Origin of the sequence: Acinetobacter variabilis (genome assembly GCF_000369625.1) — a bacterium.
Lineage (GTDB): Bacteria > Pseudomonadota > Gammaproteobacteria > Pseudomonadales > Moraxellaceae > Acinetobacter > Acinetobacter variabilis.
Genome location: NZ_KB850116.1, coordinates 4370 through 57040, shown reverse-complemented (window position 1 = coordinate 57040; position 52671 = coordinate 4370). Strand labels below are relative to the sequence as shown.

Sequence of the window (52671 nt, the reverse complement as noted above, 5' to 3'; positions counted from 1 at the left end):
ATATCATGATCCATACCTTTCATAGAAGACATATCGTGATTCATGCCTTTCATAGAAGACATATCATGATCCATACCTTTCATAGAAGACATATCGTGATTCATATCTTTCATAGATGACATGTCATGGCTCATCCCCATATCTTCCATAGTTAATAAAGCACGAGGGCGAGATTTAGGCATCTCAATTTGTTTGACTGCTGGGCTGCTTTCTTCATGTAATGTTCCCACTGAAAAACCGGTACGATCAATAGATTCAGCTTCAATTTGGTAATGTGCTTGTTTTGGTTCCACAATGACATCATAGGTTTCAGCAGTACCAATACGGAACTCATCTACAGGAACGGGCTTTACAGGTTGACCATCAGCACTGACTACAGTCATTTTTAGGTTTGGAATGCGTACATCAAAGAATGACATAGCGGAAGCATTAATAAAACGAAGGCGAACTTTTTCACCAGCTTTGAAGTTACCGGTCCAGTTTTGCTGAGGTGTTTTGCCATTCATTAAAAATGTATAACCAGTCACATCGGACATATCTGTTTTCAACATCCGCATCTGATTCCACATAGAGCGGTCTTGCCAAGTTGCCTTTAATCCATCACGTTTAACTTGTTTTAATACATCGAATACTGTTTCGCGACGGTTCTGATAGTAATCTGCTTCTTTTTTAAGATTTTTCATAATTTGATCACTTGTTGAATTATGAAAATCAGAAAGCAAAACAACGTAATCTTTATCGGTTTTTTCAGCAGCTGTTAGTGGAGTTTTATCTTTAGGATAAATAACAAAAGCACCATATAAACCGTCTTGTTCTTGTCCTTTACTATGTGAATGATACCAATAAGTACCATTTTGGCGGACTTTAAACTTATATTCATAAGTTTTATTAGGGGCAATGCCATTAAATTTGTTAAATCCAGGTACACCATCCATAATTCCAGGTAATAATAAGCCATGCCAATGGATTGAAGAGTCCTGATTTTTTAACTTATTGTGAACACGGATAACGGCCTCATCACCTTCTTCAAATTCAAGAAGTGGTGCAACGAATTTACCATTAACGGTAATTCTCTTTAGCGGTTTTCCTGTGATATTTACAGTTTGTTCAGCGATTGTTAAATCATATTCTTTAACTGCCGCCATTACCCAAGTTGATGAAAATAAACCAACTCCAATTAAGAGTACATGACTTAACTTTTTTGACATTCTATCTCACCTTTAGAAAGGTCAAGATTGAAGTAATAAAGCAAATATTTAGTATAAACTTTAATACTTCTTTCTCGCTATTTATAAAATTATTTATTGCTACCAGGCATATTCATCTTTGAATGATCCATTTTAGAATGGTCCATATTCATCATAGAATGATCCATTTTTGACATGTCAGATGAGTTAGGAGACTGATGTTGACTATGATCTTGCTGAGTCTTGTCATCTTTTTCCATTTTACAAGGTTTTGTACAAGGTTTCTGTGCTTTTACCGTTTTAGTGGCACTTGAGGTTGATACATCTTTTGCCCAAGATTGAGTACCAGCAATTAAAGTTCCAGCACACATTAAAATTGTTAGACTACGACGCACTACAGTTTTCATAAGTTTCTCTAAAAGTTAATTTCTTGCTACTACAATAAAGTGAAGCACTGAACATCTAAGTGACTTGAAAATGACATTTTTGTAATCTATCTCGATCAGATGTTTTATAACGTTATTATAGTTTTAATGAATGACTTAGGATTCGGAAATGAGAATACTATTAGTTGAAGATGAACAAAAAACTGGTGATTATCTCAAGCAAGGTTTATCCGAAGCTGGCTATATTACGGACTGGGTTACAGATGGGTTAACGGGTAAACATCAAGCTCTTTCTGAAGAGTATGACTTAATTATTTTAGACGTGATGTTACCTGGACTAAATGGTTGGAATATTATCAATGATATTCGTAGCAGCGGTAAAACAATGCCCATTCTTTTTCTTACCGCCCGAGATCAAATCGAAGATCGAGTAAAAGGATTAGAGCTAGGCGCTGATGATTATTTAGTTAAGCCTTTTGCTTTTGCAGAGCTTCTAGCTCGAATAAAAACGCTCCTTAGACGAGGGCAACAAAGAGAAGATAGTAATATTATTAAGATTGCTGATTTAGAACTTGATTTGAGAAAACGTCGGGTAACGCGAGCGGGTCAACGCATTGATCTGACGGCAAAAGAATTCGCGCTTATGGAACTTTTTATGCGTAGACGAGGTGAAATTTTACCAAGAGCGCTGATTGCTTCTCAAATTTGGGATATGAATTTTGATAGTGATACGAATGTCGTTGAAGTCGCTATTAAACGATTAAGAAGTAAAGTTGACAGTAACTTTACTCCCAAATTAATTCAGAATATTCGAGGAATGGGGTATGTATTAGAGGTAGAAGATGAATAATAAATTATTCAAATCTATCAGTTTTCGTATTGGTATTATTTTCTCATTATCGACTATATGCATTCTCATTATGATGGGGTTTTTCATCCATAAATTAGTGATGCATCATTTTGAAACGCAAGATCGTACCCAATTAGAAGGTAAAATCCAGCTTATTCAGAATCTTCTCCAACAGCATCCTAAAAATTCTCCAGAACTTGATCTATATTTGAAAGATGCTTTAGTTGGACACCATGATCTTATGGTCCAAATAGAACGACCGGCAGGTCAGATTTTATTTAGTTCAGCATCTTCAATCATTAATACTCAACAGTTAATCAAGTCAGCAAATAACCCTTGGATTAAATGGAAAATTAAGAATAAGACCTATCGTGGCATGATCTACAACACGGATATAAACAAAAATACTGAAATACAATCTGTACGCATTATTGTGGGGATCGATACATCTGAACATCTACATTTTTTAAATGATTTTAAGCGTCAACTTTTTTACATTGGTTTAGCCGGTACGATTTGTTTAATGTTTTTAGGCTGGTTTGCAACCTGGAGAGGTTTAAGACCCGTGCAAAAAATGGCTAAGGTCGCAGAAGGCATTTCTGCCCAACATCTTTCAGAACGTTTAGAAGTTGAGCACACACCAACAGAACTAAAATCATTAGCAATTGCCTTCAATGATATGCTCGACAGACTAGAATCAGCTTTAGAAAGGCTTTCCGATTTTTCATCTGATTTAGCGCATGAAATTAGAACACCGATTAATAACTTAATGACTCAAACTCAAGTATGTCTTGCCCGTAAACGAGATACCAGTACCTATCAAGAAGTACTATTTTCTAATTTAGAAGAATTAGAACGTTTGGCTCGAATGGTATCCGATATGCTTTTCTTGGCAAAAGCAGAACATGGCCTAAAATTACAGAACTTACAGAATATTGACCTGGTTAAAGAAGTTACAGCCTTATTTGATTTCTATGATGCGCTAGCTGCCGAAAAAAATATGACGCTTCAACAAACAGGATCTGGAAATGTCAAAGGTGATCCTGCTATGTTACGTCGAGCACTCAGCAATCTATTATCTAATGCAGTTAAATATGGAAATAAGAATTCTACAATACGCATAAAACTTCAACAGAATTTAGATAACACAATATTTTCAATTGAAAATGAAGGCCCTGAAATCTCTCCTGAACAACTATCCAGGTTATTTGATCGATTTTATCGAACAGATGCATCTAGACAAAGAACAGAAGAAGGAACCGGCTTAGGGCTCGCGATAACAAAATCTATTCTTGATATGCTTGGGGCGACCATCCAGGCTGAATCCCTCAATGGTCGAATCATTTTTACCATTGTTTTTCAAAGTGAATCCATGCAAGGGGAATCATTTTAACTCATTTTTTGAACATCTTCCATTTACCCGAGTTGACCTTACATAAAGCTCAAACTGAGAGCCAGAGCTACGCCAGCACCTATCATGGCAATTGTGTAGCCAAATATGATAGCTCGGCCAAACTGTGCCCCCCCTGTCATCCATGCAATTGTCGCTTTGCTTAACATGTTGCTCAGTGTGGCCAGCCCTAGCGCGACAGCAGCCACATTTGTTGTTAAGCCTTCAGTACTATGCAGGCGGGCAAGTGAGACTAAAATAGCATCTACGTCTGCTAGCCCAGAAATAGTCGATAATACGAAGATACCGCTGGTGCCCAACCATTGTTTTGCTGCCGGGACCAAGACTGCCATGACAGCCAGGAAAGCAGCGAAGCTGAATGCTGTCCCAAGATCAAAAGGAGCCATTGCTTCTATTGTTCGATCGTTGTTTTCAGCGCTGGTAATTTGGCGTTGTCTCCACAATGCCATACCCAGCAGAAGGATTCCCGCAATCATCATTGCACCACCAAAAGTGCTTAGCAATGCTGGCTCAATGACGCCTATCAGCACAACCATACGAAAAAACATAATGCCACAGGCAGCCAATGTTCCAGAAATAGCAGCACTGACCATGACGGGGTGCTGGCGTGTATAGCGTGCCAGTGCGACAGTTGCAGCTGTAGAAGATGCCAAACCACCCAATAGACCTGTCCAGAGTATGCCTCTTTCTGAACCGGTGAGCCGCATGGCAAAATGACCTGCCAGAGAGAGTCCGGCAATCAGGATCACTGCCCACCATAACTGGTAAGGATTTAATGCAGCAAAAGGTCCCATACCCGTATTGGGTAAGTAAGGTAATATAACGACAGAAAGTACCAGTAACTGTAGAGATGCGGTTAATTCACGATGTTCGATCAAGCGTAACCAACCATGTAAGGTTGGCTTGAGATCCAAAAATACAGCCACGATGACAGCCGCTGTTAATGCTAAAGTAACATTACCATGGGATGCATATGCACCTAGAACTAATGTCAACAGCATCGCGATCGTCGTGGTAGCGCTTAAATTACCGGAAATTTTTGCGGTACGCGCGTAGGATACCGTAAGTAAAAGGGAAAGCCCTAATACGGCTGCGACTAGTGGCCAAGGCCCAAAGTTTGGCTGTAGATGACCCAGCACTCCTCCGAGTAATCCTGTCAATGTGAAGGTACGTAGGCCTGCTACTCGGCTGCCTTCTGGCAGTTCACGATCATTCCATCCTCGTTCTAAACCAATGAGCAGGCCGATGGCAAGTGCTGCAATCAGGCCTGATACATCTGGTGGAAGAAAAAGACTCTCTATCATAGCTTTTTATGTCGCAGGCGAAGGGCATTGGCGATCACTGAAGCGGAGCTAAAACTCATGGCCAAGGCCGCAATCATGGGTGACAACAACCAACCGGTAAATGGGTAGAGTACGCCAGCCGCGATAGGGATACCCAAGGCATTGTAAAGGAAAGCAAACATGAGGTTCTGTTTCATGTTGCCAACAGTAGCTTCCGAAAGTGAACGGGCAACCGCGATACCGCGTAAATCTCCCTTGACCAAGGTAACTTGAGCACTATTCATTGCGACATCAGTTCCGGTCCCCATAGCGATACCGACATCAGCCTTGGCTAGTGCTGGTGCATCATTGATTCCATCGCCGGCCATTGCCACGATGCGACCTTGCTTCTGCAATTTGCTGACAAGTTCGAGTTTATCTGCGGGTTTAACTTCACCATGTACCTCATCAATACCCAGACGTGATGCGACTGAACGGGCAGTGGTGAGACCATCTCCTGTTGCCATCACGATACGTAGTCCAGCTTCCTTCAGGGTGGCAAGTGCTTCAGGGGTACTTTTTTTGATGGGATCGGATACTGCAAGCAGGCCGGCCAATTCACCATTGATGGCTAGATGCATCACACTTGCACCTTCTGAACGCAGCTCTTCGGCTTGCGGAATCAGAGATTGTACCGAGATACCTAATTGCTCCATCAGTGCTGTGTTGCCCAAAGCTAACTGACGATCGCCCACTTGACCTCGAACACCAATCCCTGAGCCTGATTCAAAATTATCTGGTGTTTCAAGAGACAGGCCACGTTCGTGTGCTGCATTTACAATCGCTTCGGCTAGCGGGTGTTCACTGCCTTGATCAAGACTGGCGGCTAAACGTAATACTTCAGATTCATCGAAACCTGATGCGGCAACCACACGATCGAATATAGGGCGTCCTTCGGTCAACGTACCTGTTTTATCAATGATTAGTGTGTCAATCTTGCGCAGATTCTCAATGGCTGCTGCATCGCGGAACAACACACCATGAGTAGCACCTTGACCCGTTGCAACCATGATAGACATTGGAGTTGCCAAGCCTAGTGCACAAGGACAGGCAATAATGAGTACTGCCACAGCATTGATTAATGCATAAACCCAGCTCGACTCTTCTGGGCCGAACAGTCCCCATCCAAAGAAGGTAAGCAAGGCAATGGCTACTACAGCCATGACAAACCAACCTGCAACCTGATCAGCCATGCGTTGCATTGGGGCTCTTGAGCGTTGAGCTTGCGCCACCATCTGTACGATCTGAGACAACATGGTACTTGAACCAATTTTCTCTGAACGCATGATCAATGAACCATTGGTATTCAGGGTAGCACCAATGACTTTATCACCGATGCGTTTAGTGATCGGTAAAGGTTCACCTGTCAGCATAGATTCATCCAATGAACTGCTTCCATCGGTGACTACACCATCCACAGGAACTTTTTCACCTGGGCGGATGCGGAGTAAATCTCCTACATGGACATGAGTCAGAGGAACATCTTCCTCAGTTCCATCGGGCAGGATTCGGCGAGCTGTTTTAGGAGCAAGTCCGAGGAGTGACTTAATTGCAGCAGAAGTTTGCGAACGTGCTTTTAATTCCAGTATTTGCCCCAGTAGGGTCAAAGAAATGATGACCGCTGAAGCTTCAAAGTAAACAGCGACACGACCCATGGAGATAAATGAGTCTGGAAAGATTTGTGGTGCAATGGTCGCAACCACACTGTAAATAAAAGCAGCCCCTGTACCTAGACCGATCAGGGTCCACATGTTTGGGCTGCGATTCACAACCGATTGCCAACCACGGGAAAAAAATGGCCAACCTGCCCACAGTACAATCGGGAGTGACAACACTAATTCAATCCAGCTCTGAACTGCCATGTCGAACAGGTTCAGTTGATGGCCAAACATCGCCAAAAAAGTCACGACTATGGTGAGTGGCAGTGTCCACCAGAAGCGTCGACGGAAATCACGTAACTCAGGATTCTCATCTTCCTCTAACTCGGGAATGAGTGGTTCCAGTGTCATTCCGCATTTAGGACAGTTTCCAGGATGATCCTGTCTAATTTCTGGATGCATTGGGCAAGTATAGATGGTCGTGCCTGTTGTGCTTGCATCATTAACGGATTGAGTAGTCTGATGATGCTGTGTATGTGCATCGGCAGTCGTCGTTGCGGGTTTAGCGATATATTGCACCGGGCTGCTATGAAACTTTGATTGACATTTATCACTGCAAAAAAAGTAAGTTTTCCCCTTAAATTCCTCATGGTATTTCGATTCTTCAGTGACGGTCATACCACAGACTGGGTCTTTCAGTACGTCTGTTGTAGCCTGTGCCATATGGTCCTGGTTATGATTTTTTTGATCTGACATAAATAATTCTCTTATGGAAAAGTGGTTTTATGGCCGAATTTTGGAATAAATCTCGGAGTCTGTTGAGCATAGCTGTCATAGACAGCGCCAAACTGTTTACTCATTTCAGCCTCTTCCTTAATTGCCAAGCGGCTGTACATTAAGAGTAAGATTGGAAACATAATCAGTGTCAGTAAAGTTGGCCATTGCAATAAAAACCCCAGCAAGATCAAGATAAAAGCCACGTATTGGGGGTGACGTATGCGCGCATAAGGGCCTGTGATCGCTAAAGAATGCTGACGTTGCTCGTTGTACAGCACGTGCCATGACGTTGATAACAGGTAAAATCCATAGCCCAAGAAAACGTAACTGGCGATATGCAAAATGCCAAAATGTGGATCACCTTTTTCACCTAATAGCGTTGACCACAAGTGACCTGCATTATGAGAAAGTAAGTCAAGTTGAGGGAAGCGAGTTTGAAGCCAACCAGATAACAGGTAAATGGTTAAAGGAAAACCATACATTTCGACAAATAGAGCAATGATAAAAGCCGAAAAGGCCCCAAATGTACGCCAATCGCGCGCAGTGGAAGGTCTAAAAAAACTGAAAGCGAACATGATAAAAACTGCTGAGTTAATGATAACCAGCGTCCATAAACCATAAGCCGATTCCGCATGATTCATGATGGATCTCCTGATAAGAGCTATTTTTTGTTATCAGATATATCGGATTTTTTTTGCTGCGAGTGGTTATGCCCATGACCACCATGCATAAAAATATGCATCAGTGGACACGCTAAAAGGAATAAATAAGGCAAAGCACCGATAACGTGGGCTAAATGTTCCGTTAATAGAAAATAAGCTGCGATACCACCCAGCACGATTAGACCAATGGCATAACGTGTAGACCAGAAGTTAGGTACTGAATTATTTTCTTGGTGTTGGTGATTCATGGTGCTTTCCCCTAATTCATGGGTAACTATTTAGTTGCTGACGGAGGCATACAGTCCATCATCATCTGCATCATGGATTGCATCATGTCCATACGTTTTTCCATCATTTGCTGACGGTCAGCCATATTGGCATTCATGCTTTGGCTACCCATCTGTTTCATCATGCTTATACCTCCTTGCATGAGTTTCATGTGCTCAGCCATAAGTTTCTGACGTTCTTGCGGGTTTTTTGCAGCCATCATCTTTTCATGCATGGCTTGCATCGCTTTCATGTGCTGGTCCATTGCAGCCATTTTGTCTGGAGTCATCGTGCCAGTAGCTGTCTTTTTAACAGTGACTGTGGATGGAGGAGTATTTTCTGGGTGATGAGTTTTATGCTCTTCAGGATTTTGGGCTAATGCACCTAGAGCGGCAGTGGTTATACAAAGTGCAAGTAAAGTTTGGCGGATATAAGTCATGATATTTTCCTTCCATCAGTTGATCAGCCGATACAACCTTTAAATGAATGAAGCAAACAAATAGAGAGAGGTATTTTTCATTTATTTGCTCCACTCATTCTTTTGATGAAGTTGATCGCTGGTTATGCCACCGGTGTTTTACTTAGGTGGTAGCTGGTTATAGTCAATTTTTTTATTTCTATTGAATAATTTTATCACTTGAGTCTATTGATTTTTAAAAATGACAAAAATGTAATTTTGAAGTCATCGCCCTGTTTCTGTCTCTCACTAATAATTGAAATATAAGAGGAGATGATGTGGTCTCATTAAATATAGATTTTATAAAGTCATCTCTAATGAACTAACGAATCAAGAGGAAACGTAAATGAAATTATTTCAAAATAAAATGACTGCTCTACGTAATGTTGTAGTAGCTGCAACGATGATTGTGGCTACTACAACTACGTTCGCTCATGTGAATTTAGTGAGTGCGATTCCTGCGGAAAATGCATCTATCCTTAGTCAACCAAAGAACTTGACCCTTAACTTTGGTGCAGAGGTTATGTTGATGAATATTAAGTTACTGGATGCTCAGCGAAGAGATGTTCCTTTAAAATATAAAGTTACTCATGACTTAAAGAAATCCTTTGATGTCGCTCTTCCGAAACTGAAAAAAGGTAAATATACCGTTGTCTGGACAACAATGGGGAAAGATGGTCACAACATGAATGGTGAATATAGTTTCACTATCAAATCAACTAAATAAGAATTGATTACCTTTCAACATGTCAGTGAGGTGCTGGCATGTTGTTCTAGAATGGACAAAAATAATGATTTCTGAATATTGGATGTGGGCCACTTGGTTAACTAAGGTTATTTTATATTTAAGTGTAGCTTTTGTCGTTGGTGGAGCCTTTTGCTATTTTTTACTTAGACAATATCTTGAACTAAAAGAATCGATTCTTAAATATATTACAATTGGCGCTGGATTAGGCCTAATTTCCAGTACCTTGGGATTTTTTATTCTGATTGGTAGTTTTGCCAATACTGGTATTACAGGTATGGTGGACCCCACGTATATTAATATATTGGTTAATACTCCGACGGGGTATATATACGTTCTTCGTTCTATTAGTTTTGCTCTTTTACTTCTTCTCATGGTGGTTAAACTTAACAGGAACAAAGGTCGGTTTTCTATAATTGAAAGTTCAATATTTTGTATTTTACTTCTCCCGATTATTTTTAGTTTTTCCCAGCTCGGACATGTCGCTAATTTAACCTTACTTGCTCAAATTTTATTATCAATCCATATTCTAGTTATGTCGTTATGGATGGGGTCTTTATATCCGTTATGGAAAACCAGCCGGGAAATAAGTGGTTTACCTTTAAAAGATCGCATGCATGTATTTGGACGTATTGCTGCTTTCATTGTTGGGATATTAATCGCCTGTGGCGCTAGTGTAGCTCTTCTTTTAATTAAAGATTTTAATACCTTAATCAATACTGCATATGGCTATGGTTTCATGGTTAAAATGTTTTTTGTTATAGGTATTCTACTTTTAGCTGCCTTCAACAAATGGTATTTCACCCCGCGTCTTCAACATCCTAAATTCGCTAAACACCTTAGTCATGCCATTTTATTTGAGATGTTATTAGGTCTATCAATTCTATTAACAACAGGCTATATAACCACTGTCGTGGGTATTGAATAAGAGAATTTCAAAATAAGGGAATTGAGGAAATTTAACATTACTGCATTTATCTTTTGTAGCTGAGCAATAAAGTTTCTACTGGACTGCCAACTTACGACAATCAGAACAGTAAAATCGCATCATGAGGCATTATACATAAAGGTAGTCACCGGTTTTTAGCTTATCTTCAACCCATAACGGTCTCATCTATTCAGTTCACTACCATTGATTGAAATAACTAATCTTATAAATTTCAGAGTGATCGTAGATGACAAAAATGTCATTTTAAAGTCACATTAATGTTGGTTAAGTACTTTTACTGTAGTCATTAGAACACTCTTCTTTGGAATACTCTGAAGAAAACTGTAAGGTTGTAAACAGACCAAGTTACAGCGAGTAACTGATTCAGAAAAAGGCTGGTTGTATGGTGAAAGTTTAGAGTTACTGTTCTAATGTTTTAAACAAATGTTTTGTTAAAAAGGAGCAACATATGAAATTTCACATCGCTAATATGACTTGTGGTGGTTGTGCACGCGGCATTACTACCGCAATTAAAGAGCTCGACTCGAATGCCTCACTCGATATTGATTTACAAAACCGTATTGTTGAAATCAACACAACGGTGAATCAGGATCAAGTCATTGCCACTCTCAGTGAGCGTGGATTTACAGCTGATCCTGCTTAATCTCTGTTAGAGTAACAGTGGGAATTCCTTACCACTTTTACTCTCTCTTATTTTCCTCATCGTACAGATAAAACCTGTACTTGCTTGAAATAAAAGTAATCCCTGAATTCCCCCTAATCTTGGTTCGAGCTGATCTTCGCATATAGAACTCAGCATATCTAAATGATAGAGATCGTATATGAGTACCGAAATGACTGATACGCCACACTACAGTGAAACATTAGAGATTGAGGGGATGACATGTGCTTCTTGTGTAGGCCGTGTGGAAAAAGCTTTAAAATCTGTTGAGGGTGTTGAATCGGCTCATGTAAATCTGGCTACCGAAAAAGCAGTCATTTATGCGCATCAACCACTTGATCGCGCTACTTTAATTAAAGCCGTAGAAAAAGCAGGCTACGAAGTGGAAGCGCTGCAACCAATAGAGCTTACGATTGAGGGTATGTCATGTGCTTCTTGTGTAGGTCGAGTAGAAAAGGCCTTAAAATCTGTTGAGGGTGTGGAATCAGCTCATGTAAATCTGGCTACTGAAAAAGCGACTATTCAGGCAAGCTCATCTGTCACTCGTGACTCGTTAATTCAGGCTGTCACCAAAGCAGGGTTTGAAGCAAAGTCAGTTCATCAAACTACGGAAAGCTTTCAAGATAAAAAAAATATTGAATTAGAAAAACTTAAAAAAGATTTAATTTTGTCAGTCTTATTGACTCTACCCGTTTTTATTTTAGAAATGGGATCACACCTGATTCCCGCCTTTCATACGTTTATGATGGATAACATTGGCCAACAAAATAGCTGGTTAATGCAATTTTTCTTGACCACAGTAGCATTAATTTTTCCAGGCCGACGCTTCTTTAAAAAGGGCATCCCAAGTTTATTCCGCTTAGCACCAGACATGAATTCCTTGGTGGCTGTAGGAACATTGGCTGCTTATCTTTATTCAGTGGTTGCTACTTTCTTTCCAAGTGTCCTGCCACAAGGCACGGTCAATGTTTATTATGAAGCTGCAGCGGTTATTATCACTTTAATTCTATTAGGTAGATTTTTTGAAGCCAAGGCAAAAGGCCGAACGTCTTTAGCAATTCAACATCTAGTTGGAATGCAGCCTAAAGTTGCCAGAATACAGCTCAATAATCAGGTGATAGAAGTTCCGATTGCCGAAGTTCAAACAGGAACGATTGTAGAGATTAGACCAGGCGAGCGTATCCCTGTCGATGGTGAAGTTATTCACGGCCAAAGTTTTATTGATGAATCCATGATTACTGGCGAGCCTATGCCCGTTGAAAAAACGATAGGCTCTACTGTGGTAGGAGGAACAATTAACCAAAGTGGCAGCTTAAATATCAAAGCCACCTCTGTTGGTAGTTCATCAGTGCTTTCTCAAATCATCCGAATGGTTGAACAGGCCCAAGGCTCCAAGCTGCCGATTCAGGCATTGGTTGATAAAATTACCATGTGGTTTGTACCTGTAGTAATGGGTCTCTCTCTTTTAACTTTTATTACTTGGTTTATCTTCGGCCCTGAGCCAGCCCTAACGTTTAGCTTAGTTAATGCAGTTGCGGTACTCATTATTGCATGTCCTTGTGCAATGGGACTTGCAACACCTACATCAATCATGGTGGGAACTGGGCGTGGTGCTGAAATGGGTGTTTTATTCCGTAAAGGGGAAGCTTTGCAGCTGCTCAAAGAAACTAAAGTGGTTGCTGTTGATAAAACAGGGACCCTGACTGAAGGGAAACCAATTTTAACCGATCTGCATGTCTTAGAAGGGTTTGAATACAATGCCGTACTTTCACTTATGGCAGCCGTTGAATCAAAGTCTGAGCATCCTATTGCTCGAGCAATTGTACAAGCCGCTATAGATAAGGAATTAATTCTGTCTCCTGTTGCTGATTTCAAGTCAGTCACGGGCTATGGAATAGAAGCAACGGTGTCTGAACATTTGGTTCATATTGGTGCAGATCGATATATGGAAAAACTAGGTTTGAATCCTAATGTTTTTTCTCAATTTTCGGATCGTTTGGGAGAAGAAGGAAAAACCCCTCTCTATGTTGCGATTGACCAGAAACTTGCTGCCATTATTGCTGTAGCAGATCCAATTAAAGAATCAACATTTGCTGCAATTGAAGCGTTACATCAGTTAGGTTTAAAGGTTGCCATGATTACAGGTGATAACCGTCATACAGCTCAAGCGATTGCAAAAAAACTAGGTATTGATGAGGTTATTGCAGAAGTCTTACCAGAAGGTAAAATAGAGGCCGTTAAAAAATTAAAAAATCAATATGGTAAACTCGCATATGTTGGAGATGGCATTAATGATGCCCCTGCACTTGCAGAAGCAGATATTGGTTTAGCAATAGGTACAGGTACAGACGTAGCTATTGAAGCTGCTGATGTGGTTTTGATGTCTGGCAACCTGAAAGGAGTGCCAAATGCTATCGCTTTAAGCAAAGCGACTATAACCAATATTCGTGAAAATTTATTTTGGGCATTTGTTTACAATGCAGCTCTGATTCCTATTGCAGCAGGTGTACTTTATCCGCAATTTGGACTGCTACTTTCTCCTGTATTTGCTGCTGGTGCAATGGCTCTCTCGTCAATATTTGTACTAGGAAATGCTTTACGATTAAAACGTTTTAAAGCCCCCCTTGCAATTATTTAACCATTTTTTATATACATTGGCTTTGTTGCACAAAGATTTGAAATGCAAAGCGCCCCTAATTGAGCCAAATTTAAGGCGTAACTTGGGTAAGTGGTCGACCTAATTCCGTAAATCTGTTAAGGACTGCCACACGTGCATGGATCTCATTGACTTGGCTATCAAAACTCCTTGCACTGAGTTTATCTCCTAATAATTTGATGCAATGCATCTTAGTTTCAACCAAACTTCGGCGATGATAGCCTGACCATTTTTTCCATAGTGTCCTGCCTAAACGTTTAATTGCTCGAAGTAATTCATTTCGCTCTAGCGAGCTACTCTTTGTATCTTTCCATGGTTTCGCATTTTTTCTAGGTGGAATCACCGCATGCGCTTGCCGATCTGCAATGACCTGACGGCATTGCTTGGTGTCATAAGCTCCATCGGTATAAACAGAGTCAATCCGCTCATCTTGTGGAATCTGATTAAGTAAATCACCAAGCACCTGTGAATCACTGACATTATTGGTTGTAAGCTGAACTGCTCGTATTTGTAGGGTTTTAGCATCTATACCAATATGAAGTTTACGCCATTGGCGACGATATTCAGGTCCATGTTTCTTGCGTTTCCATTCGCCCTCACCTAGAAACTTCATGCCTGTAGAGTCCATGAGTAGATGCAGCCCATCGCTACTTTTTTGGTAGCTGATTACAATATCAATATGCTTTTGTCTTCTACAAAGCGTGGTGTAATCTGGAGCTATCCAATTTAATCCGCAAAGTTTAATCAGACTTTGCACAAAGCCAGTGACCATACGTAAAGACAGACGGAATAAGGATTTAATCATTAAGCAGCATTGGATGACTGCGTCGGAGTAGGTTTGATTTCGCCCTTGTTTACCGATGGACGGAGCATACCATTGCGTAGCAGGATCAAACCAAATGGCAATATTTCCGCGGCTCATGAGTGCTCGGTTATATGCGGGCCAATTGGTTGTGCGGTAGATTTTGTGTGCAGGCTTCTTCATTTGAAAATTATATCGCTGAAAAACCCTTTACAGATAGGTTTGTGCAACAAAGCCATCCACGATTCATATTCAATCCCATGACTTTAAAGCGCAAAGCGTGTTGCAGATGCAGCTCTTATTCCGAGGAATTTTACACTGGTATCGCCCGCCGATAGAAACACCAGATCCGGCAGTCAGGACGTAAATAACCATTCCTCCAGTTTAAATAAAAAAACCTGCAGATTCGATGCAGGTTTTTTTTAGAGATAATCAATCGCGTCTTATTTGGCTTTACGCTCTTTTTCAATCAGGTAATTCACCACCTGAATGACTTTGGCATCATTACCCTGCACAATATATTTACCATTCACGGTCACTGCCGGAACACCACTTAACTGATACTGAGCAGCCAGATTTTTGGCTTGGGCAATTTTCGAAGTGATCGGGAAAGATTTATAAGTGCTGTTAAATTTCGCTTCAGGAATACCATAGCGGGTATAGAACTTGGCCAATTGCGCCTGTTCTAAAATTGGACGTTGCTTATCATGAATATCATGGAATAATTGTAAATGTGCTTTTTGACGCACACCCAATGCTTCAGACACATAATAAGCACGCGCTGCCTGCTCCCAGAGTGGATTCATTGCAGCCGGCGTACGTACAAAACGTACATCTTTTGGTAATTTTTTCAACCAGCCCTGCATATGTGGTTCAAGCGCGAAACAGTGACCACAGCCGTACCAGAAGAATTCACGTACCTCAATTCTGCCCGGTTTTTCGACTTTGACTGGTTTTGCAACCACCTGATAGTCCTGACCTGCCACAAAATTGGCCATAGCATTGCCTGAAAAGGCCAAAACAGATGCGGCAACAGCTCCTAAAAGGAATTTTTTCATTGGGATTATCGTCCTCTAAATCATTATGCTTAGTGTATGGGTTCACTATAAATCAATTATGCCGGTTCCGTTTTCATGCTGCGAACTTTTGTGCTATCAGAACCGCTACATTAAAGTATGCGACTGATTTTAAGTCAGTTAATATGGCCATTCGACCGCTATGTGTTTTTAGATAATCACAAAAGTTAAACTTTGAGTAATAAAAACGGTTATAATTTCTACGATTAAAACGTAGTGGTCAAACCTACAGTAAATATTAGCTTCTTACTATTCTCTTCAGTAACAGCCGCGTGGCTCTGAGAATGATCTTCTGACATACAATAGTTTCCTTATTCTATTTACGATTAGCTGAGAGACTTGAGTAAGCCTCAATATTTCTGCTAAAAATTGCTTACTATAATTGGTCAAGAAGCTTTCTTTTCATTTATCCACCGGGACAATATTGGTAATAAAACCAACATAAGAAGGGTTGATGAGATAATTCCTCCAATAACCACATTTGCTAGTGGGCACTTTACTTTTTTCTCCAATTCCAATGCCTCCCTAACTAATTAGAGAGTTTTAAGCATTATTACATGAATCTTTCCAGTACTATTGTTGCAAATATACTAAGTTGCATATTTATTCCTGCCTATGTATAGGAGCATATGTAACCCTAAAGTTTAAAATAGTCTTTTCGGATTATTTAAAAATTTGAAAATGGTAAAGAATAAATTAAAAACAATAAATATATTTATCATTCGATTTAAAAAAATTAATTAATCTTAGTTACACCATACTAAAAATAACTAATTTTTAGTTTTCCTAGTTATATGTGCTTCATTATAATTTTGAATTAATTCTCTTCACACCCTTTGCTTTTTTCATTGTTAATTATTTCTAAATTTTTCTCTAAGAAACGAAGTCCCCCATCAGCAAAACTACTGGTTGAAAAAACTATAGTAAAAATAACTAAAACAATCTTCATATATATATTATTGAATCTAATCATATCTTGGACCAAAAAATAATTTCTTCATATACTAATTCCTAGATATATACACCTAAATGACAACCAAATTACAAATTTGTAATTTTGTTAAGGTTTGTCCTAAAAAAAATAAATTAATACTATTTTAACAAAGATAAGTCGTTGCTGAAAAATTTGAATTGTAAGGGATTTAATTAGGCACTGTTGCAAATAGAGATTTGAGTCGATGATGTTCCCTTTAAAAAGTACTTAGAGACCGAAAACCCTGTTGATTAGACACACTTCACCTTGAGGCTGACCATAATAAAATGACCATGCTTGTCCTTTACGTAGTGCACGCATGACTTCAATACCTTTAATTGTGGCATAAGCCGTCTTCATAGATTTGAATCCTAATGTGGCCCTGATGATCCGCTTTAGCTTGCCATGATCACATTCAATCACGTTATTTTTATACTTAATCTGCCTGTGCTCAAGGTCTGGTGGACATTTACCTTCCCGTTTTAACCGTGATAAAGCACGTCCATATGTGGGTGCTTTATCCGTGTTGATCACTTGTGGAATTTGCCACTTCTTCACATTATTTAAAATTTTTCCAAGAAAACAATATGCTGATTTGGTATTACGTCTAGAAGAAAGATAAAAATCAATGGTATCGCCACGTTGATCGACTGCACGATACAGATAAGACCATCGTCCATTCACTTTTACATAGGTTTCATCAATATGCCACGAGCTCAGATCTGTAGGATTACGCCAATACCAGCGTAAACGTTTTTCTATTTCAGGAGCATAACGTTGAACCCAACGGTAAATAGTCGTGTGATCAACATTCACACCCCGTTCGGCCAGCATTTCCTGCAGTTCACGATAGCTAATGCCATATTTACAATACCAGCGCACAGCCCAAAGAATGATTTCGCCCTGAAAATGCCGACCATGGAAAGGATTCATATGCTGCACCTTTAGCTAAAACAGTCTTCAGCTTACCATTCGTGGTTATTTGCAACAGTGCCAAATAGATTCATTTTCGATACTCTTACTTCAAAGCCAAAATTTTTCGGGCACCATTAAGTACGAATAAAGAAACCAGTATGCCAATGATTAAGTCTGGATAAGCTGATCCCGTCCACGCCACGAGTACACCGGCAAATATAACGCCCATATTTACGACAACGTCATTCGCCGAGAAAATCCAACTGGCTTTCATATGTGCGCCATCTTCTCGATGACCAGAAATAAGATATAAGCATGTCACGTTAGCTATAAGTGCGAGCAGGCCAATAACAATCATGAGCGTTGATTCTGGCTCGCTTCCAAACATGAATCGTCTAATGACATCAACAATCACGATAACAGCAAGTAATAACTGAATCCAACCTGCGAAATGGGCTGCTTTTATTTGATATTTCGCAGCTTTTCCGACGGCATATAGCGCAATACCATAAACGGCTGCATCGGCAAACATATCTAGAGAATCAGCAATCAATCCTGTAGACGCAGCAATAATACCGCTGATGAATTCTATAAAGAAAAGTAGAGCATTAATACCTAATAACAGTTTAAGTACTTTAGCTTGTCTCACAGGATCAGGTTCATTAGGTATATCGCCTGAAGAAAGCTGTGTTTCATCAAGTTTCGCCCCAAAACCCAGTCCTTCGAGTTTAGCCGTAATTTGCTGAATCCCTTCATTATGGAAGACTTTCAGTTTTCGATTGGGAAGATCAAAAGTAAGACCTTTAACTGCTTCAATATCTGCAAGAGCCATACGGACCATTTGCTCTTCAGCAGAGCAATCCATTTTAGGAATGGTGTAGGTACTTGTTTGCTTAGCCTGTTGATTGCTTATATAAGTTTCAGTCTTCACAAGCTTTGCACCAAAACCCAAAGCTTCAAGTTTGGTGGTTATATTTTCATCTTTTTGATTATGTAGAACCTTTAAAGAACGGTTAGGTAAATCAAAGATGAGTTTTTGAACACCATCAATTGAAGATAGCGCCATACGAACCATCTGTTCTTCCGCAGAACAATCCATTTTGGGAACTAAGTATTCACTCATGTAGTGCGAATCTTTTAAAATATCTTCAGTGCTTAAATTTTCTTTGGGATCAGAACCATAACAGGATTGAGCGGTATCTTCACAACTGTTTGAAGTGTTACAGCAAGGAGATGAAGATTTTTTTTCTTCCTCTTCACCACAACAGCTAAGCGTATTATCACAATTCTTTGAATTGTTTGCTTCTGCAATTGATGGATGATTTTCTTGTTGAGATTTCTTATCTTCGCATGGTGTTTCTTTACTACATCCACAACCACTCATAATTATACCCATTAAAAAAATTATAAACTTTGAATATTAGAATCCCTATAGTTACTATAGAGTCAAGAATCTTTGGAAATACTAACTCAATGCATTTAAAAATTGGTGAACTCTCTAAAAAAACCTCATGTTCAGTATTAACAATTAGGTTTTATGAAAAGGAAGGTTTAATTCCGGAACCGGAAAGAACGGAAGGAAATTACCGCCTTTACGATGTAGGCTATGTTGAGCGAATTAAATTTATTTTGAATTGCCGAACTTTAAATATGAGTTTGAATGAAATTCGTCAATTACTTACCTATAAAGACAAACCTGAGAAAAATTGTTCAGATGTGAATGAATTAATTGACTTACATGTCAGTGCTATCAGAGAAAATATAATCAAGCAACAAAAGCTTATTGAACAACTATCTGATTTAAGAGGTACTTGTGATGGTTTATGTACAATTGACCAATGTGGAGTTTTAAAAAATCTAGCTTGATTATCTAGACCTATGCTTTTTTCAAAAAATCGGCACTGTTGCAAATAACCACGAATGGTAAGCTGAAGACTGTTTTAGCTAAAGGTGCAGCATATGAATCCTTTCCATGGTCGGCATTTTCAGGGCGAAATCATTCTTTGGGCTGTGCGCTGGTATTGTAAATATGGCATTAGCTATCGTGAACTGCAGGAAATGCTGGCCGAACGGGGTGTGAATGTTGATCACACGACTATTTACCGTTGGGTTCAACGTTATACGAATCTAAAAATGGGAGCCTATAGCTCCCATTTTTATTGTTAAACGTTGAATCCTATATGTTTTCCTGTTGGAAGCTCTACATCAATACGGAGCTTCCCTCCCATTGCCTCAACATACTTTTTCAAGGTTGAAATCTTAAGATCATTGCCACGATTTTCTATTGCTGAAAGCGATGGCTGTTTTATTCCCAAAGTTTCAGCAAGCTCTTTTTGAGAAATTTCGAGTTCTTCACGAATAAGATGAAGCTGATTTTCTAGCAGTAATTCATCAGCCATTTTTTGAATACGGGCTTGGCTCTCTGGAGAGCGGCTAGCTAACAATTCTTGCAGAGTCTTAGCCATTAGATTTATCTCCTAGGGTAGTGAGATGAAGTTGGTATTGTTCATCTGCAATATCCAGCATGTCTTTATAAAAACGCTTTTTACCGCCTTTATCAGCAATACATAGAACAATAGCCTGTCGTAAGGGATCAAATGCGAAGAAAGCTCTTAAGGGTCTACCGCGATGTTGAACACGCACTTCTTTCATATTGGTAAATTTAGACTCATACACAGTATCTACTAAAGGACGGCCTAAACTCGGTCCCTGCTGCTGTAGAACAACCAGGGCAGCTAGGACCTTCTCTTGTGTAGGTTCATCTTGCTGTTCAAGCCACTGATTAAATAGATCTGTCGTAATGACTGTCCACATACCACAACCAGAATATAGATTATAGTCTATATTTTAGGGGCATTATGTTTGTTTTGCAAATGAGAAAGGATAGGCAATAAAAAACCCCGGCATCCTGCCGGGGTTTTTCGTATTGGTTCGCTCGGTATAACTCCTGTCGTACCTTACAGTCCTTGTGCTTATCTATTGTTATTCTTGTATGGAACTTCCTGTTCCCGATGAGTTCATCATAGGAAAATTCACCTTTCCTGGACAGCCGTAAAGAACCGGAATTTACGTAAGCCCAGGCGTACAAAATAGCCTAAATTTTATCCACAAAAAATGTGGATAATTTTGGACATTGAGGCATTGATAAAATTTGAAAAACCTCAAAACTGACTATTTTTTAGTCAAATTTATTGGCAAGAAGTATCAAAACCGCTCATAAAAAAAGCCGACTTGTTTCAAAATCGGCTTTTTGGTCATTTTTGGATTTTTCTATTTTTATTAAGTGTTTGATATTTAGATTAATATACAAGCGTACTTCGCATAACGCCCATTATGTTAAATAGAGTACTTTTACTGTATCTTCTTTAATATCTTGCAGTTGTGCCAGTGGATAAATGAATATTTAATTGTGACTAAACTTTATATATTGCGGAGAAAAAATGAATAATTTAATGATCAGAGTTGCTAGCTTAGATCAAGCTGATACTCTTCAGGAGATACATGCTGCTGCTTTTTCTTCTAATGCCAGATTTTTCCCTGACGATATGGAAGAGGAGGATGGGGAGGAGGAGCTTTCTTTTAGATCATTAATCGAGATGCAAGTTAAAGTTATTCTTAGTATTTTTGATAATAATAATTTGATAGGCGGTGCAGTGATATCTACAGATGAACATAACGTGAAAGTACTCGAACGATTATTTATTTCACCCTGTTTACATGGTAATGGGTATGGCTATCTTACATGGGAAAAAATAGAAAAAATGTATCCTAGCTCGAATGGATGGCGGTTAAGAACACCATCTTGTCTTATTAATAATGTATGTTTTTATGTGAATAAATGTGGGTTCTCAATTGTTCGAGTTGAAGATGTTGGCAATGATGGAATAGGAATGTATGTTTTCACGAAACTCTAACTTTTATATTAAATTAAAGGGCTAAGAAAAGATTTCTTATGCCTAATCATATATAATTCATAATTTTAATGGAGATGATATTTTTGAATCAAGTTAAAGCGATTTCTATATCAGAAACAGACTTAGATCGTATTTATGAAATTTGTCTTAGTAACCCTGATTACTATCGACATATGAATGAAGAATTAAGCAAAGAAAAATTAAAAAAACTGATGTTAGCTCTCCCTCCAGAAGCAGATTTAAAGCATAAGAGAAATATAGGCTTTATCCTTGATGAAATATTAATTGGTTATTTAGAAATGGTTGAATCCTATCCAGATGAAAAAACAGCACTGATAGGTTTTTTTGTTTTAGATGCTTCGTTACAAGGAAAAGGTACAGGAAGTTTAATTATAGATAATATAGCCAATGATTTGAAAGAAAAGGGTTTCAAATCAATCATACTTAGTTGTGCTTCAACTAACAGAGCTTCTCTAAGTTTCTGGGAGAAAAATGATTTCTTTAAAGCTGAAGACAATGAAATTTATGATGACATTGAACTAGTAATTATGGAGAAAAACTTAGAATAATAAATTAAGATTTTCTAAAATTAACATAATACACGTTATACGAATTCCCAAGGCATGGCTTTTAGTCATGCTTTTTTTATCAAAAGACTATAGCTGAATGATGTATAAAGCCAGGCATCTAGTAGAAAATGCTTTCGCTAAGCTAAAACAGTATAGGGCGGTTGCCACCAGATTTGATAAGCTCAAGCAGAGTTATGAAAATACGGTCGCTCTTGCTTGTGCTTATATCTGGCTCAAATTATGAATGTTCAACAGGCTCTAGTTATAACTTCCAAACTTTAAATTAATTGAGTAGAACGCACTGCCTTACACAATAACGCTTTATACTTTTCTATTGTCATGTTCAAATAAAACTGATTAAAAATAATCTGATCATAACAAAGGTACTTAACCTATGATAATGAATAAAAACGTGAATAATAAATGGCATGTTGACCCATTTTTTCAACAAGCCACCCACACAAGACAGATGTCACAAGGTGAGGCTCAGCTGCCTATTAAGTACTTTGATGCGTCAAGCCTGATTGCTTTTTTTATGGTCGATTATGACAAAGCAGTCAGTGTATTGGACAATCCAAAGTTAAAGGTTGCTAAGCTTATAGGCAATAAAGCGTTATTTAGTCTAGCTTTCTATGATTATCGTGAATTAACTGATGGCGAGCCTTATCACGAAGTTGCATCAAGTATGCTTGTCTATCCTGCAGACCAAGACACACCGACTCATCCATTGGTGGAAATGACATTACCACCAGATCGACGCAATACCGGCATGTGGGTTTGTGATTTACCGGTAACCACCGAAGTTGCGTGTCGTGCAGGTAAAGAATTATGGGGCTACCCGAAATTCGTCACCGATATTGATTTTAATTTAGACAATAAGGATTTTAGTAGTTCTGTCAAACATCCAGAGAATCCTCAAACATCAATCTTGTCATTATCAGGTACGATCGGCGCATCAGTTACCGCACCTTGGGCAGACTTAGTTTTATATTCAATGTTAAATGATGCGTTAATACGGGCAACCGCAGATACACGTACATTAAATGGCGCTAAAATTGCCACTAAAGGTGATCTTAAGCTAAGTGTTGATACAACGAACAGTCACCCAATGGCACAAAGGCTCAATAGTCTTGAGTTAAATGGTGCGACGCCTTTTTCAGTCACCTTTACTGATAGCTTGCAATTGCGTTTAAATGAAGGCGTAATTTTTTGATTGATGATTTGAACTTCAAAAATCTGCTTACAGTAAATTTTTTTAAGGAGCAATTCAATAATCAATTAACTCCTTCTACTTTAATGCTAACATGCTTACTTAAACAATCAGACTCATAATATCTATTGTTCGCATAACGCCCATTATGTTAAATAGGTGAAAAATTAGCTACCTAAACTTTTTCTTTCTTATCTTGTTAGTGGCCCTTTCTTCTGATTAATAAGTTGTGCTTTTTGTAAGGTATTTTGAACATTTCCATATAAGTTCCTTAATACAAATTCCATGATTTCATATACATCCATAATATCTTGGAGAGTAATTTCCTCTAAATCATGACTTCCGGAATTACCTAGCCATTTAATTGCCATTAAATAGTCTTTATAAGGAGACAGAATGACATGTGTTGGAACGTCTTGCTCAATCCTAAGATGTAATTTTTTTTTTAGGAATTGAATATATATCTAGTAATTTTTCAAGACTACTTCTTAAACAGTTTACTGCTGATGCTGGTGATTGTAAGACTATTGAAAAAGAAAGCTCCAATAATGCTTTTATTTCACTAGGTGTTTTTTCAGGAACGATAAAAAAGCTTAGTGGTGGAATAAAAATTTTTGGTTGGTAATATGAATAATAAGCAGGTTGACTTCCTGCATCTGCATATTCCTCTTGACTATAATCAATATCTACACCACCAGTTCCTGAGCTAATTACACATTGTCTGCAATTCTTATTTGAGCACTTATAAAGAGCTGTATAAAGGTATTCAACATGATTGCATGGATCAAACCACTCTTCGCAATGGTGTAATGCTGATTTATCATGTTCTTGCCATGTATCATCATCTAAAAGTAATGAGTTTTTTTTACAAAATGGGCATAAGAACGGTAAAGAATCATTTTTTTGAAAACCTTTGATGAAGGTAAATATTTCAGTCATAGTAATAAATCTAACTTAAATTTTTCTAAAATTAACATAATACACCTTATACGAAACACTTTATATTTATCATTAAATTTCAGTATATTAGATTAAGCCGCTCTAGGAAGTAAGGCACCAGAGCGGCTTTTTATTGATTATTCATGTTTCACGCTTAAAATTCGAACAGTGTTTCATGATTTTTATAAGTTAAACTAAATTTAGTTGCTAATCCCAATAAGCTATTCACTAACTTGTAAATATCGGTATACCGCCTGACGACTAATCCCAAAAGCTTTCCCTAATGCCATTTTCGATGGATACTTCCCCTCCTTCCATGCTTGTCGTAAAGCTTCAGCTTGGTCAGGCTTTAGTTTATGCACCCGACCTTTGTACTTCCCCTGAGCAGAGGCGAGTTTTATTCCTTCCTTTTGCCGCTCTAAAATGATCTCACGTTCGAACTGTGCAAAAGCACCCATCATTTGAAGCATCAAATTATCCATCGGGGTGGATTCGGCTGTAAAAGTAATATTTTCTTTTACAAACTGGATGGCGATCCCTCGTTTGACCAGTTTATCTACTTCAGTGACCAAATCTTTTAGGCTTCGCGCAAAACGATCCATTGAATGTACAATCACCCTGTCCCCTTCCCGAACATAGTTCAACATTTCCTGAAATTTAGATCGGTCAGTATTTTTACCTGAAGCACGGTCAACAAAAATCCGGTCGACCTCAATTCCTTCAAGTTGACGTCCAGTGTTTTGCTCGACAGAACTTACCCGGACATACCCTACTTTTTGGCCTTTCACTTTTTCACGCCCCAATTGGATAAAAATGAACAATTTCGTAAATTATAAATCTTTAATACTAAAGTTACATGTTACTTATGATTAAAAATCATTTAAATGATACATAATTTCATGAACTTTCAGATTGTAACTTTAGGGTATACTCTAAATTTACATATTTAAATAACGAGTTTTTTCTCACTCATAAGAATTTGCAAGAATATATATACATTTATTGACATTAAGTAATTTAAATAAAATCAATATACGTATTTACATATATGTGGAAATACGTATATAAGTATATCTGAGTTTCTAATAGCAGTGTTAGTCAAAATGTTCTCGACCATAAAGATTTATCACAATCCTGAGTGTGGTACATCAAGGAATACCTTAGCTTTAATTCAAAATGCAGGAATTGAACCAATCGTTATTGAATATCTAATTACCCCACCTTCGAAAGCAGAATTAATTGAACTTATTCGTAGTGCTGGTTTAAGTGTTAGAGAAGCAATTCGTAAAAATGTACCTCCATATTCTGATTTAGAAATTGTTCGGGAAGATTGGTCTGATGAACAGCTTTTAAATTTTATGCTTCAACATCCTATTTTGATTAACCGCCCATTCGTTGTTACGGATTTAGGTACACGTTTGTGTCGTCCTTCTGAAGTTGTTTTGGATATTCTCCCGTTTCCTCAGAAAGGCGCATTTAGCAAAGAAGATGGTGAAAAAATTATTGATGAAAATGGCCAAAGAATTAAATAGTACTTTCTCATCTCTTGAATGGAAAGAATGTGAAGGAGATTTATATGGATCAAGTTAATTTTTTTAAATGCTTATCAGATGAAACACGTCTCAATATAGTGACATTAATTGTTGAAAATAAAGAACTATGTGTATGTGATTTGACTGAAAAACTACAACTCAGTCAACCGAAAATTTCAAGACATTTAGCCCTTTTACGTGCTTCAGGGCTACTTCAAGATCGCAGACAAGGCCAATGGGTTTACTACAGTATCAATCCAAAATTGGCCAACTGGTGTTATGAAATTTTAGATATTTTGAAGACGGTTCAATCTCAATCAAAGCTGGATGATCAACACCCCCTTTCTGTAAATAGTTATTGTGAGTAATTCAATGAAATTTTTATTTTTATGTACTGGAAATAGCTGCCGTAGCATTTTGTCTGAAGTTTTGTTTAATAGCCGAGCACCAGAAGGTTGGAAAGCCTATAGCGCTGGGAGTAAGCCTTCAGGTCAAGTTCACCCGCTAACTTTAGAAACCCTTGAAAACTTAGGATTATCTACCGAAGGTTTATGGAGTAAAACGATTAATGATTGTGAACAATATCAACCTGATGTTGTGATCACAGTATGTGATTCTGCTGCTCAAGAAGCATGTCCACTTTATTTGGGTGGAGCAATCAAGGCACATTGGGGCTTGGCTGATCCTTCACACTTAGACGTGAATAAAGAAGAAAAAATGAAAGCCTTTATGAGCACTGTTGAACATATCAATCGTCGCTTAGATGCTTTATTTAAACTTAATGTAGATAAACTATCTCGCTCAGAATTGATTGCAGCAATTAATCAAATTTCGAACGTTGAGTAAGTGAAATGTCTGAAAAACGCTTATCTTTTTTAGATCGCAACCTGACGCTATGGATTTTTATTGCCATGGCCTTAGGCATTGCCATCGGAAACTTCTTTCCTCAGGCTTCTGTCGCACTCGATAAATTAAGCATTGATTCAGTGAATATTCCAATCGCGATTGGTCTTATTCTAATGATGTATCCACCACTGGCAAAAGTGAACTATGCGACTTTGCCACAAGTGTTTAAGGATAAGAAAACCCTTACTTTGTCCTTAGTACAAAACTGGCTGATCGCGCCAGTACTCATGTTTGCCCTGGCAATCATATTTTTACATAGTTATCCAGAATATATGACCGGTGTCATCCTGATTGGTCTTGCTCGATGTATTGCCATGGTTCTGGTGTGGAATGGCTTGGCCTGTGGTGATAATCAATATGTTGCAGCATTAGTTGCCTTTAACAGCATCTTCCAGATTCTATTTTTCAGTACCTATGCCTGGTTATTCCTGACCTTCCTTCCACCCTATTTTGGTGTCGCTTCGCAGGTCATTAATGTCGATTTCTGGACCATCACCCATGCTGTTCTGGTTTATCTTGGTATTCCGTTCTTATTAGGTTTCTTAACGCGATGGATTTTGGTGAAACAGAAAGGCGTGGAATGGTATGAAACCAAGTTCATTCCGAAAATCAGTCCGCTGAGTTTAATGGCTTTGCTGTTCACCATTCTGGCCATGTTTAGCCTAAAAGGCGGTGATGTCGTGAGTCTTCCGCTTGAAGTTTTACGCATCGCGATTCCTTTAACCATTTACTTCGTTTTAATGTTCTTCATCAGCTTCTTTATGAGTAAATGGATGGGCAATGACTATCCTAAGACCACAGCAATTGCATTTACCGCAGCGGGGAATAATTTTGAATTATCACTTGCAGTAGCGATTGCAACTTTTGGTATCGCTTCGCCTGTTGCTTTTACCACGATTATTGGCCCACTGGTCGAAGTTCCTGTGTTGATTGCCTTGGTGAGTGTTTCACTCTGGCTGAGAAAGAAAGTTTTTAAAGAGGCCTAACTCTATGAATCTCCCAAATGTAGATCTAAATCTTCTTGAGCAACCCACCTTTGAAAAAGTTCAAGCCAAAGAACTTGCTCATCCTCCGCGAATTTTGCTGCTGTATGGCTCTAATCGAGAACGTTCTTACAGTCGCCTTGCAGTTCTTGAAGCCGGTCGAATCCTTGAGCATTTTGGGGCGGAAATAAAAATCTTTCATCCTAAAGGGCTTCCTTTACCAGAAGATGCGGATACTGAGCATCCAAAAGTAAAAGAACTGCATGAGCTTTTAGCATGGTCAGAAGGCATGGTCTGGTGTTCACCTGAACGCCATGGTTCTATGAGTTCAATCTTTAAATCTCAAATCGACTGGATTCCACTGGCAGGAGGGGCAATCCGTGCTACCCAAGGTAAAACTCTTGCCTTGATGCAAGTCAGTGGCGGATCACAGTCATTTAACAGCCTGAACCAGATGCGTATTTTGGGGCGGTGGATGCGGATGATCACCATTCCAAATCAGTCTTCAGTTCCAAAAGCTTTTTTGGAGTTTGAAGAAGATGGACGAATGAAACCTTCGGCTTTCTATGACCGGATTGTGGATGTGATGGAAGAGTTATTTAAGTTCACCCTACTGACTCGTGGACAAAGCAAATACCTGACAGATCGTTATTCTGAACGCAAGGAATCGGCTGAAGAGTTGTCCAAGCGTGTAAATCAGCGCAGTTTATAAATGCTGGATGGTATTAAATACTGCGCCTCATTGCCAGGTCAGTAACACTTTTATGCTGTACCGATGAAGTGCTGTTAAAGGTACAATGAATATTGTAAAAACCCAGTCTTCATGATTGGGTTTTTACATTAAAGAAGTCAGAGATAAATAAGGAAAAGGTGAAGGCTTTGAACCAGAAACAGACTGAAACTGATGTGATCATTATCGGTGGTGGGCAGGCCGCTTTATCTACCGCTTATTTTTTAAAGCGCAAGAAAATCCCATTCATTATATTGGATGAGCAAAATCAAGCGGGGGGTGCCTGGCTGCATACCTGGGAGTCATTGCGTCTTTTTTCTCCTAATACCTGGAGTTCTCTATCCGGTTGGATGATGCCCATCACTGAACAGACCTATCCAACACGAAATGAGGTGATCCAGTATTTATCGGCTTATGAACAGAGATATCAATTTTCGATTGTTCGTCCAGTACATGTCGATCGTGTGGAATCGAAGGGAAAGTATTTAGACGTATATGCTGGAGAAAAGTTTTGGCGAGCCAAGGTGGTGGTCAGTGCAACAGGGACATGGCGCCAGCCGTTTATTCCTGATTATCCGGGACAGGAAAACTTTCAAGGCACGCAGTTACATTCAGCCCATTACCTGAATGCAGATTCATTTAAAGATAAGAAAGTCATCGTGGTGGGTGGGGGGAATTCGGGCGCGCAAATACTCGCTGAGGTTTCACAAGTTGCTGAAACCATTTGGGTCACAAAAACTCCGCCTCAATTTTTACCTGATGATGTCGATGGTCGAGTACTGTTTTTAAGAGCAACTGAGCGTTTAAAAGTACAACAAGAAGGAAGAAAAGTTGACCAGCCAATAGGTGGCCTAGGTGATATTGTGATGATCAATAGTGTCAAAGAGGCAAGGAATAGAGGAGTCTTACATAGCCGTCCACCTTTTCAATCTTTAGCTACAGATACAGTTATTTGGCCAGATGGAAAAAAAGAGAAAATTGATGTGATTATTTGGTGTACTGGATTTAAGGCTTCATTAAATCATCTAAAAAGTATAGATATAGTAGAGCGAGATAACTTTGTAGAAGTTCAAAATGGAAGGTCTATTAAGTTACCTAACTTGTGGTTAGTTGGATATGGAGATTGGACAGGTATGGCATCTGCAACATTAATTGGCGTTTCTAGAACAGCGAGAGCTACAGTAGATGAGATCTTCACTTATCTACAAGAAATTAATACTAAAAAATTTTCAGAATAATTATCCATATCGAGTATAAGAATTTTAGAATCGGTTTTGTGTCTAGGCTACTGGGAGCATTCCAATATTTTGATTATTATTTCACTAAAAGTGTCTACAAGATCATGCTCTTCATTAAGCCATAATTTTTGATATTTAAACCTAATTTCATGAATTGCACTAAAAAGAGGGAACTCTTTCATAATTTATAATTAAATTAGAAGTTTTCTTAGGAAGCTGTTTAATATTATTGATATCTATACAGTTTTTCTTGTAAAAGCGCTTCATTTATAGTGAGTATTTCAATAAAATAAGGGAGCTAGCTCCCTTATTTTATTCATTTGCTAATTAAAAATTACTCGCAACTTGATATGTGATGAATGAAAAGATGTAGGCTAATGCAAACAAATAAGTTGCCATAATGATGGGCTGTTTCCAGCTGCCAGTTTCTCGTCTAATTGTTGCTAACGTAGCAAGACAATGGGGAGCAAAAATAAACCATACCAATAATGATAAACCTGTGGCTAACCCCCATCCATCCGGGCCTGAAATTTGACTTAACAGACTTTGAGTTACTGTATCTTCATCACCTGACATCGCATAAATCACCCCAAGAGCAGCAATTACAACTTCCCTTGCTGCCATAGCAGGAATGAGTGCAATACATATTTCCCATGTAAACCCAATAGGCGCAAATATAGGATGAATTAAATGCCCTAACTGACCAGCTAAACTATAGTTAATGGCCGGCATGGTTGCATTATCTGGTGGTTGAGGGAACGTGACTAGCACCCATAACAAGATAGACAGCGCAACGATAATGCCACCAACTCGTTTTAAGAAAATAGTTGCCCTATCATATAAGCCTAATGCAATATTTCTAATATCTGGAATTCGGTATGTGGGAAGTTCAAAAATAAAAATACTTTCAGTTTTATCTTTTCGAACCAACTTCAGAAAGACTGAAACTAATAACGCTGAGACTATTCCCGACATATAAAGACCAAAAAGGACTAATCCTTGCAGACTTAACCAGCCGTAGATTAATTGGTTGGGAATAAATGCCGCGATCAATAAAGCATATACAGAGGTGGTCCCACATGTTTGAACAACTAAAAGCTTATTTATAAGTGATACTCTGCTCTAGTTAAGCTATCTTATTTTGTTGTGGTAGCTGGTCATAGTAAAACTCATCTGGAGTCATTTTATCCAGACTCGAATGAGGTCGTTTCAAATTATAAAATTCAAAATATGCGTTTAATTGCTTCTTCGCATCCAAAACATTGCTGTAGGCTTTGAGATACACCTCTTCATATTTAACGCTCCGCCATAATCGTTCAACCATCACATTATCAACCCATCGACCTTTACCATCCATACTGATTTGAATGCCATTTGATTTCAATACATCAATAAATGCATCACTGGTAAACTGACTGCCTTGGTCTGTATTAAATATTTCAGGTCGACCATATTTTTCAATAGCTTCATTTAATGTTTCTATGCAAAATGTAACCTCCATACTAATCGATACTCTATGCGCAAGTACCTTGCGGCTATGCCAATCAATCACAGCACATAAATAAACAAAGCCTTTTGCCATAGGGATATACGTTATATCCGTAGACCACACTTGATTACTGCGCTGAATAGCCAATCCTTTGAGCAGATATGGATATTTGCGGTGAGCTTGATTAGCCTGGCTTAAATTTGGTTTGCAATATAACGCATTAATGCCCATTTTCTTCATTAAAGTACGTGTATGACGTCGTCCTATATGATGTCCTTGACGATTCAACAAATCACGCATCATACGGCTACCTGCAAAAGGGTATTGCATATGTAACTCATCCATACACCGCATCAGCTTCAGATCTGATGCACTCACAGGTTTTGGGCGATAGTAATAACAACCACGGGAGACTTTCAGCAGCTGAGCTTGCTTAGATACTGAAATCTGAAGTGAGTCATCGATTAACTTTTGTGGTTGAAGCGGCCCAGTTTCTTCAACACACCTTCTAAAAAATCAATTTCTAATGCCTGCTCACCGATTTTTGCATGTAGTTTTTTTAGATCGATGGGTGGTTCTGTTGGAGCTTTTGATTGATCGAAAGCTTGCGAGGAAGCTGAAATCAGTTGATTTTTCCAGTCGATAATTTGGTTTTGATGAACATCAAATTCAGCACTCAATTCAGCAAGTGTTTTTTCTGCTTTAATCGCAGCAAGTGCTACCTTAGCTTTAAAATCATTTGAATGATTTCTTCTTGGTCTACGTGCCATAAAATACTCCATATATTGATGTTTATAACATCATTTGGGGAGCAAAATATCACTTATAAGTGTTGTTCAAATTTCCTGATCCACCTCTTACTGGCAATCTTGCTGAACAGGTCATCAAGGGTGCAATCATAATTGTTGCTAATCGGTCCCGTTCAGAGCTGATACTTCTGGTTGCCATAATTCCGGGAATGGCACAAGCAAAACTGGATAGCAGAGGAATAAATGAACGGCCGCTAAGCCCGGCTTTAGACATTAATTTATCTAAAAGAAATGCTGCCCGGGGTAAATAGCCTGACTCTTCAAGCATTAAAATGAAGAAGAATAAAATCAAAATCTGAGGCATATATGCAAGCACGCTACCTGCACCAGCAATTACCCCATCCACAACCAAGCTTTTTAATAGAGGATGTTGGATTAGTGGTCCAATAAAATCACTGAGCCATGCGACAAAATTTTCAATGAATTCAATAAAAGGCGTTGCCCATATAAATACCGCCTGGAACATCACAAACATGGTTAAAGTTAAGATTACTAAACCCAATACAGGATGTAGAAAAATTTTATCTAGAAATGCGGTTCTTTTATCACCACTGTCATTATTTAAAATAACTTGTTTGGTGATTTGTTTGACCTGTTCAAAATGACTTAATTCAGAATGATAAGGAGTAATAAAAAGATTTTTTTGATCTAATTGATTAATTAAATCTTGAATTCCTTTTGTTTTAACTGCGACAGCTTCAACTACAGGGATACCTAACAGTTGAGACAGTTTATCCTTATCAATGGAAATACCACGCTTTTTGACCTCATCCATCATATTTAATACAAGAATCATAGGGCGATTTAGAGCACGAACTTCGAGAACCAAGCTCAAATGTAAGCTTAAATTTGTGGCATCTACAACGCATATAAAAATATCGGGTAGAATTTCACCTTTTAGCTCGCCCAAACAAACTGCCCTGGTGACTTCTTCATCTAAACTACCAGGTTTTAAACTGTAAGTTCCGGGTAAGTCCAATACTCGTATTGCATCACCAGAAGGTAATTTAAAAGAACCTTCTTTTCTTTCTACGGTAACCCCAGCATAGTTGGCAACTTTTTGTCGCGTACCAGTAAGCGTATTAAATAAAGAGGTTTTTCCACAATTTGGATTACCGACTAATGCAATGTTCTTAATCTTCATTGGATACTAACTCTACAAAAATTCTTTCAGCTTCATTCTTTCTTAATGCGAATCTTGAAGTTTCAATTTGAACTAAAACAGGATCTCCGCCAAAAACACCTTTAGCGAGTACTTGTAGAGTTTCACCCTCTCTAAAACCTAATAGTTGGAGCCGTTCCAATACGGGATCAGTGGTATGACTGTATTGATTACCTTTTTTGAGATCTCTAATTTTGACGATCTGATTTTGTTTAACTTGAAATAGATTCATTTTCGATACTCTTACTTCAAAGCCAAAATCTTTCGAGCGCCATTAAGCACGAATAAAGAAACCAGGATGCCAATGATTAAGTCTGGGTAAGCTGATCCCGTCCACGCCACGAGTACACCGGCAAATATAACGCCCATATTTACGACAACGTCATTCGCCGAGAAAATCCAACTGGCTTTCATATGTGCGCCATCTTCTCGATGACCAGAAATAAGATATAAGCATGTCACGTTAGCTATAAGTGCGAGCAGGCCAATAACAATCATGAGCGTTGATTCTGGCTCGCTTCCAAACATGAATCGTCTAATGACATCAATAATCACGATGACAGCAAGTAATAACTGAATCCAACCTGCGAAATGGGCTGCTTTCACTTGATATTTCGCAGCTTTTCCGACGGCATATAGCGCAATACCATAAACGGCTGCATCGGCAAACATATCTAGAGAATCAGCAATCAATCCTGTAGACGCAGCAATAATACCGCTGATGAATTCTATAAAGAAAAGTAGAGCATTAATGCCTAATAACAGTTTAAGTACTTTAGCTTGTCTCACAGGATCAGGTTCATTAGGTACATCGCCTGAAGAAAGCTGTGTTTCATCAAGTTTCGCCCCAAAACCCAGTCCTTCAAGTTTGGCCGTAATTTGCTGACTCCCTTCATTATGGAAGACTTTCAGTTTTCGATTGGGAAGATCAAAAGTAAGACCTTTAACTGCTTCAATATCTGCAAGAGCCATACGGACCATTTGCTCTTCAGCAGAGCAATCCATTTTAGGAATGGTGTAGGTACTTGTTTGCTTAGCTTGTTGATTGCTTATATAAGTTTCAGTCTTCACAAGCTTTGCACCAAAACCCAAAGCTTCAAGTTTGGTAGTTATATTTTCATCTTTTTGATTATGTAGAACCTTTAAAGACCGGTTAGGTAAATCAAAGATGAGTTTTTGAACACCATCAATTGAAGATAGCGCCATACGAACCATCTGTTCTTCCGCAGAACAATCCATTTTGGGAACTAAGTATTCACTCATGTAGTGCGAATTTTTTAAAACGTCTTCAGTGCTTAAATTTTCTTTGGGATCAGAACCACAACAGGATTGAGCGGTATCTTCACAACTGTTTGAAGTGTTACAGCAAGGAGATGAAGATTTTTCTTCTTCCTCTTCACCACAACAGCTAAGCGTATTATTACAATTCTTTGAATTGTTTGCTTCTGCAATTGATGGATGATTTTCTTGTTGAGATTTCTTATCTTTGCATGGTGTTTCTTTACTACATCCACAACCACTCATAATTATACCCATTAAAAAAATTTATAAACTTTGAATATTAGAATCCCTATAGTTACTATAGAGTCAAGATTTTTTGGAAATACCAACTCAATGCATTTAAAAATTGGTGAACTCTCTAAAAAAACCTCATGTTCAGTATTAACAATTAGGTTTTATGAAAAGGAAGGTTTAATTCCGGAACCCGAAAGAACGGAAGGAAATTACCGCCTTTACGATATAGGCTATGTTGAGCGAATTAAGTTTATTTTGAATTGCCGAACTTTAAATATGAGTTTGAATGAAATTCGTCAATTACTCACCTATAAAGATAATCCCAAGAAAAATTGTTCAGATGTGAATGAATTAATTGACTTACATGTCAGTGCTATCAGAGAAAATATAATCAAGCAACAAAAGCTTATTGAACAATTATCTGATTTAAGAGGTACTTGTGATGGTTTATGTACAATTGACCAATGTGGAGTTCTAAAAAATCTAGCTTGATTATCTAGACCTATGCTTTTTCAAAAACTCTGTATATCTTTACTTAAGGCTGCAAAAAGATTAAGGTGACTTAAATTTTGTGATCAGATCTTAGATAGCTTTGGTTAGCTTCCGATTGGTGTTTTAAATACAGATTTGTGTATGAAGAGAAAAACATTTCTAATCCAGATATTGGTACTCTTATTCACATTCCAGAATATTTGGAGTGTGGCAGAGGCTGCTTGTCTGCATGAAATGCCAAACATACCCAATTCAATACTCTCTAATCCAATCGATTTAGACGAAAAGAGTGATAGTCCTCGTCAAGCACTTTATTCCCTAGAAAACTATAAAGAAATCTATGACTATTGTCAGAAGGTTTGTTTTAACGAAAAGTGCAGTCATTTCTCAAATACAATCGTGATTCAGATTGACCCACCCGATGATCTGAAGCTTAAAGCTAATTTTGAGACCGGCATTACCCCAACTTATTTGGGAATAACTTTTTATAAACCCCCTTATCTGGATCAATTAACCCCGCCTCCCGATTTGCCCCTACTATTGGTGGGGTAGTCTTATAAAAGCCCACCACTCCTAATTTCATTATGCGTGGGGCATTTTCATGTCAAAAAACAAATTACATCAGGATACCTCCATCCTGAATTTATCCTGGTCAGCCTTAGGTAGCGGTATCTTGCTATCTGCAATGATCAGCTTCAGTACTTCCGTAGTCGCCAGTACTCAAGATTTAACGCTGCAGCAAGCTATTGAGCAGGTTAACCAATATCAAGCGTCCCAAAATTTCTGGGAAACGCAAAATAGTATTAATGCCACGAATCTTCAGCAAAGTAAGCTGTTTAAAAATCCTGAATTGTCAGTTGAACAAACGGGCTTTGGTTCAAATAATGAAAAAGAGCTTGCCATCGGTATATCACAACCTTTGGATATTTTTGGTGAGCGAAGAGCAAACCAAAAATTAGCCAGTCTCTCAATAGATAAAACAGCGCTGAAACAGAAGATTTATCAAGCACAAATTGAGCTTGCAGTGAAATATGTATGGTCGCAACTGGCCATTGCCGAACTTGAAAAAAACATTGTCAATGAACAACTTCGGGTGAGCGAAGAAAACCTTCAAGCAATCGAAAAGCGCTTTAATGCAGGCAGTATCGCGCAAGTAGATGTGAATCGCGCACGTTTAAGTCATGCTGAAAATATCCGTCTTTTTAGACAGGCCGACTTACAGGTACAAGTGGCAACCCAACAATTATCAAATTTATGGGGAACCTCTGATAAGTCATTGAAGGTAAACCTCTCTTCGCAAAAGCTTTGGCCAAAATCGACTCATGGGCAGGTTCAAGAATATTTAGCGGATAACTACATTGAGAAATATCGGATTTTACAGGTGTTAGAGTCTCAAGCAACGGTTGATCAGCTGAAAGCAAAGTCACGTCCTAATCCTACTTTAAACCTGGGCGTTAACCGCACCCAATCCTTGGATAACTCAACACAAAATCAACTGGTGGTTGGAGTCAGTGTACCGCTCAATATTTTCGATCGTCAGCAAAATGGCATAAAAATCGCGCAAGAAAAAATGAACTTATTAGAGCGTCAGAAAGACTTTTATCTAAAGCAAAATGCGCTGCAAATAGGCACGATCTTAACCGAGTTGCAGGGTTTAGAGCTTCAATTCAAAGTCGTTGACGAGACTCAAATTCCTTTGGCGACTCAAGTTCAAAGTAAAACTTTACAAGGTTTTCTGGCAGGAAAGTTTGCTTTAACCGATGTTCAGCAAGCCACGCTTCAATTACAAGACATCCGTCTACGTAAAGTCCAGTTGTTACGGGAGGGCTGGCAAAAGGCCATCGAAGCAGAAAGTTTAAGCTTAGGCATTAGCCCAAGTGAAGTCATGTCGAAAGATGCTATTGCACAAATCAATCAAAATTTATGGCAAGACATACAGGCCATGCCTGTCATTGGTGGGGGAAATTAACATGTTCGATCTTAAAAACAGCTTAAAAAAACAGAGCGGAAAAATCTCTCAACCCCTACTGATTAGTTTGGTCATCGGCGCTACCGTACTCCTCAGTATTTTCTTGATCTTAACGGGTAAGAATAAATCTGAAACATCAGATGAACATGCCGAGGAAGAAGGGGGAGAAGAACATGGTGGTGAAACCGAAGAGCATGCAGAAGGTGTGAGCCTGACTGCCAAGCAACTGGTGGAACAGGGCATACAATTATCAGCGGTCGATCAAGGCCCGGTGGTTAAATTAAGTTCTTATCCTGCCAAACTGAATGTGAATACTGACCAGCAAGCGCACGTCTCACCGAGTTTTAGTGGTCATGTAGAAAATGTCTATGTAGAACTCGGTCAAAAAGTTCAGAAAGGACAGCCTTTGGCTGCGTTGCTTGTTCCTGATCTAGTTGATCAGCAGGCCAATCTTAAAATTGAACAAACCAACCTTGAACTGGCGAAACAAGACTATGATCGTGAGCGTCAGCTTTGGTCACAGGGCATTTCAGCAAAACAAGACTATCAACGTGCTTATAACAGCTATAAACGGGCACAAATTCAGGTTCAAGCGGCCCAATCACGTTTAAGTGCATTTGGTGCAGTGAATGCCAGTAACGGACGCTATATTTTGAAAGCTCCCATTTCTGGCGTGATCAGTAAAAAGGATTTGGTTCTCGGGGAAAATGTTCAGTTAGCCGATCAACTCTTTACGATAGACCGGTTAGATCAACTCTGGCTTGAGTTTATTGTTCCAAATTCTGAAATTATGGGCTTAGCCCCGAATCAAAAGATCGAATTTAAATCCTTGCAAACGGAAAAGGTCTACAGGGCAGTTATTCAGACTTTAAATACTGAAGCGGATATTCAAACAGGTCGTCTTCAGGTGCGAGCAAAAGTTGAATCGAATGCAACCGAATTACGTCCAAACTTGATGGTGAACGTACAGTTGCAACAACGGAGTGAAAGTACCGCATTACGGGTACTTAAGTCCGCAGTTCAGAATGTCGATGGAAAAGATGTGGTTTTTGTCGCCACTCAGCATGGACAAAAAGTTGAATTCAGTCCGCAACCTGTGAAATTAGGGCAATCATCTGGGGAGAGCCAATGGATTGAAGTGGTGAGTGGGCTTAGTCAGGGACAAAAATATGCCGCTCAAGGCAGTTTTTTACTGAAATCCGAGCTGGAAAAAGGAGAGGCTTCACATGAGCACTGAAACTCCTCAAATTCCAGACCACGAATCGGTAAAACCTGAAGGACTGTTTGATCGACTGATCCAGTTTTCTATCCATAACGCAATCTGGGTCATGCTGTTTATTGCGGCTTGGATTGCTATTGGTATTTATAGTTATCAAAAGTTACCGATTGATGCTGTACCAGATATTACCAATACTCAGGTGCAGATTAACACTTCAGCCAATGGTTTTACGGCTTTAGAAATGGAACAGCGGATTACATATCCAATCGAGAATGCCATGTCAGGCATGCCGAAAATGGAACAAACCCGTTCGATTTCACGCTACGGCTTATCGCAAGTGACCATCATTTTTGAAGATGGCACGGATATTTACTGGGCCAGACAGCTTATCAACCAGCGCTTGCAAGAAGCAATGGGAGAAATGCCTGAAGATGTGCAACCTAACATGTCGCCTATTTCGACAGGTTTAGGTGAAATCTATCAATGGGTGATTAAAGCCGAACCAAATGCTAAAAAGCCGGATGGAACCCCTTATTCGGCGATGGATTTACGTGAAATTCAGGATTGGATTGTAAGACCGCAATTACAGCGCGTAAAAGGCGTTGCTGAGATCAACAGTATCGGTGGCTTTAATAAAACCTATGTGGTTGCCCCTGATCTGAACCGATTGCAACAATTGCAAATTCCTTTGTCTGATTTACAAACTGCCTTAACAGAGAATAATGAAAACCGTGGTGCTGGCTATATTGAGAAAAATGGACAACAGCTAACGGTTCGTGTTCCCGGCACTTTAAACACGATTGAAGATATCCAGAACATCAGTATTGCCAATAAAAACGGCTATCCGATTCGGGTGGCAGATGTCGCCAATGTCTCAATTGGTCATGACTTAAGAACAGGGGCTGCAACCTATAATGGTGAAGAAACTGTATTGGGTATTGCCATGATGATGATGGGAGAAAATAGCCGTACCGTTGCTCAAGCCATTGATGAAAAGGTGCAATCGATCCAGCAATCGCTACCTAAAGGTGTGGTGATTGAGACTGTGTATGACCGTACGCATTTGGTTGATCGGGCGATCAAAACCGTTCAGAAAAATTTGATTGAGGGTGCAATCCTCGTCATTGTTATTTTATTTCTCTTTCTAGGTAATTTCCGTGCTGCGCTGATCACGGCTTGCGTTATTCCACTGTCAATGCTGTTTACCTTGACGGGAATGGCAGAGCAGAAGATTAGTGCAAATCTGATGAGTTTAGGGGCACTGGACTTCGGTATTATTATTGATGGTGCAGTGGTTATTGTAGAAAACTGTATCCGTCGGCTAGCAGAAGCTCAGAAGCTGAAAGGTGGTTTACTTAGCCGTTCTGAAAGATTTAAAGAAGTCTTCTTGGCTGCAAAACAGGCGCGTCGTCCTCTGATTTTTGGACAGTTAATTATTTTGGTGGTTTATCTACCTATCTTTACCCTGACGGGTGTAGAAGCCAAACTTTTCCATCCTATGGCAATGACTGTTGTACTGGCTTTAATTGGGGCCATGATTTTATCTGTCACTTTTGTGCCAGCCGCAGTTGCCCTATTTGTCACTGGAGAAGTCAAGGAAACCGAAAGTCGCTGGATGCATTGGCTTAAAACCAAATATGAACTGCTTTTAGATAAAGCCTATGAGCTTCGTTTATTTGTGACTATTGTGGCTGCCTGTATTTTAGTGCTTACGGGCGTGCTAGCCACTCAAACAGGTAGCGAGTTTGCACCTCAACTGGGTGAAGGTGATTTTGCTGTTCAGCAAATGCGTTCCCCAAGTACAGGGTTAGAACAGTCACTGAGAATGCAGGAAAATACTGAAAAGTTACTGTTGAAAGAATTTCCTGAAATTAAAGCGATCTTTGCCCGTACCGGTACAGCAGAAGTGGCCACAGATGTTATGCCACCCAACATTTCAGATGGCGTGGTACTGTTAAAACCTCATGATGAATGGCCTGATCCAAAACAAACGATTGATGAGCTTCGCCAAAGAATGATTACTTTCTTAGCGACATTGCCGGGAAATAACAGTGAGTTCTCGCAACCCATTGAACTGCGCTTTAACGAGTTAATTTCAGGGGTGCGAAGTGATGTGGGTGTCAAATTATTTGGTGATGACATGGAGATTCTAAATCGCGAAGCGAATAAAATTTCTCAAAAAATTAACTCAATTTCAGGCGCGACAGCCGTTAATGTAGAACAGACCAGTGGCTTACCCTTGTTGAATGTAGAGGTGGATAAGTCCAGAGCTGCACAATATGGCTTGTCGGTAAGAGCAATTCAGGATCTGGTAGCTACAAGTGTCGGTGGCCAGAATGTTGGAACAATTTTACAGGGAGACAAGCGTTTTGATTTTGTCATCCGTCTAGATGAATCCCAGCGTAGTCCTGAACAGTTAGCGCTACTTCCTATTCAATTGCCGAATGGTGGTTTAGTCCAACTGCAAGATGTGGCACGCGTTGAAAATATCCTGGGTATTAATCAGGTCAGCCGTGAAAATGGTAAACGTCGAGTGGTTATTACTGCAAATGTAGAAGGACGTGATTTAGGCTCATTCGTAACAGAGCTTCAGAGCACGTTATCCAAACAGGAATTACCAAGCGGTTATTGGATAGATTATGGCGGTCAATTTCAAAATCTGATGTCTGCAAAAGCGCGTATGCAATTGGTGGTTCCGCTCGCATTGTTGACGATCTTTATTTTATTGATGGCTGTATTCCATAATATCAAAGAAAGCTTACTGGTCTTTAGTGGTGTACCGTTTGCCTTATGTGGAGGCTTAATCGCGTTGTGGTTGCGTGACATTCCATTATCCATGTCAGCAGGGGTTGGCTTCATTGCACTATCGGGGGTGGCTGTACTGAATGGCTTAGTCATGCTCACCTTTATCAAAGAGTTGCGACAACAATATGACCTTTATTATGCAACGTGGCAGGGTGCAATTTTGCGTCTTAGACCTGTGCTGATGACCGCTTGTGTGGCGTCCCTTGGGTTTGTCCCGATGGCTTTGGCAACCGGAACTGGGGCAGAAGTACAGAGACCTTTAGCAACAGTGGTTATTGGAGGAATTATCTCCTCTACCCTGCTTACATTGGTTTTATTGCCCGTACTGTACCGCTGGATGAATGAAAAGAAAGTTTCTTAATCCAATAGATTAGTCGATTTACAGCAGAGATATTGGCTGTTATCCAATATCTCTGCTCATCATAAATAGAATAAGGAAAATATTTTATGTCAGAACATCATGATCATAGCCATGCGGTTGTTACTGAAGAAAATAGTAAGAAGTTAATGGTTGCCTTAGGTTTAACGACTACTTTTTTAATAGTAGAAGTTGTCGCTGCTTTTATTACCCAAAGTTTGGCTTTGTTATCTGATGCAGCTCATATGTTTACTGATGTAGCCGCTTTAGCTATTGCTCTTGCCGCTATCAAAATTGGTAAAAAAGCCGCAGATGATAAAAGAACTTTTGGCTATCAGCGATTTGAAATTTTAGCGGCTCTGTTTAATGCGGTGATGCTTTTTGTGGTAGCAATATATATTGTATATGAAGCTTATCAACGTTTTACGAACCCTGCTGAAATTCAAAGTGTTGAAATGATGATTGTCGCGGTCATTGGTTTGGTCGTAAATTTGATTTCAATGAAAATCCTTTCTGCGAGTGCTGAAGGAAGTCTAAATATAAAAGGTGCATATTTAGAAGTTCTTAGTGATGCTCTAGGATCGATAGGCGTGATTATCGGAGGAATAGTTATTTATTTTACCCAGTGGATGTGGGTTGATACCGTAATCGCTGTGTTAATTGGCTTCTGGGTCTTACCTCGAACTTGGATTTTATTAAAACAAAGTATTAATATTCTGCTTGAAGGAGTTCCTGATGAGATTGATATTGAGTCGTTAAGAAATGATTTATTGAAGCTAGAGGGCGTTGAAGGGATTCATCAGTTGAAAGTCTGGGCTATATCCTCAAAAAATATTCATTTAACTGCTCATTTGGTTGCTCCGAATAGCAATACAGATCAACTCTATCAAAAGGCCTTAGAAGTTCTAAAACATAATCATAATATTACTGAAATTACGTTACAAATAGAAAGTAAGGAATGTAATACATTGGAACAGCATAAACATTAAAGTGCTGCTCTTTCTACATAATGGACAGATGACTAGGCTGATAAACCTTACCATTTTCCTGTATTACACTTCTATTTATCACACGCACTTTAAACGGCACTGTTGCAAATAACCACGAATGGTAAGCTGAAGACTGTTTTAGCTAAAGGTGCAGCATATGAATCCTTTCCATGGTCGGCATTTTCAGGGCGAAATCATTCTTTGGGCTGTGCGCTGGTATTGTAAATATGGCATTAGCTATCGTGAACTGCAGGAAATGCTGGCCGAACGGGGTGTGAATGTTGATCACACGACTATTTACCGTTGGGTTCAACGTTATGCTCCTGAAATAGAAAAACGTTTACGCTGGTATTGGCGTAATCCTACAGATCTGAGCTCGTGGCATATTGATGAAACCTATGTAAAAGTGAATGGACGATGGTCTTATCTGTATCGTGCAGTCGATCAACGTGGCGATACCATTGATTTTTATCTTTCTTCTAGACGTAATACCAAATCAGCATATTGTTTTCTTGGAAAAATTTTAAATAATGTGAAGAAGTGGCAAATTCCACAAGTGATCAACACGGATAAAGCACCCACATATGGACGTGCTTTATCACGGTTAAAACGGGAAGGTAAATGTCCACCAGACCTTGAGCACAGGCAGATTAAGTATAAAAATAACGTGATTGAATGTGATCATGGCAAGCTAAAGCGGATCATCAGGGCCACATTAGGATTCAAATCTATGAAGACGGCTTATGCCACAATTAAAGGTATTGAAGTCATGCGTGCACTACGTAAAGGACAAGCATCGTCATTTTATTATGGTCAGCCTCAGGGTGAAGTGTGTCTAATCAACAGGGTTTTCGGTCTCTAAGTACTTTTTAAAGGAAACATCATCGACTCAAATCTCTATTTGCAACAGTGCCTCTGAATGCTCTGTAGTAATTATTGCTTGGAATTTTTCCAAATAAACTCATCGCTTGACCGTCGTAATAACCTGGGTAAAACAGCACCACTGGCTTATGCCCCAGTAACGAATGCAAACTATTCAATAAGTGATGGGCACGTAACAGTGGCCAAACCGACCCAACCCCAGTCATCAACACAATATCTTGCGCATTGGTGGCATATTTACTCACCAGATACGGCGCGAACTTATCCATATGCAGTGGACCCTTTAAGGCTTTGAGCAGCGCTTCATCGCCTTTGGCTTTTTGCATTTGAATGGCTTTATCGATGAAGTTACGCTCAGCCAGATAATCCACCACGGCTTGCAGCAGGTTGATATTCACCACCTTCAGCTGACTGTGTTTTTTCTCCAGCATCCCTTCGAGAAAATGCAGATATTCGCGCACTTTCAACTCATCTTCAGGCGCATAATCAAAAATCCAGAAGCCAATTTCATTGCCCAATCCTTGTCCAGTGAGAAACTCAGTGGAAAGAATTCGCTCTGGAATCTGGTTCAGACGCTCATGTATTGTTTGACTCATTGCTGCCCCTCTACAACTAACGCGTCCATACCGACACTTCCATAGATCTTTTAATGCGTTGTTTATAATGTTCTTCCAACAGGCTACGCAGCTCTGCTCTGACGATCACGCGCTGCAACTCCAGCTTACGGGTACTTTTTAAGTAACCGGCTTCTGCCAGCATGCGAAACACCACCTGCCCCATTTTTTTCTTGCTGGACTCTTTCCAATCACAGATATCCGGATCACGTTGTGAGCGTTCATCCAAAAAATCTGACCAGATATAACTGTCCAAGTGTTGCGCCTGAGAGATATAGGCATCCCTCATCACCGTTTCCATAAACTCAAGCAGCAACAGGTTGCGTTCCAGTGCACCACAAAAAGCCACCTGGGTCGCCAGCTCATCATCCCCATCACGTAGTGCTTTCCAGAAATCAGGCTCTAAGCGCTCAAGACGCTTACGAATGGCAGTGGCGTTACGTTGGGCTGAAGCAGGCGTTCTTTTTTGCAGAGTATTGTCAATCTGAATTGCCTGATGCCATTGTTCTGGAGTCGCTTCTCGTAATAACAGATCCGCGATCAGCCGGCTTTCACGCACCATCAGGGAGCCACCAATCAGGTCACTGTCATAATGAAATTGTTCTAACATGGTCAATCTCCTATGAGGCCTGATCAAACAGGTAAGACGACAGCTTTTCGATATCTGAGCGTTGTAGTACCAAGGGATATTTCAAGGCATCATCCGCCTCAGCCAGCGTGATCGCGGCCTGATATCGCTGCAAGGTATAGTGAGCCAGGGCTTTTTTCACCGGAATCTGTAATCTGCCATCAGGCATGCCGAAGTCTTTTTCGACCAGCGCTTTTTGAGCTTCATTCAATTTTGGATTAGGGATCAGCGTCAGTAGAATTTCTTCATGCCATTGCTGATCCTGAGCAGGGTCTACTGACTCAATCGCCACCACAACAGGTGTGCGATCAATTCTGGAGAGTAAAAAGTCCTTAAACTGCTTGCTCTGATGGCAATAGGCACGGACATGCCAGCGAAAACCGGTATACACCAGGGTATGTGGGGAAATCATGCGTTCATGCCACTGCGGATTCTGCATCGAGGCATAAATCATTTTTAAAGTACTTTGGTTGCGGCAGGCACGCAAAACTTCCCGAATCACTTCAGGACGTACACTGCGATCAGGTAATTGAACTGCTGCAAGATTCGGTTCTGGCATCGCAATCAGCGCATGCGATTCACTGACCAAGCCCGAGAGCATATTGAGATATTCATTGATATGTGCGGTAGTCAGCACCGGTTGAAACGTGGCTTTAGGCACATAGCCTTTTACGGAGGGGTCATGAATCAAGGCATCGGGGTTATACAGCGTATTGTAACGCTTGATATCCGCAGAAGCCTGCTGTCGACTCAGCCCAAACCAGCTCATCAAACGATTGGTAACCAAACGACCTTCCCAGTAAGCAAGCAGCTCGATGGCTCGCATTCGTAGCAGGACTTCATGCTTATCTGTCGTCATATACCAATCAGTCAATAAATAGCAGCTTTAAGATTACCCTACAGCAAATATACAGTAAACATTTTTGACGGTATTTAAAGGTAGTATTGCAATCATCAGATAAAAAATATACTAGTATCCTGATGATAGCCGTCAAAGTACGATCTCTAGCAGATCATGGATCCTGGTATAGCGCGTGAATTGAGCTAAGTTTTAGAATGAGAGCAATATGGGTTTTAGATTTCGTAAAAGTATTAAATTATTCCCGGGTTTTAAAATTAATCTGACCCATAAAGGCATCAGCAGTGCCAGCATTGGCAAACCTGGTGCTTCTCTAAATATTGGAAAAAAAGGTACGCGAACCAGTGTCGGTATTCCAGGTACGGGACTATCTTACTCTAAACACCAGCCTTACTCTAAAAAGACCCGTGTTCCACAACCGACATCGCTAGAACACACGGAATATAATCCTCAGAATTTAGAACAACCGAAGACAAAGATCTGGCCTTGGATTATTTTTGGAATATTGTGTTTTATGGTGGGTGCCGTCATTTTTTAGCAAGAACAGCACTGTATTTTGATCAAAAAAAATGCCCAGATGGATGAATGGGCAAACTAAGGAATTAATATCCTTCAGAAACTCCAGCGCAATTCTCGCTACTTTCAGTAAGCGACTCTGGCTCAATCATGATAGTCTGACTCAATCGAATCGAGGTAAATCGATCCATCACAATTGGAGCAGAAATTATGCTTGAATACATTCTTGAATGATGCTGAAAAGTCTTTGAGTTTTAATTAATAAATAAGAGTATCCATGTCTACCCTCAACTTTACTTATTTTCAGATAGCAACCAATCGAGAGCACTCATTTTTACAATACCATTATAATTCGCTTCAGTCCCTATCGTGTCTAAGGTAAGCAAATACTTGGGATACGAATCAGAAATTTTCTGTAATGGACGTAACTCTCGGCTGAGTGTCTCCTCATTGAGCGTTTCTAATGCCACCTGATAATAAGTTAAATTCTGTAAAGTATCGACAGCAACAAAATCAATTTCATATTCATCAACCCGCCCTACATAGACCGTATAACCTCGTCTGACAAGCTCAAGATAAATCACATTTTCTAAGATATGACCTTGATCAGCATTAGCATCAGGCAACATAATCCGGCGCAATCCGACATCAACTAAATAGTATTTTTCAGAGGATTGTAATAACTCACGCCCGCGTACTTTAAATTGTGCGGCACTATAAAATAACAAACTGTCCTGTAAGCCCTGAATATAGCGTTTTACTGTTTCAAATGAAATCTTAACCCCACTTGAAACAAAGGTATTTTTAATTTTATTGATGGAAATGGGTGAGCCTGTCACGCTTGCTAAATATCTTGCGACACGCTCGAGAGAGTTAATATCGGCCGTATTCAAACGGGGAATAACATCTTTAAACATTACACTGGCATAGACCGCTTGCAAGTAATCATAAGTTTCCTGCTGGCTAGTCATGGCAAGCGTATAAGGGAAACTACTGCGCGTATACATGGCATACAAATCACGATTGGATAATTGTTGGATGATCGGATTATTTTCAATATGCCACTGTTTAAATTCTTGGAATGACAGAGGTAGAACGTGTTGCTCTATATAGCGTCCTGTAAGTAAAGTCGCAAGTTCTCCACTTAGAAAAAATGCATTTGAGCCTGTAATATATAAATCGATATAATCCCGAACATATAAAGAGTCGACTACTTTCTCAAAATTTGTAACATGTTGTATTTCATCTAAAAAAACATAGTTTTTTTTGCTTTTATCAACTTTAGACAGTACATAATCATGTAGTTTACGGTAATCTGTGAGTTCTTCAAATTCCATAAATTCGAAGTTGATGGCAATGATGTTTTCGGCTTGTACGCCCTGTGCTTTTAGGTCTTGTTGAAACATCGCCAATAAGGTGGATTTTCCAGAGCGACGCACACCTGAAAGTACTTTAATGACATCACGGTCTTGCCATGTATTCAGAAATTTTAAGTAGCCATCACGTCGAATATTAGCGCTTCTCATTATTTACACTTAGAATCTAAAGTTTTAATAAATTCTATCAAATTTTAGAACGTATATGTAAATATATTTAATTTTAGAAAAAGTTTAAAGGTTAAGTGAAACATTCAAAGCTACTGTAGAAGCATGTAAACAGCAGATCTGATCAAAATCCAAATTCTGTCTTTTTGATTATTTTCCATGTTATGTTATTTCATTGATGCTACGAGTTAACTGCTATATAAATTAAGTGAAAAGTAAATGGAACTAAGATGTTAACTAGAGTGGAACTCATTTTTATTGTGCTAATGGTATCAGCCTTATTGCGTATGAATTGCTAAAAGGTTTATTTTAAAGTCACCTATACATGTTTTTGATCAAAAAAAATGCCCATAGGGAGAATCTATAGGCAAAACGGCTTTGTTGCACAAAGATTTGAAATACAAAGCGCCCCTAATTGAGCCAAATTTAAGGCGTAACTTGGGTAAGTGGTCGACCTAATTCCGTAAATCTGTTAAGGACTGCCACACGTGCATGGATCTCATTGACTTGGCTATCAAAACTCCTTGCACTGAGTTTATCTCCTAATAATTTGATGCAATGCATCTTAGTTTCAACCAAACTTCGGCGATGATAGCCTGACCATTTTTTCCATAGTGTCCTGCCTAAACGTTTAATTGCTCGAAGTAATTCATTTCGCTCTAGCGAGCTACTCTTTGTATCTTTCCATGGTTTCGCATTTTTTCTAGGTGGAATCACCGCATGCGCTTGCCGATCTGCAATGACCTGACGGCATTGCTTGGTGTCATAAGCTCCATCGGTATAAACAGAGTCAATCCGCTCATCTTGTGGAATCTGATTAAGTAAATCACCAAGCACCTGTGAATCACTGACATTATTGGTTGTAAGCTGAACTGCTCGTATTTGTAGGGTTTTAGCATCTATACCAATATGAAGTTTACGCCATTGGCGACGATATTCAGGTCCATGTTTCTTGCGTTTCCATTCGCCCTCACCTAGAAACTTCATGCCTGTAGAGTCCATGAGTAGATGCAGCCCATCGCTACTTTTTTGGTAGCTGATTACAATATCAATATGCTTTTGTCTTCTACAAAGCGTGGTGTAATCTGGAGCTATCCAATTTAATCCGCAAAGTTTAATCAGACTTTGCACAAAGCCAGTGACCATACGTAAAGACAGACGGAATAAGGATTTAATCATTAAGCAGCATTGGATGACTGCGTCGGAGTAGGTTTGATTTCGCCCTTGTTTACCGATGGACGGAGCATACCATTGCGTAGCAGGATCAAACCAAATGGCAATATTTCCGCGGCTCATGAGTGCTCGGTTATATGCGGGCCAATTGGTTGTGCGGTAGATTTTGTGTGCAGGCTTCTTCATTTGAAAATTATATCGCTGAAAAAGCCTTTACAGATAGGTTTGTGCAACAAAGCCATTTTCCAATATCAAAGTATCGCGATGTCTATATAAGGTTTATCAACAAATCAAAATATTTAAATTATTTGCCAGTAAAGTTATGAAGTTATGAAGTTATGAAGTTATGAAGTTATGAAGTTATGAAGTTATGAAGTTATGAAGTTATGAAGTTAGGTTATTTAATCTTATAGATTGAATAACCTCTTCCATTCTCTATTTTATTTAAAATTTTTATCAACGAGCTGCTTAAAATCTTCTAAATTCTGCTCTGCCAGTGACTCTAAAGCTATTCTTACAATACTAGATCTGTTAACACGAGCGTTATTACTTTTGATAATTAACTCATCAATTAATTCACTTAATTCTTGGTTCAAAGAAAAGGTACAACGAACGAATTTCTTTTGTGAAACTTCTAGATCCTTAACTCTTTTATCAGCTCCAGATATGAAATTTTCAACCAGTTTATCCTGATCTGAAAGCTCGTCAGTTTTCTTTTTTAAACCGCTAAGACCTGCCATAGTTATACTCCTAAAAACTCTTGAGCTATCCCTTCAATTTCTGCTTTTGCCTTAGGATCACTTGTTACTTCAAAAACAGATAAGCCATTTTCATCTGCATCATCATAAACATTTCGATTTGTCGTGATGTGGTCTAATGCTTTTATTCCGAACGATACACAGGCTTCTTTAGCATCTAAAATTCGCTGTACTTGTGACGGTAATGTTGGGCATTGTGTAATGATTGCTCTTGCATTCAAATCTGGATTCACTGCTCGTGCCAGTTTTAATACTTGTTCCATATGATCCAAAGTCTTTAGATCTCTACGTTTAGGCCTAAAAGGCAAGAGCATATGTGTTGCTATAGTCATAGCAGAACGTAATGCTTCCGAATCTTGTCCACCAGCATCAATGATAATATCTTCATATCTTTTTGATAAATCTTTTAAAACTTGACGAATATTGCCTGAAGCTTGTACAGATGGAATATTTTTTAAATCCTCATTCTCATCACGTTCTTTAATCCAGTCAGTTGTTGTGCCTTGAGGATCTGCATCTAGAAGCAGAATATCTCTATTCTTTTCTTGTAAATAAACTGCTAAGTTTTGGGCAAGGCAGCTTTTACCAGCTCCGCCTTTTTCACCACCTACTAAAATAATCATAAGTTATGTAAGTTACGTAATTTTGTTGAAAATAATGTACAAGTTTCAATCTCATGAATCAACTATTGTGAAAAATAAAGTTAAAAAAAAGTTATCCACAAGTAATGTTCTTTTTTAATTTTATATATATTTTATAAATTTATATTTATAGAACCTCTGAATGCCTTATGAAGTCTAGTTTTCAGAGGTTTTATATGGACGTTTTCCTGACAATAAGTGGACACTTTCCTTTATTTAAATGGACGTTTTCCTGACAATAAGTGGACGTTTTCCTTTATTTAAATGGACGTTTTCCTTTATTTAATGGACGTTTTCCTGGCATAAATAGATCTTCCATTAATGGACATTAAGTGTTAATGTCCATTAATGGAATTTATTTCTTTAATCACAATATGGCAAATCTAATTTATAAAGACAATAACTTGATTGAAGCATCTTATGCATTGACTCTGTCTGAACAACGCTTAATTTTAGTTGCAATTATTGCAGCTAGGGAAATTGAAAAAGAGCTTACATCGGATACATTGCTAACAATACATGCGTCTGAATACATGAAGCACTTTAATTTGGGTCGTCAAGCGGCCTATGAGGCTCTTCAGGGAGCGTGTGATAACTTATTTGAACGTAGACTCACCTATAAGGCCATAGATCCTGTTACAGGTAAGCCAGCGGTCTACAAAAGCCGTTGGGTATCAAAAGTTGGCTATGTTAAAGAAGCTGCATGTGCTCAACTAATTTTTGCTCCTGATATTTTACAGCTTTTTGTAAAACTTGAAGAAAAGTTTACTCGTTATGAATTAAAGCAAATTTCTCAATTATCTAGTGTATACGCTATACGGCTGTATGAACTTTTGATTAGATGGCGTAGCAAAGGCAAGCTATATATTAGTATGGTTGAATTGCGTGATAAGTTAGGTCTACTTGAAAATGAATATAAAACCATGGGAGATTTCAAAAAGCGTGTATTGACGGTTGCCATAGATCAAATTAATAAACTTACTGATATCGACGTAAGTTATGAGCAGAAAAAAGAAGGGAGAACAATTACACATATCGAATTTTCTTTTAATCAAAAAGCTTCCTTAATTGTTAGTGATAAGGTACTGGAACCTGCATATCAGCTGACACCAAAACAATCTATATTTTTCGCTCAAAAATTGTGTGACCTTATCAAATATCCCGAATTCGGGGGGAAATATGCCAATGTAGGCGAAGAGATCGAAGCGTTTAAAGAAAGGATTTCACTTGAACTCCTCGACCCTGAAAAGGTAAAAAAGTATTATTCTGATTTGTTAAAAGTGGGCTATAAAGAAAAATATAAATCAGAAAAGTTATCATAACCTGAATTATAGAAATTTTTATTTTGAACACTACAAACCTATAGGAAAAATTTAGTCTGCCCTGGTAACCCTAGGGCGTGTCCTCATTTGAAGAATTGGTTTTAAATACTTAAAATCCTCCTTTGAGTTATTTTTATTTCTATATTTTCAATGGCACGTACTCTTCTTACCGATGATATCTGGCAGCAAATTCAAGATACTATGCGATTACATGGTTGCTACCGTTCAAAGAATAGTAGAAATATCATGGAAGTGATCTTATGGAAACTGCGTACAGGCGCCACATGGCGTGATATTCCTCAAGAATTTTGTCCTTGGCAAACTGCTTATAATCGTTTTAATCGTTGGGCAAGCAAGGGATTGTGGAATAAATTTTTTTTAGATTACGAGGCGTCTTGGATCAAGAATGGGTATTCATTGACGGAAGCTACATACGCGTGCATCAACATGCAAGTGGAGCTCGGAATGGTTTCGAAAGAGCAATTGGACAATCACGTGGTGGACGAACAACAAAAATACATCTTGCAACCGACGCGAATGGATTACCGATTGATTTTAAAATCACTGGGGGTGGCGTCCACGACAGTCAAGTTGCAAAACAACTGATTGATACTGTAGGCGAGGCAACTTATCTCATTGCTGATAAGGGGTATGATGCTGAGCACATTAGAATATATGCTCAGAACAAGGATATGATTCCCATTATTCCATTGAGATCAAACAGTAAGAGATCGAATAAGGTGTTTGATAAATATCTATATAAATTAAGACATTTAGTTGAAAATGTGTTTGCGAGATTGAAGCATTTCCGAGCGATTGCAACCCGATTTGATAAGCTTGCACGAAATTACCAGTCTATGATTTACATTGCTTGCATGTTTATTTGGTGTAAAGCCAAATGAGGACACGCCCTAGTTTTATAAACTGAAAATTATATGTTCCACTAGTACGAAGAACTGATCTGGATTAATTTGCCAGAAAGATGAAATTATAAAGTTACATAACTTATGCAACTTACACAACTTACAATCTTATGTAATCCTGAGGAGAGTGATGCGATCGAAACCTCTCCCGGTAATGCTTGTCAGGGATTTGTCCATATATGGAAGCGCAGCACTGAAAATTACAGGTTCCACTAGTACGAAGAACTGATCTGGATTAATTAGCCAGGAAGATGAAATTATAAAGTTACATAACTTATGCAACTTACAC

The 52671-nt window shown here is 39.0% G+C and carries 52 protein-coding genes and 6 pseudogenes; 28 read left to right on the top strand and 30 right to left on the bottom strand.

Translation table 11 applies throughout. The features are described from left to right. Both F897_RS17985 and F897_RS15755 read right to left on the bottom strand, forming a co-directional pair. Positions 1-1208 (bottom strand): multicopper oxidase domain-containing protein (locus F897_RS17985; RefSeq protein WP_005237509.1); only part of this gene is annotated, 1208 nt, incomplete at its 3' end. A gap of 89 nt (positions 1209-1297) precedes the next feature. After that, positions 1298-1594, bottom strand: coding sequence for a hypothetical protein (locus F897_RS15755; protein ID WP_004760992.1), 297 nt, complete (start codon positions 1592-1594; stop codon positions 1298-1300). 148 nt (positions 1595-1742) lie between these two features. Between F897_RS15755 and F897_RS15750 the strand changes: the two genes are divergently transcribed. Continuing rightward, positions 1743-2423 (top strand): heavy metal response regulator transcription factor, encoded by a 681-nt coding sequence (locus tag F897_RS15750; protein ID WP_004281866.1) that lies wholly within the window; start codon positions 1743-1745, stop codon positions 2421-2423. Beyond that, positions 2416-3816: a heavy metal sensor histidine kinase gene (locus F897_RS15745; RefSeq protein WP_005105857.1), complete on the top strand. Its 1401-nt coding sequence runs from the start codon at positions 2416-2418 to the stop codon at positions 3814-3816. Before F897_RS15750 ends, F897_RS15745 begins: the two co-directional genes overlap by 8 nt. A 38-nt stretch (positions 3817-3854) precedes the next feature. Here F897_RS15745 and F897_RS15740 read toward each other — a convergent pair whose 3' ends face one another. From F897_RS15740 to F897_RS15720, 5 genes are read right to left on the bottom strand one after another with little or no spacing between them, the layout of a single operon-like run. Then, positions 3855-5138, bottom strand: coding sequence for an MgtC/SapB family protein (locus F897_RS15740; RefSeq protein ID WP_005093349.1), 1284 nt, complete (start codon positions 5136-5138; stop codon positions 3855-3857). Continuing rightward, entirely contained in the window at positions 5135-7510 is a 2376-nt protein-coding gene (locus F897_RS15735) for a heavy metal translocating P-type ATPase (protein ID WP_005237507.1), read from the bottom strand. The genes F897_RS15740 and F897_RS15735 overlap by 4 nt, the downstream gene beginning before the upstream one ends. Positions 7511-7521: 11 nt before the next feature. After that, positions 7522-8172: a methyltransferase family protein gene (locus F897_RS15730; protein ID WP_005237505.1), complete on the bottom strand. Its 651-nt coding sequence runs from the start codon at positions 8170-8172 to the stop codon at positions 7522-7524. A 20-nt stretch (positions 8173-8192) separates the two neighbouring features. Further along, positions 8193-8441: a DUF2933 domain-containing protein gene (locus tag F897_RS15725; RefSeq protein ID WP_004695740.1), complete on the bottom strand. Its 249-nt coding sequence runs from the start codon at positions 8439-8441 to the stop codon at positions 8193-8195. A 26-nt stretch (positions 8442-8467) separates the two neighbouring features. Beyond that, positions 8468-8899, bottom strand: a complete 432-nt coding sequence (locus F897_RS15720) for a hypothetical protein (RefSeq protein ID WP_005105848.1) — start codon at positions 8897-8899, stop codon at positions 8468-8470. 364 nt (positions 8900-9263) lie between these two features. Here F897_RS15720 and F897_RS15715 point away from each other — a divergent pair, with 364 nt between their 5' ends. From F897_RS15715 to F897_RS15700, 4 genes are all read left to right on the top strand, one after another. Further along, positions 9264-9644, top strand: coding sequence for a copper resistance CopC family protein (locus F897_RS15715; RefSeq protein WP_005237502.1), 381 nt, complete (start codon positions 9264-9266; stop codon positions 9642-9644). Positions 9645-9708: 64 nt separating this feature from the next. Next, positions 9709-10590, top strand: coding sequence for a copper resistance D family protein (locus F897_RS15710; protein WP_005237501.1), 882 nt, complete (start codon positions 9709-9711; stop codon positions 10588-10590). 469 nt (positions 10591-11059) lie between these two features. Further along, positions 11060-11254, top strand: a complete 195-nt coding sequence (locus F897_RS15705) for a heavy-metal-associated domain-containing protein (RefSeq protein WP_005237499.1) — start codon at positions 11060-11062, stop codon at positions 11252-11254. A gap of 178 nt (positions 11255-11432) precedes the next feature. Continuing rightward, positions 11433-13910: a heavy metal translocating P-type ATPase gene (locus tag F897_RS15700; RefSeq protein ID WP_004281880.1), complete on the top strand. Its 2478-nt coding sequence runs from the start codon at positions 11433-11435 to the stop codon at positions 13908-13910. A gap of 70 nt (positions 13911-13980) precedes the next feature. On the opposite strand, the gene F897_RS15695 is transcribed toward F897_RS15700, so the two are convergent. From F897_RS15695 to F897_RS15680, 6 genes and pseudogenes are all read right to left on the bottom strand, one after another. Further along, positions 13981-14913: an IS5-like element ISAba12 family transposase gene (locus tag F897_RS15695; protein WP_034581348.1), complete on the bottom strand. Its 933-nt coding sequence runs from the start codon at positions 14911-14913 to the stop codon at positions 13981-13983. Between the two features lie 260 nt (positions 14914-15173). Next, the gene (locus tag F897_RS15690) at positions 15174-15788 is read right to left on the bottom strand and encodes a thiol:disulfide interchange protein DsbA/DsbL (RefSeq protein ID WP_004281236.1); all 615 of its coding nucleotides are present in this window, start codon (positions 15786-15788) and stop codon (positions 15174-15176) included. A 177-nt stretch (positions 15789-15965) separates the two neighbouring features. Beyond that, a pseudogene (locus F897_RS18130) lies at positions 15966-16105 on the bottom strand (cation diffusion facilitator family transporter); the annotation flags it as partial. 87 nt (positions 16106-16192) lie between these two features. Further along, positions 16193-16309 (bottom strand): annotated as a pseudogene (locus tag F897_RS18220) (hypothetical protein); the annotation flags it as partial. A gap of 698 nt (positions 16310-17007) precedes the next feature. Then, the gene (locus F897_RS15685; protein WP_005237497.1) at positions 17008-17712 is read right to left on the bottom strand and encodes an IS6-like element IS1006 family transposase; all 705 of its coding nucleotides are present in this window, start codon (positions 17710-17712) and stop codon (positions 17008-17010) included. An 85-nt stretch (positions 17713-17797) separates the two neighbouring features. Beyond that, the gene (locus tag F897_RS15680) at positions 17798-19078 is read right to left on the bottom strand and encodes a cation efflux transmembrane domain-containing protein (protein WP_005237495.1); all 1281 of its coding nucleotides are present in this window, start codon (positions 19076-19078) and stop codon (positions 17798-17800) included. Between the two features lie 89 nt (positions 19079-19167). Between F897_RS15680 and cadR (F897_RS15675) the strand changes: the two genes are divergently transcribed. Both cadR (F897_RS15675) and F897_RS15670 read left to right on the top strand, forming a co-directional pair. After that, a complete protein-coding gene (cadR, locus tag F897_RS15675) occupies positions 19168-19560 on the top strand; it encodes a Cd(II)/Pb(II)-responsive transcriptional regulator (RefSeq protein ID WP_000550240.1) in 393 nt (130 codons plus the stop codon). A gap of 93 nt (positions 19561-19653) precedes the next feature. After that, positions 19654-19815, top strand: a pseudogene (locus F897_RS15670) (IS6 family transposase); the annotation flags it as partial. 41 nt (positions 19816-19856) lie between these two features. On the opposite strand, the gene F897_RS15665 reads toward F897_RS15670, so the two are convergent. Together F897_RS15665 and F897_RS15660 are read right to left on the bottom strand one after the other, a co-directional pair. Then, complete coding sequence (locus tag F897_RS15665) at positions 19857-20159, bottom strand: helix-turn-helix domain-containing protein (protein ID WP_005237493.1); 303 nt, start codon at positions 20157-20159, stop codon at positions 19857-19859. Next, a complete protein-coding gene (locus F897_RS15660; protein ID WP_005237491.1) occupies positions 20152-20508 on the bottom strand; it encodes a type II toxin-antitoxin system RelE/ParE family toxin in 357 nt (118 codons plus the stop codon). The genes F897_RS15665 and F897_RS15660 overlap by 8 nt, the downstream gene beginning before the upstream one ends. Before the next feature lie 626 nt (positions 20509-21134). On the opposite strand from F897_RS15660, the gene F897_RS15655 reads away from it, so the two are divergent. The 4 genes and pseudogenes from F897_RS15655 (at position 21135) to F897_RS15640 (ending at position 23390) form a co-directional block, all read left to right on the top strand. Continuing rightward, positions 21135-21608 (top strand): GNAT family N-acetyltransferase, encoded by a 474-nt coding sequence (locus F897_RS15655; RefSeq protein ID WP_005237489.1) that lies wholly within the window; start codon positions 21135-21137, stop codon positions 21606-21608. Positions 21609-21691: 83 nt separating this feature from the next. Then, positions 21692-22177 (top strand): GNAT family N-acetyltransferase, encoded by a 486-nt coding sequence (locus F897_RS15650; protein ID WP_005237487.1) that lies wholly within the window; start codon positions 21692-21694, stop codon positions 22175-22177. 100 nt (positions 22178-22277) lie between these two features. Continuing rightward, positions 22278-22421: pseudogene (locus F897_RS15645) on the top strand (transposase); the annotation flags it as partial. Between the two features lie 225 nt (positions 22422-22646). After that, positions 22647-23390, top strand: coding sequence for an acetoacetate decarboxylase family protein (locus F897_RS15640; RefSeq protein WP_228128848.1), 744 nt, complete (start codon positions 22647-22649; stop codon positions 23388-23390). A 188-nt stretch (positions 23391-23578) separates the two neighbouring features. Here F897_RS15640 and F897_RS15635 read toward each other — a convergent pair whose 3' ends face one another. The 3 genes from F897_RS15635 to F897_RS15625 all read right to left on the bottom strand — a co-directional run bounded on the left by F897_RS15635 (position 23579) and on the right by F897_RS15625 (position 25114). Further along, positions 23579-23782, bottom strand: coding sequence for a DUF4145 domain-containing protein (locus tag F897_RS15635; RefSeq protein WP_265596773.1), 204 nt, complete (start codon positions 23780-23782; stop codon positions 23579-23581). A gap of 31 nt (positions 23783-23813) precedes the next feature. Further along, on the bottom strand, positions 23814-24326 hold the full coding sequence (locus tag F897_RS15630; RefSeq protein WP_005237482.1) for an adenine nucleotide alpha hydrolase family protein: 513 nt from the start codon (positions 24324-24326) through the stop codon (positions 23814-23816). A 221-nt stretch (positions 24327-24547) separates the two neighbouring features. Continuing rightward, on the bottom strand, positions 24548-25114 hold the full coding sequence (locus tag F897_RS15625) for a recombinase family protein (RefSeq protein ID WP_005237480.1): 567 nt from the start codon (positions 25112-25114) through the stop codon (positions 24548-24550). 315 nt (positions 25115-25429) lie between these two features. Between F897_RS15625 and arsC the strand changes: the two genes are divergently transcribed. The 6 genes from arsC to F897_RS15595 all read left to right on the top strand — a co-directional run bounded on the left by arsC (position 25430) and on the right by F897_RS15595 (position 29715). Further along, positions 25430-25858 (top strand): arsenate reductase (glutaredoxin), encoded by a 429-nt coding sequence (arsC, locus tag F897_RS15620; protein WP_004733243.1) that lies wholly within the window; start codon positions 25430-25432, stop codon positions 25856-25858. 44 nt (positions 25859-25902) lie between these two features. Then, positions 25903-26226, top strand: coding sequence for a metalloregulator ArsR/SmtB family transcription factor (locus F897_RS15615; RefSeq protein ID WP_004644742.1), 324 nt, complete (start codon positions 25903-25905; stop codon positions 26224-26226). Positions 26227-26230: 4 nt separating this feature from the next. Continuing rightward, entirely contained in the window at positions 26231-26704 is a 474-nt protein-coding gene (locus F897_RS15610) for an arsenate reductase ArsC (RefSeq protein ID WP_004781073.1), read from the top strand. A 5-nt stretch (positions 26705-26709) separates the two neighbouring features. Then, on the top strand, positions 26710-27750 hold the full coding sequence (arsB, locus tag F897_RS15605; RefSeq protein ID WP_004644740.1) for an ACR3 family arsenite efflux transporter: 1041 nt from the start codon (positions 26710-26712) through the stop codon (positions 27748-27750). Positions 27751-27754: 4 nt separating this feature from the next. Continuing rightward, positions 27755-28459, top strand: coding sequence for an arsenical resistance protein ArsH (gene arsH, locus F897_RS15600; protein ID WP_004644739.1), 705 nt, complete (start codon positions 27755-27757; stop codon positions 28457-28459). A gap of 167 nt (positions 28460-28626) precedes the next feature. Beyond that, entirely contained in the window at positions 28627-29715 is a 1089-nt protein-coding gene (locus F897_RS15595) for an ArsO family NAD(P)H-dependent flavin-containing monooxygenase (RefSeq protein ID WP_034581395.1), read from the top strand. Between the two features lie 327 nt (positions 29716-30042). Here F897_RS15595 and F897_RS15590 read toward each other — a convergent pair. The 5 genes and pseudogenes from F897_RS15590 to F897_RS15565 all read right to left on the bottom strand — a co-directional run. Beyond that, positions 30043-30783 (bottom strand): annotated as a pseudogene (locus tag F897_RS15590) (nucleoside recognition domain-containing protein); the annotation flags it as partial. Between the two features lie 58 nt (positions 30784-30841). Beyond that, positions 30842-31974, bottom strand: a protein-coding gene (locus F897_RS17235) for an IS3 family transposase (RefSeq protein ID WP_224213997.1) whose coding sequence is annotated in 2 segments (ribosomal slippage) — positions 30842-31722 and positions 31722-31974 — 1134 coding nt in all. Because the reading frame shifts where the segments join, the coding sequence is not laid out codon by codon here. An 88-nt stretch (positions 31975-32062) separates the two neighbouring features. Next, positions 32063-33157: pseudogene (gene feoB, locus F897_RS15575) on the bottom strand (ferrous iron transporter B); the annotation flags it as partial. Next, on the bottom strand, positions 33147-33407 hold the full coding sequence (locus tag F897_RS15570) for a FeoA family protein (protein WP_004665962.1): 261 nt from the start codon (positions 33405-33407) through the stop codon (positions 33147-33149). The pseudogene feoB and the gene F897_RS15570, both read right to left, overlap by 11 nt. A gap of 11 nt (positions 33408-33418) precedes the next feature. Beyond that, on the bottom strand, positions 33419-34699 hold the full coding sequence (locus tag F897_RS15565; protein WP_004781070.1) for a cation efflux transmembrane domain-containing protein: 1281 nt from the start codon (positions 34697-34699) through the stop codon (positions 33419-33421). A gap of 90 nt (positions 34700-34789) precedes the next feature. On the opposite strand from F897_RS15565, the gene cadR (F897_RS15560) reads away from it, so the two are divergent. From cadR (F897_RS15560) to F897_RS15530, 7 genes are all read left to right on the top strand, one after another. Then, positions 34790-35182, top strand: coding sequence for a Cd(II)/Pb(II)-responsive transcriptional regulator (cadR, locus tag F897_RS15560; RefSeq protein ID WP_004281856.1), 393 nt, complete (start codon positions 34790-34792; stop codon positions 35180-35182). Positions 35183-35323: 141 nt separating this feature from the next. Then, on the top strand, positions 35324-35734 hold the full coding sequence (locus F897_RS15555) for a hypothetical protein (protein ID WP_004733191.1): 411 nt from the start codon (positions 35324-35326) through the stop codon (positions 35732-35734). A 49-nt stretch (positions 35735-35783) separates the two neighbouring features. Next, on the top strand, positions 35784-37151 hold the full coding sequence (locus F897_RS15550) for a TolC family protein (protein ID WP_004781067.1): 1368 nt from the start codon (positions 35784-35786) through the stop codon (positions 37149-37151). Position 37152: 1 nt separating this feature from the next. Continuing rightward, the gene (locus F897_RS15545; RefSeq protein WP_004781066.1) at positions 37153-38388 is read left to right on the top strand and encodes an efflux RND transporter periplasmic adaptor subunit; all 1236 of its coding nucleotides are present in this window, start codon (positions 37153-37155) and stop codon (positions 38386-38388) included. Continuing rightward, positions 38378-41536, top strand: coding sequence for an efflux RND transporter permease subunit (locus F897_RS15540; protein WP_004781064.1), 3159 nt, complete (start codon positions 38378-38380; stop codon positions 41534-41536). Before F897_RS15545 ends, F897_RS15540 begins: the two co-directional genes overlap by 11 nt. An 86-nt stretch (positions 41537-41622) precedes the next feature. After that, the gene (locus F897_RS15535) at positions 41623-42522 is read left to right on the top strand and encodes a cation diffusion facilitator family transporter (protein ID WP_004733183.1); all 900 of its coding nucleotides are present in this window, start codon (positions 41623-41625) and stop codon (positions 42520-42522) included. A gap of 157 nt (positions 42523-42679) precedes the next feature. Then, the gene (locus F897_RS15530) at positions 42680-43384 is read left to right on the top strand and encodes an IS6-like element IS1006 family transposase (protein WP_001067784.1); all 705 of its coding nucleotides are present in this window, start codon (positions 42680-42682) and stop codon (positions 43382-43384) included. Positions 43385-43403: 19 nt separating this feature from the next. Here the strand turns inward: F897_RS15530 and F897_RS15525 are convergent, their stop codons facing one another. From F897_RS15525 to F897_RS15515, 3 genes are read right to left on the bottom strand one after another with little or no spacing between them, the layout of a single operon-like run. After that, positions 43404-44000 carry a DUF1788 domain-containing protein gene (locus F897_RS15525; protein WP_004781051.1) on the bottom strand — a complete coding sequence of 199 codons (597 nt, stop codon included), beginning with the start codon at positions 43998-44000 and terminating at the stop codon, positions 43404-43406. 16 nt (positions 44001-44016) lie between these two features. Further along, a complete protein-coding gene (locus F897_RS15520) occupies positions 44017-44628 on the bottom strand; it encodes a DUF1819 family protein (RefSeq protein ID WP_005237456.1) in 612 nt (203 codons plus the stop codon). Positions 44629-44638: 10 nt separating this feature from the next. Next, positions 44639-45505, bottom strand: coding sequence for a BrxR family helix-turn-helix transcriptional regulator (locus tag F897_RS15515; RefSeq protein WP_005237454.1), 867 nt, complete (start codon positions 45503-45505; stop codon positions 44639-44641). Between the two features lie 208 nt (positions 45506-45713). Between F897_RS15515 and F897_RS15510 the strand changes: the two genes are divergently transcribed. Next, the gene (locus F897_RS15510) at positions 45714-46043 is read left to right on the top strand and encodes a DUF4236 domain-containing protein (protein ID WP_000506885.1); all 330 of its coding nucleotides are present in this window, start codon (positions 45714-45716) and stop codon (positions 46041-46043) included. A gap of 271 nt (positions 46044-46314) precedes the next feature. Here F897_RS15510 and F897_RS15505 read toward each other — a convergent pair whose 3' ends face one another. The 4 genes from F897_RS15505 to F897_RS15490 form a co-directional block, all read right to left on the bottom strand. Then, entirely contained in the window at positions 46315-47547 is a 1233-nt protein-coding gene (locus F897_RS15505) for an ATP-binding protein (RefSeq protein WP_001255534.1), read from the bottom strand. A gap of 444 nt (positions 47548-47991) precedes the next feature. Further along, positions 47992-48924 carry an IS5-like element ISAba12 family transposase gene (locus F897_RS15500; protein WP_034581348.1) on the bottom strand — a complete coding sequence of 311 codons (933 nt, stop codon included), beginning with the start codon at positions 48922-48924 and terminating at the stop codon, positions 47992-47994. Positions 48925-49178: 254 nt separating this feature from the next. After that, the gene (locus F897_RS15495; RefSeq protein ID WP_004726796.1) at positions 49179-49478 is read right to left on the bottom strand and encodes a hypothetical protein; all 300 of its coding nucleotides are present in this window, start codon (positions 49476-49478) and stop codon (positions 49179-49181) included. 2 nt (positions 49479-49480) lie between these two features. Next, positions 49481-50119, bottom strand: coding sequence for an AAA family ATPase (locus F897_RS15490; protein ID WP_004726798.1), 639 nt, complete (start codon positions 50117-50119; stop codon positions 49481-49483). A 392-nt stretch (positions 50120-50511) separates the two neighbouring features. Between F897_RS15490 and repM the strand changes: the two genes are divergently transcribed. Further along, positions 50512-51459: a replication initiation protein RepM gene (repM, locus tag F897_RS15485; RefSeq protein ID WP_010117601.1), complete on the top strand. Its 948-nt coding sequence runs from the start codon at positions 50512-50514 to the stop codon at positions 51457-51459. 150 nt (positions 51460-51609) lie between these two features. Then, positions 51610-52361, top strand: a protein-coding gene (locus F897_RS17230; RefSeq protein WP_228127223.1) for an IS5 family transposase whose coding sequence is annotated in 2 segments (ribosomal slippage) — positions 51610-51844 and positions 51844-52361 — 753 coding nt in all. Because the reading frame shifts where the segments join, the coding sequence is not laid out codon by codon here. Positions 52362-52671 lie beyond the last annotated feature (310 nt).

Coding starts and splice junctions, on each gene's coding strand:
- F897_RS15755 (WP_004760992.1), bottom strand. CDS start 1,594: ATGAAAACTGTAGTGCGTCGTAGTCTAACAATTTTAATGTGTGCTGGA.
- F897_RS15750 (WP_004281866.1), top strand. CDS start 1,743: ATGAGAATACTATTAGTTGAAGATGAACAAAAAACTGGTGATTATCTC.
- F897_RS15745 (WP_005105857.1), top strand. CDS start 2,416: ATGAATAATAAATTATTCAAATCTATCAGTTTTCGTATTGGTATTATT.
- F897_RS15740 (WP_005093349.1), bottom strand. CDS start 5,138: ATGATAGAGAGTCTTTTTCTTCCACCAGATGTATCAGGCCTGATTGCA.
- F897_RS15735 (WP_005237507.1), bottom strand. CDS start 7,510: ATGTCAGATCAAAAAAATCATAACCAGGACCATATGGCACAGGCTACA.
- F897_RS15730 (WP_005237505.1), bottom strand. CDS start 8,172: ATGAATCATGCGGAATCGGCTTATGGTTTATGGACGCTGGTTATCATT.
- F897_RS15725 (WP_004695740.1), bottom strand. CDS start 8,441: ATGAATCACCAACACCAAGAAAATAATTCAGTACCTAACTTCTGGTCT.
- F897_RS15720 (WP_005105848.1), bottom strand. CDS start 8,899: ATGACTTATATCCGCCAAACTTTACTTGCACTTTGTATAACCACTGCC.
- F897_RS15715 (WP_005237502.1), top strand. CDS start 9,264: ATGAAATTATTTCAAAATAAAATGACTGCTCTACGTAATGTTGTAGTA.
- F897_RS15710 (WP_005237501.1), top strand. CDS start 9,709: ATGATTTCTGAATATTGGATGTGGGCCACTTGGTTAACTAAGGTTATT.
- F897_RS15705 (WP_005237499.1), top strand. CDS start 11,060: ATGAAATTTCACATCGCTAATATGACTTGTGGTGGTTGTGCACGCGGC.
- F897_RS15700 (WP_004281880.1), top strand. CDS start 11,433: ATGAGTACCGAAATGACTGATACGCCACACTACAGTGAAACATTAGAG.
- F897_RS15695 (WP_034581348.1), bottom strand. CDS start 14,913: ATGAAGAAGCCTGCACACAAAATCTACCGCACAACCAATTGGCCCGCA.
- F897_RS15690 (WP_004281236.1), bottom strand. CDS start 15,788: ATGAAAAAATTCCTTTTAGGAGCTGTTGCCGCATCTGTTTTGGCCTTT.
- F897_RS15685 (WP_005237497.1), bottom strand. CDS start 17,712: ATGAATCCTTTCCATGGTCGGCATTTTCAGGGCGAAATCATTCTTTGG.
- F897_RS15680 (WP_005237495.1), bottom strand. CDS start 19,078: ATGAGTGGTTGTGGATGTAGTAAAGAAACACCATGCGAAGATAAGAAA.
- cadR (WP_000550240.1), top strand. CDS start 19,168: ATGCATTTAAAAATTGGTGAACTCTCTAAAAAAACCTCATGTTCAGTA.
- F897_RS15665 (WP_005237493.1), bottom strand. CDS start 20,159: ATGGCTAAGACTCTGCAAGAATTGTTAGCTAGCCGCTCTCCAGAGAGC.
- F897_RS15660 (WP_005237491.1), bottom strand. CDS start 20,508: ATGTGGACAGTCATTACGACAGATCTATTTAATCAGTGGCTTGAACAG.
- F897_RS15655 (WP_005237489.1), top strand. CDS start 21,135: ATGAATAATTTAATGATCAGAGTTGCTAGCTTAGATCAAGCTGATACT.
- F897_RS15640 (WP_228128848.1), top strand. CDS start 22,647: ATGTCACAAGGTGAGGCTCAGCTGCCTATTAAGTACTTTGATGCGTCA.
- F897_RS15630 (WP_005237482.1), bottom strand. CDS start 24,326: ATGACTGAAATATTTACCTTCATCAAAGGTTTTCAAAAAAATGATTCT.
- arsC (WP_004733243.1), top strand. CDS start 25,430: ATGTTCTCGACCATAAAGATTTATCACAATCCTGAGTGTGGTACATCA.
- F897_RS15615 (WP_004644742.1), top strand. CDS start 25,903: ATGGATCAAGTTAATTTTTTTAAATGCTTATCAGATGAAACACGTCTC.
- F897_RS15610 (WP_004781073.1), top strand. CDS start 26,231: ATGAAATTTTTATTTTTATGTACTGGAAATAGCTGCCGTAGCATTTTG.
- arsB (WP_004644740.1), top strand. CDS start 26,710: ATGTCTGAAAAACGCTTATCTTTTTTAGATCGCAACCTGACGCTATGG.
- arsH (WP_004644739.1), top strand. CDS start 27,755: ATGAATCTCCCAAATGTAGATCTAAATCTTCTTGAGCAACCCACCTTT.
- F897_RS15570 (WP_004665962.1), bottom strand. CDS start 33,407: ATGAATCTATTTCAAGTTAAACAAAATCAGATCGTCAAAATTAGAGAT.
- F897_RS15565 (WP_004781070.1), bottom strand. CDS start 34,699: ATGAGTGGTTGTGGATGTAGTAAAGAAACACCATGCAAAGATAAGAAA.
- cadR (WP_004281856.1), top strand. CDS start 34,790: ATGCATTTAAAAATTGGTGAACTCTCTAAAAAAACCTCATGTTCAGTA.
- F897_RS15555 (WP_004733191.1), top strand. CDS start 35,324: ATGAAGAGAAAAACATTTCTAATCCAGATATTGGTACTCTTATTCACA.
- F897_RS15550 (WP_004781067.1), top strand. CDS start 35,784: ATGTCAAAAAACAAATTACATCAGGATACCTCCATCCTGAATTTATCC.
- F897_RS15545 (WP_004781066.1), top strand. CDS start 37,153: ATGTTCGATCTTAAAAACAGCTTAAAAAAACAGAGCGGAAAAATCTCT.
- F897_RS15540 (WP_004781064.1), top strand. CDS start 38,378: ATGAGCACTGAAACTCCTCAAATTCCAGACCACGAATCGGTAAAACCT.
- F897_RS15535 (WP_004733183.1), top strand. CDS start 41,623: ATGTCAGAACATCATGATCATAGCCATGCGGTTGTTACTGAAGAAAAT.
- F897_RS15530 (WP_001067784.1), top strand. CDS start 42,680: ATGAATCCTTTCCATGGTCGGCATTTTCAGGGCGAAATCATTCTTTGG.
- F897_RS15525 (WP_004781051.1), bottom strand. CDS start 44,000: ATGAGTCAAACAATACATGAGCGTCTGAACCAGATTCCAGAGCGAATT.
- F897_RS15520 (WP_005237456.1), bottom strand. CDS start 44,628: ATGTTAGAACAATTTCATTATGACAGTGACCTGATTGGTGGCTCCCTG.
- F897_RS15515 (WP_005237454.1), bottom strand. CDS start 45,505: ATGACGACAGATAAGCATGAAGTCCTGCTACGAATGCGAGCCATCGAG.
- F897_RS15510 (WP_000506885.1), top strand. CDS start 45,714: ATGGGTTTTAGATTTCGTAAAAGTATTAAATTATTCCCGGGTTTTAAA.
- F897_RS15505 (WP_001255534.1), bottom strand. CDS start 47,547: ATGAGAAGCGCTAATATTCGACGTGATGGCTACTTAAAATTTCTGAAT.
- F897_RS15500 (WP_034581348.1), bottom strand. CDS start 48,924: ATGAAGAAGCCTGCACACAAAATCTACCGCACAACCAATTGGCCCGCA.
- F897_RS15495 (WP_004726796.1), bottom strand. CDS start 49,478: ATGGCAGGTCTTAGCGGTTTAAAAAAGAAAACTGACGAGCTTTCAGAT.
- F897_RS15490 (WP_004726798.1), bottom strand. CDS start 50,119: ATGATTATTTTAGTAGGTGGTGAAAAAGGCGGAGCTGGTAAAAGCTGC.
- repM (WP_010117601.1), top strand. CDS start 50,512: ATGGCAAATCTAATTTATAAAGACAATAACTTGATTGAAGCATCTTAT.